This is a genomic window from Streptomyces sp. NPDC003016, from assembly GCF_053591455.1.
This window is the reverse complement of record NZ_JBSFTV010000023.1, coordinates 54,691-111,280: the sequence shown is the minus strand read 5'-3', so window position 1 is coordinate 111,280 and position 56,590 is coordinate 54,691. Positions and strand designations below refer to the sequence as shown.

Below are 56,590 nucleotides of genomic sequence, written 5' to 3'. Positions count from 1 at the left end.
CGGACGGGTTCCTGATCCGGACCCGGTGACGGTACGCCCGTACGACGGCGGCCGCGCCCTCGAAGTCGTTGGCCGGAGAGGCCCCTGTGGCGGCTGGCAGCTCGGCTCCGCACTTCTCCCGGTCGGCAGGGGAAGCCGTAGCGATCGAGCGCACTGCGCGGGTCGTCCACGGTCCGGATCTGCGGCAGGGGCATCGCTCCCCCGTCGTGCTCGGGTGGCACGGCCGGCCTCACCACGCCCGGCCCTTGCGTCCGCACTCGGCCCACAGCAGCTTCCCGCCACCCGGCCGCCCCGGGTAGTACGCCCCGCCGAGCGGGTAGCCGCCCCACCTGTCCGCGCATGCCTGGACGAGGTGGAGGCCCCGGCCCCCTTCCGCGGTGTCGTCGGCGGGCGTCGCCATCCCGCCGGACGCCCCCGTGAACGCTGCGGGGATGAACGGGTCCGCGTCCCACACGGCGAGGCGCAGGCGGTCGGGGCCGACCGGGCGAAGGCGGAAGGAGTACGGACTGCTGGTGTGCCGCTGGGCGTTGGTGACGAGCTCCGACGCCAACAGCTCAGCCGTGTCCGTGAGTTCGGTCAGCCGGTACGTCGCCAGTACGGCACGCAGGGTCGCGCGGGCGATTCCGGGAGCGCGGGGATCGTGCGGAAGGTGGAGGGTGTAGGCCCAGGACGGGGTTACCGTGGCCATGGAAGTCTCCGATCACTGTGGGGAGTTGGACCGTGACGCGCGTGAGGGAAGGTGCGGTGCCCGTTGACGGTGCCGCTCCGTCGAGCGGGGTACTTCCGGGCGAGTGGCCTGAGTCACAAACTAGCGGGCTACCGACATAAAGTGTTTGCAGATCCGGCAATCACGTGAGTCTTTCCCTCTTGTGAGTGACGGACTGAATGCCTCAGGAAAAAAGGGAGTTGAGGAATGGCCGCAAGGGTCACTCCCACGGCGCGGCGCCTACGCCTGGGCACGGAGTTGCGGAGGCTCCGCGAGCGAGCAGGATTGTCGGCCACTGAGAGTGCCGGCCTGCTCGGCATCAGTCAGGCCCAGCTCAGCAACATCGAGGCCAGCCGGTTCGGTGTGAGCCCAGAGCGTCTGCACGCGATGGCACGCAATTACCGCTGCTCCGACGATGCCTACGTCGAGGCCCTCGTCGCGTTGGCCACCGAGCGCAAGAGTGGCTGGTGGGAGACGTTCCGGGAGGTGCTCCCGACGCCGCTGCTGGACCTCGCCGAGCTGGAACACCACGCCACCCGGCTGCGGTCCGCCACCACGTCGCACATTCCGGGGCTGCTTCAGATCACGGACCATGCCCGCGAGATCTTCCGACAGGTCGTCCCAGAGTTCTCGCGCGCCGAGGTTGAGCACCGCGTGAACCACCGGCTCCAGCGACAGGCCCTGCTCGACCGGGCAAACCCGGCACCGTTCCACGCGGTCATCCACGAAGCCGCTCTGCGCGTACCCGTCGGCGGCCCGTCTGTCGCCAAACGGCAGCTGGAGCACTTGCTCGACCAGAGCGAGCGAGAGCACATCACCATCCAGGTGATCCCGTTCGCCATCGGCGCCTACCCGGGTTCGGGACAGACGATCTTGTACGCACACGGCCCCGTACCCCAGCTCGACACCGTCTCACTGGACCAATCACATGGGCCGGCGCTTATTGATGCCGAGGCCCAGTTGGAGATGTACCGGGTGCTCCTCGCCCGGATGGAGGCCGTGGCTCTGGAGCCCTCCGCGTCACGCGACCTCATCCACAACCTGACCCACGACTCGTGAAGGGGAACCTGATGCACACCGCCGAGTGGCAGAAGTCTTCGTTCTGCGGACAGGGCGAGTCCTGCGTACACGTGGCCGCCGACGACCGCACCGTCCTCCTCACCGAGAGCGCGGACCCGGCCCACGCCGTACTCAGCACCACCCCCACCGCGTGGAAGGCCCTGATCCAGAGCCTCGCACCAGGTCGCCCACGCCCATGACCAGCAGCCCTCTCCGTCTCACCGTTCTCGGATGCGCGACGCCTCACCCCAGCGTCGACAACCCCTGCTCCGGCTACCTGCTGTCCAGCGGCGACACGCGGGTGTGGATGGACGCGGGCAGCGGCACGCGGGCAGCGGGACGCCGGCCGAGCTGCAGCGGCACGCGCGGCTGGACGAGCTGGACGCCGTCTGGATCTCGCACCTGCACGCCGACCACAGCGCGGACCTGCTCACCGCCTATTACGGCGCCCTCTTCGCTGACGTACGGCTCGCAGCGCCGATCCCCCTGTACGGGCCGCCGGGGACCGCCGACCGGCTGGCCCACTTCCTCACCAACACCTCGACCCGCAGTCCGGTCGAATCCGCCTTCGAGGTCCATGAGCTGCACGACGGCCATCAGGCGCAGGTCGGCGCACTCACGCTGACCAGCCGGGCAGTGGCGCACGGCATCCCGGCCTCCGCCGTCCGCGTCGAGGCCGCAGACGGTTCGAGTTCGCTGGTCCACTCGGGCGACACGGCGCCGTGCGCGAGCCTCACGAGCCTGGCCGAGGGCGCCCAGGTGCATCACACGCCTGAAGACGCCGGTGAGACGGCCCGCGCGGCCCGGTCCGGCCGGTTGATCGGCACGCACGTCGGCCGCTTCCTCACCGCGCAGCAGGCGGTGCGACGAGCCGCGACCCGGTTCGACGGCCCCGTCGACTACGCGTCCCCCGGCGCCACCTTCCCGATCGGCTGAGCACGAGGCCCGACGACAGAGGGCCGGGGAAGCCGCATGCGGCTTCCCCGGCCCTCTCGTGACTCGGGTATGTCGTCGTCCGCACGTCGTCCGGCCGGGCGGACTCCGCGGGGTCAGTCCTCGACGACCAGCACCGGGGTCTCCTTCGTCAGCACCTCGCCGCGGAAGAAGGCCGGGTTGCGGCGCTGCATGACCAGCATCAGTACGACGCCGAGCAGCAGCAGTCCGACGGCGATGATGAAGACCGAGCCGACGCCGCGGACCTCCGAGCCGCTGCCGTACGCCGGGTCCCACATGTCGTACAGCGTCTTGCCGAACACCGAGGTCAGCAGGACGCCGCCGAGGGCCGGGCACAGGCCCTTGCAGACGAAGTCGCGTGCGGAGTTCAGCAGCTCGCGGCGGAAGTACCAGGCGCAGGCGAACGCGGTGATCGAGTAGTAGAAGCAGATCATCAGGCCGAGGGCGTAGATCGTGTCGATCAGGACGTTCTCGCTGAGCAGCGTCATGACCGAGTAGAAGACGCCGGTGGAGATGCCCGCGATGACCGTCGCGCGCCCCGGGGACTTGAAGCGCGGGTGGACCTTGGCGAACGACGCCGGGAGCGCCTCGTACGCGGACATGGCCAGGACCGTGCGGGCGACCGGGATGAACGTCGTCTGGAGGCTGGCCGCGGCGGAGGCGAACACCGCGAGCGACAGGAAGATGCCGAGGACCAGGCCCATGACGGGCTCGCCGAGGACGGCGAAGACGTTGGCGGAGTTCTCCGGGTTGGCGAGCCCGAGGCCCTTGTCGCCGGAGCCGACGGCCATCTGGGCGGCGACGCCGGTGGCCAGGTAGGAGGCGACCAGGACGAGCATCGCGATGAGGGCGGCGCGGCCCGGCGTCTTGGCGCTGCCGGTGGTCTCCTCGTTCGCGGTCAGGCAGGCGTCCCAGCCCCAGTACATGAAGATCGACAGGGAGAGGCCGGCCGTGAAGGCGGCGAAGGACTGGACGGCGAACGGGTTCATCCAGGACCAGGAGAAGTCCAGGCCCGTGTCGAAGGTGCCGCTGCCGGCCTTCTGGAAGGCCATCGCCACGAAGATGGCGAGCACCACGAGCTGGAGGCCGACCAGGGCGTACTGCACGCCCTTGGTGGCCGTCATGCCCCGGTAGCTGATCGCCGTGGCGATGGCGATCAGGACGAGGCAGGTGAGGATGTGGACGGCCTTGTTGTCGTCCAGGGCGCTGATCGCGTCGTTGCCCGTGAGCTGGCCGGCGAGCAGCCAGAAGTACGAGGTGGCGACGCCCGCCAGGTTCGAGAGGACGATGATCGTCGCGATCACCAGGCCCCAGCCGCACATCCAGCCGACGCGCGGCCCGAAGGCCTTCACGGTCCAGGTGAAGGAGGTGCCGCAGTCCGGCATGACGCGGTTGAGCTCGCGGTACGCGAAGGCGACCAGCAGCATCGGCAGGAAGCCGGCCAGGAAGATGGCGGGCATCTGCAGACCGACCTCGCCCGCGGTCGAACCGAGGGTCGAGGTGAGGCAGTAGACGGGGGCGACCGTGGAGATGCCGATGACGGCGCTGCCCATGAGCCCGACAGATTTACTGCTGAGACCCTTGTCGCGTACGGCTGCGCCGTCCGGGGCGTGTACGCCCCTTACCGTGTCTCCGGCCTTGGGCCGCATATCTACCTGAGTCATAGACGGGACGGTAACCGGTGCGTTTTCCACATCCGGAGCACTGCACTCCGTTCCAAAGATCCTTGTATTCGCTGGAGCTGGTCGCCCCATCGCTTGCAGATCAAAGGCAACGAAGATCCAAAAGTGAACATTGCCAGGCCAACAAAGAAACTTCCGAGGTGCGGAAACCGCAACGCTGTCCATTTTGCCCCATTCGAAAGTTTCCCGTGCGGGTTTCCGGAGGGTTCGTCCGGGCCGGGTGACCGGCGGTGGGGAGGTAATGGGGAGGCGCCTTCCGGTGCTGACGCATTCGCCGGGGACAAGGCAAACTGACTGTTGCGACTGGGCGGTGGGGCAGACCGCAGGCGGCAGCAGAGGCAGGGGGAGTGCGATGGACGGCGTACCTCGGGTACCGGAGCAGCGGGCTCCGGCATCCGGTCCGCAGCCCGGCGAGGGCACCCGGCACCAGGACCGGAGCCGGCACCAACCTCCACAGCGCGACGCCGTGCGCTTCAGCGTGCTCGGGCCCGTCCGCGCCTGGCGCGGCGGCGAACCCCTCAGCACCGGGTCGCCGCAGCAGCGCGCCCTGCTGGCCGCCCTCCTGCTCCGCGACGGCCGGACCGCGACCGCGTCCGAGCTGATCGACGGCATCTGGGGCGAGGAACCGCCGTCACAGGCGCTGGCGGCGGTACGGACGTACGCCTCCAGGCTGCGCAAGGCCCTGGACCCGGAGGTCCTGGTCAGCGAGTCCGGCGGGTACGCGATAAGGGCGGGCGCCGACACCCTCGACCTGGCCGTCGCGCAGGAGCTGGCCGCCGACGCCGAGAAGTGCCGCGCCTCCGGCGACCGCTGCCAGGCCCGGACCCTGATCAACAAGGCGCTCGGCCTGTGGGACGGCGAACCGCTGGCCTCGGTCCCGGGCCCGTACGCCGAGAACCAGCGCGCCCGGCTGGAGGAATGGCGGCTCCAGCTCACCGAGACCCGCCTCGACCTGGACCTGGAGGTCGGCTGCCACGCGGAGGCCATCTCGGAGCTGACCGCGCTGACGGCCGCGCACCCCTTGCGCGAGCGCCTGCGCGAGCTGCTGATGCTCGCCCTCTACCGCAGCGGCCGCCAGGCGGAGGCCCTGGCGGTGTACGCCGACACCCGCCGCCTGCTCGCCGACGAGCTGGGCGTGGACCCGCGCCCCGAGCTCTCGCACCTCCAGCAGCGCATCCTGGCCGCCGACGCGGACCTGGCCCGCCCGGTGGAACCGCCGCCGTCGGCCGCTCCGGCGGTCGTACGCCCCGCGCAGCTGCCGGCCACCGTGTCCGACTTCACCGGCCGCCTGTCCTTCGTACGCGAACTGGGCGACCGCCTGGCCGCGGCCGAGAGCAGCGTCATGGCGGTGTCGGCGGTGGCCGGCATCGGCGGCGTGGGCAAGACGACCCTCGCGGTGCACGTGGCCCACGCGGCCCGCCCGCACTTCCCGGACGGCCAGCTGTACGTCGACCTCCAGGGCGCGGGCTCGCGCGCGGCGGAACCGGAAACGGTCCTGGGCGCGTTCCTGCGCGCCCTGGGCACCCCCGACACCGCCGTTCCCGACACCCTGGACGAACGCGCCGCCCTCTACCGCTCGACCCTCGACGGCCGCCGTGTCCTGGTCCTCCTGGACAACGCCCGGGACGCCTCGCAGATCCGCCCCCTGCTCCCCGGCACGACGGGGAGCGCGGCACTGGTGACGAGCCGGGCGCGGATGGTGGACCTGGCGGGGGCGCACCTGATCGACCTGGACGTCATGTCCCCCGAGGAGGCCCTCCAGCTCTTCACGAAGATAGTGGGAGAGGAACGGGTCGTCTCCGAGCGCGAGGCGGCCCTGGACGTCGTGGGCGCCTGCGGCTTCCTCCCCCTGGCCATCCGCATCGCGGCCGCCCGCCTGGCGGCCCGCCGCACCTGGACGGTCTCGGTCCTGGCGGCGAAACTGGCGGACGAACGCCGCCGCCTCGACGAACTCCAGGCCGGCGACCTGGCCGTGAAAGCCACCTTCGAGCTCGGCTACGGCCAGCTGGAACCGCAGCAGGCCCGCGCCTTCCGCCTCCTGGGCCTGGCGGACGGCCCGGACATCTCCCTGGCCGCGGCGGCGGCCGTACTGGACCAGCCCCTCCAGGACACGGAGGACCTCCTGGAATCCCTGGTCGACGCGTCCCTCCTGGAATCGGCGGCCCCCGGCCGCTACCGCTACCACGACCTGGTCCGCCTCTACGCCCGCGCCTGCGCGGAACGCGACGAACAGCGCCCGGCGGAGCGCGAGCGGGCGCTGTCCCGGCTGCTGGACTTCTACCTGGCCACGGCGGCGGCGGTGTACGCGCTGGAGCGGCCGGGGGACCGGCTGGTGGACCACCTGGAGCCCGCACACCACCCGGGCCTGCGCTTCACCGACGGTCACGCAGCCGTCGACTGGCTGTACGTCGAGGCCAACTGCCTGCTGGCATGTGTTCGGCAGTCCGCCACAGGCGACACGCTGAGGCGCGCCGTCGACCTGCTCTGGGCGGCAAAGGACCTCGCCGAGTCGGGGGCCAACTCGCACCAGTACGAGACGACCGCCATGGCCCTGCGTGATGCGGCTCGCGCCGTTGGTGACACGCGGGCGGAGGGGCGCGCCCGCACGACGCTCACCACCGCTCTTCTCGTGTCCGGCCGCTTCGACGCGGCGGACGAGGAAGCGAGGCTGGCGACCGTCCACGCGCGCGCGGCCGGGGACCCGGTCCCTGTCGCATGGGCGTCGAACGACCGCGGCATCATCGCCCTCTACCAGAACCGCCACGCGGACGGTGAGCGTTACCTGCAGGACGCCATCGACAACTTCCGTGCCTGTGGAAGCCGCCCCGGCGAAGCCAGTGCCCTGTGCAATCTGTCCCGTATCCACGTCGCCATGGACCGGACCTCCAGCGCGGTCGAACTCGCCCAGCAAGGCATTGACATATACGACGAGCTGGGTCTCACGCTGCGCCTCGCCAACGGCCGGTTCGCCCTGGGCATCGCCCTGACTCAGGCAGGGCGCCCGGCGGAGGCACTCGATCAGCTCGGCGAGGCCCTGCTTGTCTTCCAGGACAACCGTCAGCGGCTGTGGGAGGGCACCACGCACTTCCGGATCGCCCAGGCACACCTCGTCGCCCGCCGCCCCGCCCAGGCCGCGCAGCACGCGGAGCAGGCGCTCGCCCTGCACTGCATCGGTGGCGACTGGATGCGCGGCAATGTCCTGACCACACTGGGCCGGGCTCTCGACCAGCTCGGGCAGGCGGGCCGCGCAAGGGCCTGCTGGCGCGAGGCGCTGAGCATCTACGAGCAGACCGGCGCCGCGGAGGCGGACGAAGTGCGCGGCCTTCTGACGCCGTTGGCTGCCGCCTGAGCCCACCCACCGGCACGTTCATCAATCGTTTATCACCGCCCGGCACTCTCTTGTTCAACGATCCGTCGCGTCGGGGGGCAGACGGTTCGCCGCGGGCCTCACCGCTAAGGTGAACGGCCCTGACACGCCCGTTCGGCAACCCTCGGGGGAGTTGCCGAACGGGCGTTGGTCACCTTGAGAACAGCCACCGAAACGGGAGACACCGACCATGAGCGACGCCAAGAAGAGCGAGAAGATCACCACTCAGGACAACCACGCGGGGTCCGAGGGCGCGGGGGGCACGGTCACCACCCTGGACAACCACGCGGGGTCCGAGGGCGCGGGGGGCACGGTCACCACCCAGGACAACCACGCGGGGTCCGAGGAGGTCTGAAGCTTCGGACCGACGGGGAACGGCCGCGGTGGCGCGGAGGGGGAGCCACCGCGGCCGCCGCATGTCCAGGAGCGTCAGGACACGACGCGCTTGACGTTGGTCAGGGTGCACCGGCCGCCGGAGGTCTCGCCCTCCTTGGGGACGTACGGGGTGGCGACGTCGAGCCTGTCGGTCGCCCCCGCGAGCACCATGGGCATGGTGGTGTCGCGGTCGCCGAGGCTCGTGCCGCTGGGGTCGGTGAACGAGACCGTGAAGGTGTAGGTGTAGTTCTGGGACGAGCTGCTGTTGGTGGCGCTGACGGCGGCGACGATGCCGCGGGAGACGTCGTACTGGCAGGAGTCGATCCGTACGTCCCTGATGGCCCTGCTGCCACTGCTGGAACCGGTCCCCGAAGTGGTGGATCCGGTCGTGGAGGAGCCACTCGTGCCGGAGCCGCCCGACGTGGAGTAGTCGTCGTCGTAGCTCGAACCGTCGCTGCTGCTGCTCGAACCGCTGCTGCTGTTGCTGTCGCAGCCACCGCCGCCGGAGCCCCGGGCCCCGGTCAGTGCGAAGACGGCGATACCGAAAACGGCGACAGCGCGGACATGGCGAAGCTGCACGCTTCAATCCCCCGTTGAAATCGTAGATTCTGGTGCTCGATTGACGAGTCCACGTCACCCTAGTGCGGCGCCGGACGCGCCCGCAAACGTGTGTTCGCAGGCGCGTTGACGCCGTAGTGCCACCGGCCGGAGGGCGGCCGGGTCAGGCCCGGGTGCCCGATGTGCGGCCCGTCGCCGTGCCCTTCACCGCGTCCAGGGCGTACACGCACCGGTCCTTGCTGCACGCGTACACCACGCCGTTCTGCGCCACCGGCGACCCGGTGATCTCCCCGCCCGTCGCGAGCTTCCAGCGCAGCTGGCCGCCGCTCGCGTCCAGCGTGTAGAGGCAGTGGTCCGCCGAGCCGAAGTGCACGCGGCCGTCGGAGACGACCGGGGCGCCGACGACCTCGCCGCCCGCCGCGAAGCGCCACTTCGGGGTGCCGGTCACCGCGTCCAGGGTGTAGAGCGCGCTGCCGCTGCCCACGTGGATGTTGCCCGCCGCGACGAGCACCGGCTCGATGGACTGGCGGGACTCGGTGGCGATGCGCCAGCGGTCCTTGCCGGTGGAGGCGTCCAGGGCGTACACCGTGCCCAGGTGGTCGGCGAGGTAGACGCCACCGCCCGTGACGGCCGGGCCCGGTGCGAAGGCGGGCGGGCTCAGGAAGACCGCGGGGGCCTCGAAGTGCCACCGCACACGGCCGCCGGCCGCGTCGACGGCGAGGACGCGCGTGCCGGCGGCGACGTACACACAGCCGTCCGGCGCCGACGTCAGCCGCAGCGGGACTCCCCCGCAGGACGCCGCGTCGCCGACCGGGTACGACCAGCGCTCCAGGCCGGTACGGGCGTCGAGGGCGCGCAGCCTCGCGTCCTGCCACACGTACACCGTGTCGTCGTGTACGGCGGGACCGGCCTCCGGGGTCTCGAAGTCGGTCTGCGCGCCGGTGAGTTCCCACAGCTTCTGGCCGTTGGACGCCTCCCAGGCCTGGACGCCGCCGCCCCGCGTGCCGGTCACCACCGTGCCGCGGTCGACCTTGAGGGAGTACACCCACGCGTCGGTCTGCAGCCGCCACCGCTCCTGGCCGTCGACCGCGTCGAGGGCGTACAGCGTGGGGCCGTCGGAGGCGTGGATGCGCCCGCTCGCGACCGCCATCGCCCAGGCGACGTCACGCGTCTTGAACTTCCGCCGGCCGCTGGCCACGTCGAGGGCGTGCACCTCGAAGGAGGTGACGTAGACGAGGTCGTCCGCGACGGCGGGCGTCCCCCACACGTCGTTGGACATGCGGAACCGCCACGGCCGCCACCCTCCGGAGGGGCCGGAGCCGTCCACGGACGGCGAGGGCGGCGGAATGGACGGAGGCGGGGGCAGGGGCGCGGACGGCACGGGCGGAGGTACGACGCCGGTGTCGTCCGCGCCGTTCACGGGGACGAGTCCGGCCGGGGGCCTGATCCATCCGGTGGCCTGCTCACCCGGCGCCTGGACCGCGGCGGTGCGGCCGTCGGCCACGCGGGGACCCGGCCCGATCGGCACCTTGGCCCCGGGCAGCCGTACGGCGTGCTGCGGGGGACGAGCCGCGTGGCCACCGGTGTACGCCTGCGCCGGAGAGGCGGAAGGGACCGGAGAGGTCGGAGCGGCGGAGGAGGCGGAAGATGCCTGAGACGGAGCGACCGGCACCTGGGAGTGGGCCTGGGACTGGGGGTGAGCCTGGGCTTGGTGCTGGGGCTGGACCCGGGACGCCACGGGGGCGAACGGCGGCGGTCCCGGCGGCCTCGGCGGCGTGGAGTGCGCCCGGGACGGCGGCGTACTCGGTGTGCTCGGCAGCGCCGGGCGGCCGCCCCGCCGCTCCTCGATCATCGCGGTGGCCCGCGCCGGCAGCCACGCGGACGCCGTACCGCTGTCGTCCTGGCCGGAGGCGAAGAGGTGCGGCGAGAGCTGCGCCTGGAGGTCGGCCGGGCTGGGCCGCCGTACGGCCTCCCGCTGCATGCACGACTCGATCAGCGGACGCAGTTCGTCGGGCAGCCCCTCGGTGTCCGGGCCCTCCCGCAGCAGCATGAAGACCGTTTCCACCGGGTTCGCCCCGTGGAAGGGCGCGTGCCCGGTCGCCGCGAAGACCAGCGTCGAGCCGAGCGAGAAGATGTCGCTGGCGCCCGTCACGCTGCGCGAGTCGCGCGCCTGCTCGGGCGACATGTAGGCGGGCGTACCGACGGCGACGTTGGTCATGGTCAGCCGGGTGTTCGAGACGCCGGACGCGATGCCGAAGTCGATGACGCGCGGGCCGTCCTCCACCACCAGGACGTTCGACGGCTTGAGGTCGCGGTGGACCAGGCCCGCCCCGTGGATGGACTGGAGCGCCTCGGCGATGCCGGCCGCCAGCCAGCGCACCGCCTGGGCCGGCATCGGCCCGCATTCATTCACTATTTCTTCGAGGGAGGGCGCGGGTACGTACGCGGTGGCCAGCCACGGCACCGCCGCCCGCGGATCGGCGTCCACGACGGCGGCCGTGTAGAAACCGCTGACGGCCCGTGCGGCCTCCACCTCGCGCGTGAAGCGGACGCGGAACAGCTGGTCCTCGGCGAGTTCGGTCCTCACCGTCTTGATCGCCACGCGCCGGCCCGACGCCGACCGCGCGAGGTAGACCAGCCCCATGCCGCCGGCCCCGAGCCGTGCCAGCACCTCGAACGGGCCGATCCGCCGCGGGTCGTGCTGCGTCAGCTGATCCATAACTTGCCTGCCACCTCCCCGTACGAGGCCGCAAACACAGCCCCGTGAAGCGTCTCACCACTGGGCACCACCCAGCGGTGCGCACCCTGATTCTTCCTGTCTGAAGCGGCGGTGGCGAACCCGGGGGCGGAACGGGGTGTCTCACCCGGATTCGGACAGGTCGCGCCCGCGCACCGCAAGCGCGACGGTCTGCTCCGTGCCGGCCCGTTACGCCCCGGTTCCGGCTTCCCGGGCTTCCCGGGATCCGGTGGCCTCGGTGGCCTCGGCGTGCCCCGTGGCCCCTGCGCGCTCCGTGGTCACGGCCTGCCCGGCCTGCCCGGTCTGCCCGGCCTGCTTGGTCTGCTCGGTCTGCTCGGCGAGTACGGCGAAGGTGGCGCCCTGGTCGTCGGTGAGAACCGCGATCCGCCCGTAGGGCGTGTCGAAGGGCGGCGCCTGGACGCGGCCACCGAGACCGACGGTCCGCGACGCGGCCTCGTCGCAGTCGTCGACCACGAAATAGATCATGAAGTGGTCGGGCATCTCGGCCGGGAAGGCGTCTCCTATGACACTGCGGCCACCGATGGCGGTGTCGGGACCGGGGTCGGCGCCGGCGGGCGACCACGCCCTGAAGTCCTGGCCCGCTTCTTCGATGTCGTAGCCCTGGAAGCCGAAGACGGTCTCGTAGAAGGGATCGGTCCGCTCCTTGTCCCGCGTATAGACCTCGGTCCAGCAGAAGGAGCCGGGCATGTCCCGCTTCTCGAAACCGGCGTGGCTGCCCGCCTGCCAGAGCCCGAAGACGGCGCCGCCCGGGTCGGCGGCCACGGCCATCGTGCCGAGCGGGGGAACGGGCAGCGGGTCCGTCACCAGCTGGCCGCCCGCGTCCCTGATCCTCCGGGCGAGCGCCACGGCGTCGTCGGTGGCGAAGTAGACGCCCCAGGCGGTGGGCATGCGTCCGTCGCGCTTGGGCGCGAGGGCGGCGACCTTCTTGCCGTCACTGAGGGCGTTGACGAAGCTGACCCGCCCAGCCCTTCCCCGGTCGTCGATGCCCGGGTCCTCGAAGGTCCAGCCGAACAGCGCACCGTAAAAGCGCTTGCCCGCTTCGACATCGGCAAGCGTCACATCCACCCAGCACGGCATGCCTTCTGCGTATACGGCCATGAGCCCGGATCCTTCCGTCACACAGGGCAGGGAAATGTGTGGCGCCCATCACCGCAAAACTAACGGGCCGCCGCTCTTCGCGCAGGAAAGCCAATCGAACAATTGACCAATCGCGAGGGCATTCACCTTGGGGCGCATGACGTGTCCACCAAAGTTTTCCACAGGCTGTTGATAAGACTATTCGGGTCGAAGGCGGCCCGCGGACCCCGGCGACGGTTCACGGACGGGCCGGAGACGGGCCACGGGCAGATCGCAGACGGACCACAGACGGACCGGTGCGGCAGGCCGTGACAGCAGGCCGATTCCCCATTTGCAGTCGGCCAAATCGCGCTCCGATCACCCGTCGGTAAGCTGACGGCATGACAGGACAAGTGCGCACCGTCGATGGCCGTGTGGCCGGACGACGTGGTCAGGCGACGCGGCAGAAGCTGCTCGACTGCCTCAGTGAGATGCTCAGCTCCTCACCCTACCGGGACGTCAAAGTCATCGATGTGGCCCGGAAAGCGGGCACTTCACCGGCGACGTTCTACCAGTACTTCCCCGATGTGGAGGGCGCCGTCCTCGAGATCGCGGAAGAAATGGCCAAAGAAGGCGCCGGATTGGCCGAACTCGCCTCCGGCCGTTCCTGGGTCGGAAAGGCCGGCTGGGCGACCTCCGAAGATCTCGTCGAGGGTTTTCTCGACTTCTGGCGCAAGAACGACGCCATCCTCCGGGTGGTCGACCTCGGCGCGGCAGAGGGCGACAAGCGGTTCCACAAGATCCGCATGAAAATCCTGAACTCCGTGACCAACTCCCTTACCGACGCGGTGAAGGAGCTCCAGTCCAAGAGCAAGGTGGACAAGGACATCAACCCGGCCGCGATGGCCGGCTCGCTCGTCGCGATGCTGGCGGCGGTCGCCTCGCACCAGAAGGGCTTCCAGTCCTGGGGTGTGAAGCAGAACGAACTCAAGCCCCATCTCGCCCTGTTGGTGCACCTGGGCATCACCGGCAAGAAGCCTGCGAAGTAGCGCACGAAGCAGAACCCGAGCCCCAGAATCCCCGAACCCCCGAGCCCTCACACCCCGGAGTACAAGAACCCTCGAGTCACTGAGCCCTGGGCCCTGCCCCCAGTCCTGTCTACGCAGCGGCGGACCACGCCACGGTCCGCCGCTGCGGCATTCTCCGCCCGTGCCGCCCCGCATGGTGTGAGATGGCCGGATGACCTTCCAGGACCTGCTCCGCTCCCAGCGCGTATGGGACACGGAACTCCCCGCGTTCGAACCGGACGCCGCACCGCCCGAGCCGCTCCCCCTGTTCCACCGGTGGTTCGCCGAGACCGTCGCCGCCGGGCAGCCCGAGCCGCACACGATGAGCCTGGCGACCGTGGACGAGAACGGGCTCCCCGACGTACGCACCGTGATGCTGCACGGCGCGGACCACCGCGGCTGGCACTTCGCCTCCCACTCCACCAGCGCCAAGGGCCGCCAGCTGGCCGCGCACCCGCACGCGGCGCTCGGGTTCTACTGGGCGGCGCAGGGCAGGCAGGTGCGGGTCAGGGGCGCGGTGACCACCGGAACGCCGGACGAGAGCCGGGCCGATCTGCACGCGCGGTCCACGGGCGCGCTCGCCTCCGCGCTGGTGGGGCGGCAGAGCGAAGTCCTGGCGCGGTACGAGGAGTTGGTGCGGGTGTCGGAGTCGGCGTGGGAACGGGCGCAGGCCGAGCCGGAGGCCGGCGTACCGACCTGGACGCTGTACGTCGTGGACCCCGCCGAGGTGGAGTTCTTCCAGGGGGACGCCAGACGCCGGCACGTGCGGCTGCGGTACCGGCGGGACGGTGGCGGGGAGTGGAGGCGGGAACTGCTCTGGCCGTAGGCGCCCCGGGTCACGACACCCCCGTAGTCCTCCGGGGCCCGCCGGCTCCGCCGCCTCTCCCGGTGGGGTCAGGCGGGAGCCGGGGCGGCGTCGGACTTGGCACCGGACTTGGCACCGGACTTGTCATCGGACTTGGCGTCCGGCTTCCGGCGGATCACCAGGGCCATCAGCGCCGCCGCCGCGCACAGTGCCCCCGCCGCGTACCAGACCACGTCGTACGAACCGAACACGTCCCGCGCCACACCGCCCGCGAAGGCCACCACCGCCGCGCCCACCTGGTGCGACGCGAGCACCCAGCCGAAGACGATCGCCGAGTCCTCGCCGTACTGCTCCCGGCACAGGGCCAGGGTCGGTGGGACCGTCGCCACCCAGTCGAGGCCGTAGAAGACGATGAAGAAGATCATCGGCGGGTGGACGGTCGGGGCCATCAGCATCGGCAGGAAGAGCAGCGAGACGCCGCGCAGCGCGTAGTAGACCGCCAGCAGGCGGCGCGCCTCGAAACGGTCGGTGAGCCAGCCCGAGGCGATCGTGCCGATGACGTCGAAGACGCCGATGACGGCCAGCAGTGAGGCGGCGGCGGTGATCGGCATGCCGTGGTCATGCGCCGAGGGAATGAAATAGGTGCGCATGAGTCCGTTGGTCGACGCGCCGCAGATCGCGAACGTGCCCGCCAGCAGCCAGAACGGCCCGGTCTTCGCCGCCGCGAAAAGGACCGTGACCGCACGCTTCGCCGCACCGCTCCGGGGCGCGGGCTTCGGTACGAACTCCCCGCCGTAGGGGGCGAGTCCGACGTCCGCCGGGTGGTCGCGCAGCAGCAGCCACACGAACGGGACGACGACCAGGGCGGCCAGCGCGACCGTGACGGAGGCGGACTCCCAGTCGTGGTGCTCGACGATCCAGGCACAGAGGGGGAGGAAGATGAGCTGCCCGGACGCGCCCGCGGCCGTGAGGACGCCGGTGACCAGGCCCCGGCGCGCCACGAACCAGCGGTTGGTGACCGTCGCCGCGAAGGCCAGCGCCATCGAGCCCGTACCGAGGCCGACGAGCAGGCCCCAGTAGAGCATCAGCTGCCAGACGGCCGTCATCCAGACGCTGAGCAGGGCGCCCGCGGCGACCATGCTCAGCGCCACGGCCACCACCCGGCGGATGCCGAAGCGGTCCATGAGCGCGGCGGCGAACGGCGCGGTGAGACCGTACAGCGCCATGTCGATGGCGACGGCGACCCCGATCTCGCCGCGCGACCAGCCGAACTCCTCGTGGAGCGGGTCGATCAGCAGGCCCGGCAGGGAGTTGAACGCCGCCCCGCCGATGATCGTCACAAAGGCCACCGCCGCGACGAACCACGCACGGTGGATGCGAGCGGGGCGGCGGGGGCCCGCAGGCGCCGGTACGGCGTCCTGGGCGGGTTCGGTTGTCTGGGTCACGTCACTCAGCTTCGAGCGCGCGAAGAGCGCGGACGAGTGGCCCGACGGTCAGGGTTCGAAAGAATCGGGACACGCAACCGACCGCAGGACAGGACAACGAGACAGGACGGGACAGCGGGACAGCGGGACAGCGGGACAGGGCAGGACGGGAGTCGCCAAGACCGGGAGACACCAAGACCGGAACACGGCCGGAACGCCCCACCTGCCGGACCCCGCGCGCCTCACTCCACCCGCCGCAGCTCCCGGATCGGCCGGGTCCCCAGCAGCACCCCGACCACCGCCACCATGACCCCCACCCCCGCCAGCAGCACCTGCTCCGCGCCCACCCGCTCCGCCACCGGACCGGCCAGCGCCCGTCCCGCCGCCATCATCAGCAGCGACCCGGACACGTCGTAGGCGTGCAGCCGGTTCAGCGCGTCGGCCGGGACGTGCGTCTGGACCGTCGTCGACCACATCACCAGCCAGAACGCGAAGGCCGCCCCGCCGGCGAACTGACCGACTCCCAGGGCGGGTACGGACATGCCGAGCCCCAGGACCACCAGGTTCACCACGACCCCGAGCAGCGCCACCGCCCCCGCCGCCAGCGGACGCCCCGGCCGCAGGCGCAGCGCCAGCAGGCCGCCCGCCGCACTGCCCGCGCCATGGACCGCCATCAGCGCGCCGTACGTCCCCGCACCGTGCCCCTCGGTCACCAGGACCGCCGTCAGCGGCATCATCGGGCCCGCCACGGTCAGTCCGTACACCGTCCAGATCGCGATGACGCCCCACAGCCAGCTGCGCGCGGTGAACTCGTGCCAGCCGTCCACCAGTTCGGCCAGCAGAGAGCCGCGCTCCACCGGGTCGCCCTCCGGGAAAAGCCTCAGCAGGAACAGGCAGACCCCGCTCACCCCGAAGGTCGCGGCGTTCGCGGCGAAGACCGCGCCCGCGCCACCGGAGAGCCCGGCCACGAGCCCCGCGAAGGCCGGCCCCGCCATGGTCATCAGCGCCTCGCAGACGCGCAGGACCGCGTTCGCCTTCTGCACGTCGTGCGCGATGCGCGGGACGATCGAAGCGACCCCGGGCTGGAAGAGCGCGGCGCCGATGCCGCTGACCGCGCTCAGCCCGTACACCACCCACACCGACGGATCGCCGGCCGCGAAGGAGAGGGCGAGCACCGAGGCGCCGACCAGCCGCAGCCCGTCCGCGAGGATCATCATCCGGCGGGGCGTGAAGCGGTCCGCGAGTACGCCGCCGAAGAGGACCAGCACCGCGAAGGGGCCGATCCACGCGGCGAGGGCGTAACCGACGGACGAGCCGGGGCGGCCCGCGCCGAGCAGTCCCGCCGCGAGGGCGACGGGGACCATGCCGTCGCCGAAGACGGCGACCGTACGGGCCACGAAGAAGAGCCGGAAGTTGTGGTTCCAGAGACTTTTGGAGGCGGCTCGCGGTCCTGGCGCCCTCTCCGTGGCCTTCTCGGGAATGTCCTGGGGCCTTGCACGCTTGTCCGTCACAGCGCAGAGATGTATCAGGTAGAGGTCTATACCAGCCAGTGTTTAATTCAGCGCACGCGCACAGGAGTACGCCATGCCGCACCGCGTCGTCGTTCTCGCACTCGACGGGCTGCTCCCCTTCGAACTCGGCATACCGCACCGCATCTTCGGGCGTACGAAGGACGTGTCGGGCAGGTGCCTCTACGAGATCGTGACGTGTTCCGTCCGGCCGCCGGGCCCCGTCCGTACCGACGCCGACTTCTCCATCGACGTCGAGCACGGTCCCGAGGCGCTGGCCACCGCCGACACCGTCGTGGTCCCCGCCTCGTACGAACTCGGTCGCGTCTACGAAGAGGGCCTGCTGACCGAGGACCTCAAGGCCGCCTTCGCCCTCGTACGCCCCGGCACCCGCATGGTCTCCATCTGCACCGGCGGCTACGTCCTGGCCGCGGCGGGCTACCTCGACGGCCGCCCCGCCACCACCCACTGGTCGGCCGCCGAGCACTTCCAGCGGCTGTTCCCGTCCGTCAAGGTCGACGCGGACGTCCTGTTCATCGACGACGGCGACGTCCTGACCTCCGCCGGGGTCGCCGCCGGGCTCGATCTCTGCCTGCACATCGTGCGGCGCGACCACGGCAGCCGGACCGCCAACGAGGTGGCCCGCAGCACCGTCGTACCCCCGCACCGGGACGGCGGCCAGGCGCAGTACATCCACCGCCCCGTCCCCGAACCCCGGCTGTCGACCACGGCCACCGCCCGGGCGTGGGCGCTCCGCCGGCTCCACGAACCGATCCAGCTGCGCGACATGGCCGAGCAGGAATCGATGTCGGTACGGACGTTCACGCGCCGGTTCCGCGAGGAGGCCGGGATCAGCCCGGGCCAGTGGCTGACCCAGCAGCGCGTCGAGCGGGCCCGCCAGCTCCTCGAGTCCAGCGACCTGTCCGTCGACCGGATCGCGCGCGACTCCGGCTTCGGTACGGCGACGTCGCTGCGCCAGCACCTACAGGCGGCTCTCGGTGTCCCGCCGACCGTCTACCGCCGCACTTTCCGCGCCACCACCGAAAGTCCCACCACCGGAAGCCCCACCACCGAAAACCCCACCGCGGAGAGCCCCGGCACCGGAAGCTCCGCGACCGGGCACCCCCTCGCCGGCGTCTGAGACCGGCCGACGGTACGACACGGAGCCGACCGTAGCGCGGGACACACCGCCGCTCCCCTCGATGCGCGCCCGCTTCGAGCAGCCGGGTGGCGGCGCGCTTCCGCACGCCCCGGGCACGGCGCAAGGGCCGCCACCCGGCTTCGGCGCACCGGCCAGGCCCCTCCCGCCCAGGAGGGGCCGGCGCCGAACCACGGCCCGCACTCGCCGAGGACGGGCCGTGCGGCACGCCTCTGATCCTCGACGTCCCCTCGCGACGGGCCGCCTCGTCCAAGGGTCATCAGGACCTGACGAGCCGTCAACCCTCGTTCGGTGGTGTGCGGGTCACGCGCTGTGCGTGACAGCGCGCGACGGCTCGTACGTGACCGCCTCGTACGGCCCCCTCGTCACCACGGGCGTCCCCCGGTCGACCTCGCACCAGATCCGCTTGCCGGCGCCCTCGGACTGCCAGCCCCACCGGTCGGCGAGCCCGTCGACCAGTTCGAGCCCCCGCCCGTTGGTGTCCCCGCCCTCCGCGTGCCGGGGCTTCGGCGGGCAGGCACTGGCGTCGGCGACCTCGACCCGGACCGTGCGGTCGTCGGCGATGCCGAAGAGCATCCGCAGCACGGCCGGACAGCCCGTATGCACGACCGCGTTGGTGACCAGCTCCGAGATGAGCAGGAGCAGGGTCTCGGCCAGCGGTTCGTCGGCCCTTATCCCGGAGCCGACGAGCCGCGAGCGCGCCCACCTCCGGGCTCGTCCCACCTCGGCAGGGTCGGCCCCTACCTCCAACTGCACTTGAAGCACCTGCACCGCTCACACCATCCGAACCGGCGGACACATCGCCTCGCGTCTCCACAGGGTCACGGAACGTGATTCCCTTACGAGACAGCATGGTTGACGTACAGTCACCGCAACAAGCGCTTCAGGCATATTCCAGCGCGAAGGAGTACGCGTGATGCATACTGTGCGACGCACGCTGCGGGGAGTCGAACAGGGGCGCGCACGGCGCCCCCACACGGCGCGAGCGGCGCACATCTCGCGGCCCGGAGTCACCGCACGGGCGACGCCGGGGCAGCTGCGCATCACAACCACTCGCATCCCACGGAGCGTACCGGAGCACACGCCGACTCCGGGCCGTGACGAGTCGCGCGAAGGACACAACCCGATATCGACGCACGGTAATCGCTCACCCGTCACAGAATCAGCCGCCGGACCGGCCCGGCGGCCGCGGCGGGACCGCGCGTCCTAGGCGCCGGGAGCGGCAGGGGTGCCGGGGGCCGCGGGGGTACCGGGGGCGGCAGGGCCGTCGGGTCCGGCCGCCGTGCAGTAGTAGCGGGCGAAGGCGGAGAGGATCTCCTCCTCGCTGATCAGACCGTCACCGTCCGCGTCGAGCGCGGTGGCGACGTCCCGCGCCGTGTCCTCGGCCACTCCCAGCACGCGCAGGGCCCGGGCCGCTGCCTGCGGGGCGACTCCCGAGCCGTCCTCCTCGGCCGCGACGGCGATCACCGCGTGCAGGAACGGGCGGGCGATCCCGGCGAACCGCTGCGGGTTGTCCCCCAGCCGCTTCACCGCCCCCGTGACGAACTCCTCACGGCTGACCCGCTGGTCCCCGTCCACGTCGGCGATGCCCGCCATGCCCTGCCAGAAAGCCTCGGCGCCCATGTAGAGCGCCTGTCCCTTGTCGCAACGGGCCGTCGTGCCGAACTCGGCCAGCAGCGCCGCGGCGGCGGCGCTGAAGTCCTCGCGGTCGATGTATCCGTTGCCGTCCTGGTCGAAGCTCGCGAAGCGGGCGGCCGTCTTGCGCTCGTACTCTGAGCTGTCCATGGGAGGGAGGGTACGGCGTGGGCGGGCGGACCGGCGCCTTCTCAGGCGGAGAGGGCCTGTGCCTCGTCGTCGGCGGCCGTGGCCACGTCGGGGAAGACCTCGAAGAGGCGGCGTACGCCGAGGGCCGCGAGCACCCGGTTGACGTGCGAACCGTCGACCGCCCCGCGGGCGGGCAGGATCAGCCGCAGGTCGCCGCCGCAGGAGTGCATCAGGCGGCGGGCGGCGATCATGACGCCGACCCCGCTGGAATCGCAGAAGAGAACCTCGGACAGGTCCAGCACCACACGGTGGCGGCCGTGCGCGACGGCTTCGTGCACGTGCTGGCGGACGGCGGGCGAGGTCACCAGATCCAGCTCTCCGGAGACGTGCAGTACGGCCCAGGCGTTGTGCTCGGCCTCGATCACCTTCAGCGTCACGCGTCCGGACCTTTCGTTCTGCCGATGCGGAAGTAGTCCTTCCCCTCGCGGCTGCCCCGCCGCCCTCCCACGAAACACCACGGCCCCGGGAGGACCGGATCGGGGGATCCGATCATTATCATCCCGGACCGGGACGCGGACACACTTACCGTAAAAGGGCATGCGTTGTCAGCGGCTCGCACTACATTCGAAGGAAGTGACGAGGGCACAGGGCACGTGGTGGGCAGACTCACAGGGCTGGGGGCCGCATGGCGAAGGACGCACCGCCTCGCTGGGACCGCAGGATGCAGCAGCGGCTCTCGCGCGGCGAGGCGGCGGCGCTCGGCGAGCTGTACGACAGGTTCGCCTCGCTGGTGCACAGCATCGCCCACCGGGTGCTCGACGACGACGCGGCGGCCGACCAGATCATGCGCGAGGTTTTCGGTCACGTCTGGGAGAAGCCGGACACGTACGACCCCAAACAGGGCTCGATGAGGTCCTGGGTGGCCGGGCTCACGCACCGGCAGGCCGTGCAGCGGCTGCGGCAGACCGGGGCCGCGGCGCTGACGGACGGCGGCGAGGGCACCTCGGAGGAGCTGGAGCAGAAGGTCCGCAGGGCCTCGGCCGCCGCCCGCGCGGACTACATCGTGACGTCGATGCCGGCGCCGCTGCGGGCCGCGCTGGAGCTCGCGTACTTCCAGCGCAGGGACTACCGGCAGACGGCGGCCGACCTGGGGGTCACGGAGGACGAGGCGCGCAGGCGGCTGCGGCTCGGGCTGCAACTGCTGTCCACGGCGAACCCGCGCCACCAGGACGGTCTGTGGCCCCCGCCCGGATACGGACAGCACGGATGAGCGGGGAACACGGTCCGGACGGGGCCGCGGAGTCGAACGGGCACGGGGGCGGGGACGGGGACGGCGGCCGGGACGGACGGGAGCGGCCGCAGGACCGGACTCCGCGCATCCCGGCGCCGAGGGCGGCGGCGGACGACCGCGAGGTGCTGGAGACGGTGGAGGCGCCAGCCCCGCCCCCACCGCCCGGGGTACCCGAGGTCCTGGAGGTCCCCGAGGCCCTCTCCCACGATGTGCTCAAGTCGCTGCTGGGTGCCTGGGCGCTGTCCGCGTGCGCGGCCGACGAGACCCATGCGGTCGAGGACCACCTCACCGAGTGCGCCCCCTGCGCGGAGGAGGCCCTGCGACTGCGGGACGCGGTCGGCCTGCTCCACACCGAGCGCAGCCTGGACCTCGACCCGCTGCTGCGCAACCGCGTGCTCGACGGCTGCCTGGGACGCCGGCCCGCACGCGTCCCCGTCCCCGGCTGGGCCACGCCGTACGACGCCGAGACGGCGCGCCTGGACGCCCTGCTGCGGGACATCGGCGACTCGGAGTGGCATGCGCCGGTGCGCCTGAAGTGGTTCGCCGACGAGGAGGCGACGACCCGTAAAACGACCGTCGCCGGGGTCATCGGCCACCTGATGACCGTCGACGGCCTGGTCGCGAAGGCGCTCGGCCTCGACGACCCGATGGGCACGGCAGGACCGGAATCGCCGTCGGACCGCACCGAGTCGTACTGGCACTCCTCCCGCTTCCCGCCGACCCGCACCGTCCGCGAACCGTGGCGCGAGCAGGGCCACGCCCTCATCCGCACGGTGTCCTTCGCGGGCCGCGGCGCGGCCGAGCTCTCCGTCTCGTACGGCGACTTCGCCCTGCCCCTGCGCGACGCGCTGCTGGACCGTGCCTTCGAGTGCTGGGTGCACGCCGAGGACATCGCGGACGCGGTGCACTATCCGTACGAACCGCCGGCCGCCGCGCACCTCAACCGCATGATCGACCTGGCCGCCCGGCTGATCCCGGCGACCCTCGCCGCCCGCCGCAGAGCCGGTCTCGCGGCCCCGGCGCGGTGTCTGGTGACGCCGGGCTCACCCGGCCGCTCGCTCCACCTGGAGATCGAGGGCGCGGGCGGCGGCGACTGGTACATCCCGCTGGACTCCCCGGCGGCGGTCGGCTCGGCCGCGCACAAGGTGGCCCATGTCGCCCTGGACGGCGTCGAGTTCTGCCAGCTGGCCTCGGGCCACGTGCCGCCGCAGGACGCTGCGGCGGGACAGAACGGCGACCGGGAGGCGATCCGCGACGTGCTCTTCGCGGCGGCGTCCCTGAGCCGCCTGTAGACCCGTAGACCCGTAGACCCGCGCCCTGCGGGCCTACGCGAAGACCACCGTGCGGCGGCCGTTGAGCAGGACGCGGTGCTCGCTGTGCCACTTCACCGCCCGCGCCAGCGCCTGGCACTCCACGTCGCGGCCGATCGCCACCAGCTGCTCCGGCGTCACGTCGTGGCCCACCCGCTCGACCTCCTGCTCGATGATCGGGCCCTCGTCGAGGTCGGCCGTCACATAGTGCGCCGTGGCGCCGATGAGCTTCACTCCGCGCGCATGCGCCTGGTGGTAGGGCTTGGCGCCCTTGAAGCTCGGCAGGAAGGAGTGGTGGATGTTGATGATCCGGCCGCTCAGCTGCTTGCACAGGTCGTCCGAGAGGACCTGCATGTAGCGGGCCAGGACGACCAGCTCGACGTTCTCGGAACGTACGGTTTCGAGGAGCTGCGCCTCCGCGTCCGCCTTGTTGTCCCGCGTCACCGGAATGTGGTGGAAGGGGATGTCGTACGAGCCGACCAGCTCGGCGAAGTCCGTGTGGTTCGAGACGACCGCCGCGATCTCCACCGCCAGGGCGCCGGTCCGCGACCGGAAGAGCAGGTCGTTCAGGCAGTGGCCGAACTTGCTGACCATCAACAGGATCCGCATCCGCTCCTCGGGGCGGTGGATCTGCCAGTCCATCCGGAAGGAGTCCCCGATCGCGGCGAAGCTGGCCCGCAGCTTCTCCACGGTCACCGGAGCGTCCGCCGAGAAGTGGACCCGCATGAAGAACAGACCCGTGTCGTGGTCGCCGAACTGCTGGCTGTCCTCGATGTTGCACCCGGTCATGAAGAGGTAGCTCGACACGGCGTGCACGATGCCCTGTTTGTCCGGACACGAGAGGGTGAGGACGTACTGGTCCGAGGAGGGCCGGTCCGACGGGGGCAGGAGGGAGGGGGCGGGCTGCGGGGCGCTCATGACTCCGAGGATTCCATATCCGGCGGGGGTCAGGCCGACCCGGTCAGAATGCGGATGACCTCCAGCGTGCGCGGCTCGGTGTCCGGGTCGTCCCCGTCGCTCGCCGCCAGCCGTACGTGCGCCTCGCGCGCCGCCCGTACCGCCTCCGGCCAGGCGTGGTGCTCCAGGTACGCCGACACGGGGGCGTCCGCGCCCACCTGGTGCATGATCTTCAGCACCCGCAGGACGGCGACGTCGACGAGCGCGGCCTCCTGGGAGTCCCGGAAGATCGTGCCGACGTACTTCTCGGCCGACCAGTTGTCCAGCCAGGTGTCCTCGACCAGCCGGTACACGGCATCTGTCACGTCTCCGTAGCCCTCGACGCCCGCCAGCCAGCACTGCTGCTGGAAGAGGGGGTCGGAGAGCATGTGCAGCGCGGATCGCACGTTCGTGCGCCAGCGCCACCACGGCATGTCATTGAGCGGCATGCCGCCCATGGTGGGGGAGCGACGGCCGCGACGGGAAGAGTTCACCGAACCTTGCACGGTTGCAAATCGTACGTTCCCTGACGGCACGGGCGTACGACCCCCCTCAATTCACTTCGACGTCACCCTTCGTTGAGGCATGCTCACTGCTCTGTTACCCATGGGGCGGAAGTGTGTGCACACATGACCGGACGGCGAAGCCCCTCCTCTCCCCGCACATTCCTCTCGAAGGCCACGGCCTCCATAGCCGCGGGTACGGCGACGGCGGTCGGGGCGTCGCTGCTCGCCGGCTGCGCGGTGCTCCCCGGGGCCTCGGAGGACTCCAGGGAGCCCGTGACCGTCATGACGTGGGCCCCCGAAGGGACCCCGGCCACGAACATGCCGGGCATGCCCGCCATGGCGAAGGCATACGCCCGCTGGGCCAACGCGAACGGCGGTCTGGCGGGCCACGAGCTCAAGGTCGTCACCTGCAACGAGCACAACACCACCGTCGGCGCGTCCCAGTGCGCCAAACAGGCCGTGCGACAGGGCGTGATCGCGGTCGTCGGCTCGTACAGCCAGCACGGCCGGGCCTTCATGGCGCCGCTGGAGACCGCCGGCATTCCCTACCTCGGCGGCTACGGCGCCTCCGACAAGGAGTTCAACAGCCCGCTCTCCTACCCCGTCAACGGCGGCCAGGCGGCTCTCCTCGCGGGCAACGGCAGGCAGCTCGCCCGCGACTGCGACCGCGTGTCCCTGGTACGCCCCGACACGGTCGCCGGCGACGACCTGGCGACGCTCCTCGGTTCGGGCCTCGCGGAGGGCGACCGCAAGGCGGCCACCGACATCCTGGCGGCGGAGGACGCGAACGACTACACCGCGCAGGCACGGGAGGCGCTCAGCAGCGCGGGTGCCTTCGACGCGTACGGGACCGGAACCGGCTGCGTCACGGCGGTGCTCGGCGACCGTACGGAGACGTTCTTCGACTCGTTCCGGAGACTGGAACCGGAGGTACACGGGAACGTCCGGGTCGCGTCGGTGCTCGGCAGCGTCGGCCAGCCGCTCCTCGACCGCACAGGCGGCAAGGACGGGCCCTTCGAGGGCGCGTACGTCACCGGCTGGTACCCGGTGGCGAGCGACGCGCGCTGGGGCCCGATGCGCCAGGTGATCCGGGAGCACGCCTTCGCGGACAACCGGATCGACCCGGCCGACACCGGGGTGCAGACCACCTGGATCGCGTACACCGTGCTCAAGGAGATCCTCGAATCGCTCGCGGAGAACGGCACGGACGGCGTCACGGCGTCCGACATGGTCGGGGCCCTGAACCAGAGCGAGGGAGTGGAGACGGGCGGCCTCACACCGACTCTCAGCTGGCGCCTGGAGCACCTGCTGGCGGCGCGGGACTTTCCGCGCATCGTCAACAGGTACGTGACGTTCCAAGTGGTGCGCCGGGGGCGGCTGGTGTCGGTGAAGGAGGGCTTCGTGGACGTGGGCGAGACGCTGGTGCAGGCGCCTTCCGCGGGCTGACTCACGGGGAGACGGGAGGAGGGGGCCGGACGCCCGAGCCGGGCGTCCGGCCCCCTCCTCCCTGTTCCTGTCGTCCTGCCGTCCTTTTGCCCTGCCGCCCTGCCGCCTGTTGTCGGTCGCGGTCAGAGCTGCGTGGCGTCGCGCTCCGTCAAGCCGTAGCGCTTCGCTATCTCGTTCCAGATGCCGACGGCTTCCTTCTTCGCCTGCGACGCCTTGCCGCTCTCGCGGTTGCCCGCCTGCTGCTGCGGCGTCGACCGCGCGTGCCCCTTCTTGCAGCCCTTCTTGTCCGCGACCTGGTCCGCCCAGGCGGCGTAGTGGTTGTCGGCCGCTTCCGACGCCTTCCACGCGCTGGTGAGCGAGGCCGAAAGCTCGGCGTGGTCCGGCAGCTTGTCGACGGCCAGGCCCTGGAGGCGGGTCACCAGTTCACTGCGCTGCTTGGCGGCGGCACGCAGGTCGCTCGCCGCCTTCGGCAGGTTCTTGCAGGCTCCGATGGACTGGACCGCGCTGATGACGGAGGCACGGCTGTCGTTGCTGTCGGCGAGCAGCGCGTCGAGCGACTTGGCCTGCGGCTCGGCCGGGTCGGGGGCGGCCTGCGGCGAGGTCTCGCCCGCCGGTGAACTCACCGCGGCGACCGGCTTCTTGTCCTCGGACTTCTCCTTTTCGCCACCACTGAGCAGCGCGCCCGCCCCGAGGCCGAGCGCGGAACAGCCGACGACGACCGCGGCGATCAGCACCAGGGGCGAGTTGCGCCGGCGCGGGGCAGCCCCTGCGCCCCCCGCGGGGGTGGCGGGGGCCATGGGCGTGGGGGCCACGGAGGGCGCGGGCATCGCGGCCGAAGCCTGCGCGGCGGCGTTGCGGCGTGCGGCACGGCCCTGGGGGGCGGCCCCGAACGGCGGCTGCTGGTGGGGCGGCTGCTGCTGCGGCTGCGCCTGGGACTGTCCGTCGAAGTGCGGCATCTGCCGGGTGGAATCCGCCGCCTGCGGCCCGGCACCGCCCCGGAAGAGGCTGTCGAACTCGGCGGGCGGCTGCCGGTCTTCGGGGCCGCCGGGGCGGATGCCGTAGGGAGCGCCGGAGGGCGCCTCGGGAGCGCCCTGGGCGTTCGGCACGGGCGGGAGGTACTGCGTGGCGTCCGCGTCGCCCGCCGGGGCTCCGCCGGGCGCGGGCGCGTTCTGGTGCCGGCCGAGGAACTGCGTCGAGTCCGCCGGGCTCTCGGGCGGCAGGGCGCCGGGTCCGGCCGGCGGCACGGGCGGGAGGTACTGCGTGGCGTCCGCGTCGCCCGCCGGGGCTCCGGCGGGGGCCTCCGGGGGCAGGGGCTGCGGGTGCGGCTGCTGGGCACCGTACTGCTGCTGCTGCTGGGCGCCGTACGGCGGCTGCGGCTGCGCGCCGTACTGCTGCTGCGTTCCCGGCTGCGGCGGCGGCAGGGCGCCGGGCTGCTGGGCGCCGTACGGCTGGGTCCCGTACTGCGGCTGCGGCTGCGGCTGCGGCTGCGGCTGCGGCTGCGGCTGCGGCGCACCGTACTGCTGCTGCTGCTGCGGTGGCTGGGCGGCACCGGGCTGCTGAGGGCCCCACGGCTCGCCCCACGGCTGTCCACCCGCCGGAGCCACCCGCTCCTCGGGTGCCCCGGGTACCCAGGGGCCACTGCCGTCCGCGGGCAGCACGACACCCTCGTGCGCGGGCGGCCGCGCAGCGGGAAGCCGCGACTCGTCACCCTGTCCGCTCTGCGTCACCGGGACTCCTACGTGTGGACGTATGTGTGGATCTACGGAACCGTCGGTTCACGCTACCGGGTGACACCGCGCCTCTGCCACGCGCCCACCGTCCCCACACATACCGCCGAAGGCCCAGCGGGGAGTCCTGTGACGGGTTGTGCCCTTAAGGCCCTGTTAAAGACCCCGCCAGGACCCCGCCAGGGCCTCGCCAGGGCCTCGCCCGCATCCCCCCTCGGAGCCCTGCCACAGCTCGTCACGGCCCGTCGCATTCCGTCACGGTCCCCGGAAAGTCCCTACGCCGCCTGCATCTCCAGCCGGGCGCCGAATTCACGCACCGCGGGCTCGTCGCGGTACGGCTCCAGCCGCTGCTGGAAGTCCTCCAGGTACTCCGCTCCCCGGTTCGACCGCAACGTGCCCAGCAGCTCCACCGCGCGCGTGCCCGTGTCGCAGGCCTGCTCGATCTCGCGCTGCTGCACCTGCGCCGTGGCCAGTACGACCAGGCCGATCCCCCGGCGCCGCGCCCGCGCGTCCGGATGGCCGTCCAGGGCCTCCTGTGCCCGGCGTGCCGCCGCTTCCCCCTGGCCCAGGTCGCGGTGGCAGTGCGCCAGCTCGTCACAGAGGTACGCGTGGTCGAAGTGCGCGATCCACACGGGGTCGTCGCCCGTGCCGTCCCCGGAACGCTCCAGCGCGCCCAGCGCCTTGGCCGCCATCGCCTCGCAGGCCCGCGCGTCGCCCATCAGCGCGTGCCCGCGCGCCTCCGCCGCGCAGAACATCGCCTCCGCGCGCGGTGTCACCCGCCCCCGGGCCCCCTCCTGCGCCGCCCGCGCCAACTGCGCGATCTCGCGCGGGTTCCCGAGCTGGGCGGCCAGGTGGCTCATGGACGCGGCCAGTACGTACCCGCCGTAGCCCCGGTCGTCCGCCGCCTGGGCGAGCCGCAGCGCCTGGATGTAGTAGCGCTGCGCGAGCCCCGGCTGGCCGGTGTCGACGGCCATGTAGCCGGCCAGTTCCGTCAGCCGTGCCACCGTCGCGAAGAGGTCCCGGCCGACCGATTCGCGGTACGAACCGGAGAGCAGCCCGGACACGACGCTGTTGAGGTAGTGCACGACGATCGGCCTGACGTGTCCGCTGCCGAAGCGGTGGTCCAGCTCCACGAGGGCGTCCGTGGTCGCCCGTACCGCCGCCACGTCCGACGCGCCGACCCGGCCGCCGCCCGCCGTCCTGGCCACCTGGGTGTCCGAACCCGTGATCAGCCAGTCGCGGCTCGGCTCGACGAGCGCCGAGGCGGCGACCGTCGAACCCGACAGGAAGTCGCGGCGCCCCACGTCGCTGCGCCACAGCTCGCAGACCTGCTCGATCGCGCCGGGCACGGTCGGCGCGAACTGCAGACCGATCCCGGAGGCCAGGTTCTTGCCGTTGGCCATGCCGATGTCGTCGATCGTGACCGTACGGCCGATCTTGCGCCCGATCGCTTCGGCGATGATGCCGGGTGCGCGCCCGCGCGGCTGCTGTCCGCGCAGCCAGCGGGCGACCGACGTCTTGTCGTACCTCAGGTCGAGACCGTGTTCGGCGCCGCACATGTTGACGCGGCGGGCGAGCCCGGCGTTGGAGCACCCGGCTTCCTGAATGAGCGCCTGCAACCGTTCGTTGGGCTGGCGGGCGACGAGAGGCCTGGCTGCCATTGACTACCCCCTGGTGCCGCAGTGGTCCGTGAATCATGGACTGAATCACGCTGATCACTGCCCGGCAGATATGCAGAGAATGCGGAACATGCCGGAAGAGAACGGTATTGGCGGCGTTTTGGCCGTCATTCCCGGGCTTCCGTACCTGTGGCTACCCACCTGCGGCCGCCCAGCCGCATGCGCGCCCCCGGCCATGCACCGGTGCGCCCCGCGTGCAGGATCGATGCTCCTCCGGCAAGGCGGCGCACGCCCGTAACCCGAGGTGACGGCGGGAGTTGAGCTGTTCGTGGAAGAGACCATCGGAGTCACGGACGCCGCCCAGATCCCCCATCAGCGCGGCGATCAACTGCTGGACAGCGCCGTGCGGTACGCGGAAGAACGGCACTGGGACGTGTTCCCCGGCACCTGGCTGGAGGCGGACGAGGGCGTCGAGCGCTGCTCGTGCGGCGTCCCCTCCTGCGCCTCGCCCGGCGCCCACCCCGCCACCGCCGACTGGGCGGCCCAGGCGACGGGCAGCGCCACCGCGGCACGCCGCCTGTGGTCGAAACAGCCGAGAGCGTCGATCCTGCTGCCGACGGGCCGCTCCTTCGACGCCCTGGACGTACCCGAGTCGGCCGGTTTCCTGGCGCTGGCCCGGATGGAGCGCATGGAGCTGACGCTCGGCCCCGTGACCTGCACCCCCGACCGCAGGATGCTGTTCTTCGTCCTGCCGGGAGCCGGTGCCAAAGTGCCCGACCTGGTACGCAAGCTGGGCTGGACACCGAGCGCGATCGACCTGACGACGCGGGGCGAGGGCGACTACGTCGCGGCGCCGCCGACCCGGCTCGGCGGGATGGGCGCGGTGCAGTGGGCGCGCCGCCCCACACCGGCCAACCGGTGGCTGCCGGACGTGGAGGAGCTGATCAGCCCCCTCGCCTACTCCTGCGGACGCGAGGCAGCCGCGGCGCGCACACGCCGACCGTAGGGTGTGTTCCCCGTAGCGGGACGGGGACACTTGGAGGCTGTGCTGCATGCGTGACCGGACAGTGGGACCAGAAGAGGCGGGCGGAGCGCACACTGCGCCGCCCGCCGCCGTACGTGCGGAGGGCCTGTGGAAGCGGTTCGGCGAGCAGATCGCCGTCGCCGGCATCGATCTGGAGCTGCCCGCGGGCCAGTTCATCGGCCTGGTCGGACCGAACGGGGCGGGCAAGACCACCACCTTGTCGATGGTCACGGGACTGCTGCGCCCCGACGCGGGAACGGTCCTGATCGGCGGGCACGACGTGTGGCGGGACCCGGTCGCGGTCAAGGCCAGGATCGGCGTACTGCCGGAAGGGCTGCGGCTCTTCGAGCGGCTGTCGGGGCGTGAACTCCTCGCGTACTCCGGGCGGCTGCGGGGGCTGCCCGGCGACGAGGTCGACAAGCGGACGACGCAACTGCTCGACGTACTCGATCTGGCGGGCGCGCAGCACAAGCTGGTCGTCGACTACTCGACCGGCATGCGCAAGAAGATCGGCCTCGCCGCCGCCCTGCTGCACAACCCCGAAGTGCTCTTCCTCGACGAGCCCTTCGAGGGCGTCGATCCCGTGTCGGCGCAGACGATCCGCGGCGTTCTGGAGCGGTACACGGCGTCCGGCGCGACCGTCGTCTTCTCCAGTCATGTGATGGAGCTCGTCGAGTCGCTGTGCGACTGGGTCGCGGTGATGGCGGGAGGGCGGATCCGCGCCCAGGGAACGCTCGCAGAGGTACGGGGCGACGCGCCCTCCCTCCAGAGGGCCTTCCTCGAACTGGTCGGCGCGAACGGACGGGACAGCGGGGAGAGCCTCGACTGGCTGGGCGGCGGCGCCCGGTGAGCGCGGGCGCTGCGGCTGTTCCCGGGAAGAGCGGACCGGCCGTTCCCGGGAAGGACACGCCGGCCGTTCCCGGGATCACCTCCGTCTTCGTACGGCTGAAGCTGTCGCTGCTGCGCAACGGGCTGCGGCAGTCGTCCGGCCGCAAGGCCGCCTACATCGTGTCCGCGGTGTTCGCGCTGCTCTTCGCGGCGCTCCAGCTGATCGGTCTGATCGTGCTGCGCGGGAACGAGCACGCGGTGACCGTCGTGGTGCTGCTGACGGCGCTTGTCGGGGTCGGCTGGGCGGTGATGCCGCTGTTCTTCCCCAGCGGTGACGAAACGCTCGACCCGTCCCGCCTGGTCATGCTGCCGCTGCGGCCCCGGCCGCTGATCCGGGCACTGCTGACGGCGTCACTCGTGGGGATCGGGCCGCTGTTCACGTTCTGTCTGGCACTGGGGTCGGTGATCGCCGTGGCGCGCGGCGCGGCGGCCGCCGCCGTCGGTGTCCTCGCCGTGGCGCTGACGCTGCTCCTGTGCGTGGCGTTGGCGCGGGCCGTGGCGGCGGCGAACGTGCGGCTGCTGACCAGCCGCAAGGGGCGTGATCTGGCCGTGCTGAGCGGCCTGGTGATCGCCGTCGGCATCCAGGTGGTCAACTTCGGCGCGCAGCGGCTCTCCGGCGCGGGCGGGCTCGCGAAGCTCGACCCGGTCGCGGACGTACTGAGCTGGGTGCCGCCGGCGTCGGCGATCGGCGCCGTGGACGCGGTGAGCGACGGGGCGTACGGCCGTGGGGCGGCCCAACTGCTGCTGGCCGCGGCGGCGCTGGCCGCGCTGCTGTGGTCCTGGGAGCGCAGTCTGGTCAGGCTGATGACGTCCCCGGACGGTTCGACGTTCCAGGCCGCCGAACCGGCCGGCAAGGAGTCGTCGCCGGGGTTCGGCGGCCGGTTCCTGCCCGACGGGCGTACGGGCACGGTGATCGAGCGCAGTCTGCGGTACGTGCGGCGGGACCCCAAGACCAAGGCCGCGTGGGTGACTTCGCTGGCGATCGGGCTGATCGTCCCGGTGTTCAACGCGCTCCAGGGAACGGGCACCATCTACTTCGCGTGCTTCGCGGCCGGGATGCTCGGCATCCAGATGTACAACCAGTTCGGCCAGGACACGTCCGCCTTCTGGATGGTCGCGACGACGATCTCCACGCCGCGGGACGCGTACGAGGAACTGCGGGCACGCGCCCTGGCGCTGCTGGTGATCACGCTTCCGTACACGGCGCTGGTCACCGTGGTCACGGCGGCGCTGGTGGGGAACTGGCGGGCCCTTCCCGAGGCGCTCGGACTGTCCTTCGCGCTGCTGGGCGCGATGCTGGCGACGGGAGCGGTGACTTCGGTGCGCTTCCCGTACTCGATCCCGCAGGACAGCGCGCACAAGAACGTCGCTCCGGGACAGGCGGGCCTCGCCTGGATCTCGATCCTCGGCGGCATGGTCGCGGCGGCACTGCTGTGCGCTCCGCTGATCGCGCTGACGATCTGGCTGCACGTGGCGGACGGGCAGGGCCGGCTGTGGCTGGTGCTGCCGCTGGGTGCGGCGTACGGCGCGCTGATCTCGTGGGCGGGCGTGCGCTGGGCGGCGCCGCAGGCGGCGGCGCGGCTGCCGGAGATCCTGACGGCGGTCAGCAAGGGCTGACCGCCGGGCCGGACAGGGACGGCTGGACGGCCGCGCCGGGCCGGGGAGGGCGAGGGACTCAGAGGCGGACTCGGGGGCGGCTCGCAGACGGCTCAGGGGCGGCTCAGGGGCGGGGTGACGGGCTCCTCGGCGGTCGCCTCCAGGAACGGCTCGATCGCGGCACGCCAGCCGTCCGGCCGGTCGTAGTGGATGAGGTGTCCCGCGTCCACCACCTCGGCGTACTGCCCGCGCGGCAGGACCCTGACCATCTCCTGGGCCTCCGCGCGGCCCAGTTCGCCGTCGAGGCCGCGGACCACCAGGGTGGGGCACTGGACCAGTGCGAGCTCCTCCCAGTGGGCCTCGTACACCCAGGTCTCGCGGGAAGCGAGCATCTGGCGGCGGGAGAAGAGCGGGTGCCAGCCGTCGGCGCGCTCGGCCATGACCTCGGCGAAGAACTCGCCGCGGGCCGGGCTCGGCCGCTCCACCCAGGGGTCGTCCTCACCGAACCACTTGCGGACGTCGGCCAGTGTGGCGAACGGGACGGGCCAGGACTTGAACCAGTCCTCCCACCCGCGTTGCGACGCGGCGCCGAGCGCGCTGGCCCGCATGTCGCAGATGACGACGGCGCGGACGAGATCGGGACGCTTGGCGGCGAGCTGCCAGGCGGTGAGAGCGCCCATGGAGTGCCCGATGAGGGTGACGGGCGCGAGGCCCAGCTGCTCGACCGCGGCTTCGGCGTCGGCGACGTACGCCTCGCGCGTGTACGGGCCGTCGGCCGGCTTCTCGCTGCGGCCGTGTCCGCGCTGGTCGAGGGCGACGGCGCGGCAGCGCTCGGAGAGCCAGCGCGCGGTGCCCGCCCAGTGCGCGGCACGGCCCATCAGCCCGTGGAGCAGTAAGACCCCGGAGGCGCGGTCGGTTTCTCCGCTCCCCTTGGGCGGGTCGGCGAACTCCCAGGCCGCGAGGCGTACGCCGTCGGCTCCGGTCACATCGATGCGCCGCACCATATGTCCTGGCACCCCCTTCGTCCCCCGGGTGGTCCATTGATGAGTGGTCGAGCTCGGCGAGACTATCGAACCCGCATTCGAAAACACGGTTTTGGCGCGCAACACCCCTCGTTCGAGTGACCACTCTCAAGGATTGGCTCCCGCTGCCGAGGGGAGATCTTCAGCGGGAGGCGGGCCGCTCGGGGAAGACGGACCGCGGGGGCTGACCCTGGGAGCTCGGGGCTCCGGGTCAGCACAGGGGAGGACAGGCTCCGGCGCCTCAGGGCGCCGGAGCCATCCCCTTCCCGGCGGACAGCGTGAACACGAGCGGCACCCAGCGGGTGCCGGTGCGACGGGCGCATCCCCTGCCCCTCTCCCACCGAACCGGACGACTGAACGGGGCCGACCGGGCCCGACCCGAGCCGATCGACCGGTCGGCAGACCGGCCGACGGCCCTCACGTCATGTGCCTCCGTCACAGCCTGGCACGCGATCCGCCCGGTCGCTGGGATTCCGGAGGATCGCCGGACCGGCCCCAACGACCGCCGGACCACGGGACCTTGCCGCCGGGGCGCCGGTGTCAGCGCTTGGCGACAAAAACGTGCGAGGCCACCTCCGCGCCGAGCTCCGCGGCCTCACCACTGCTGCCGACGAGTACCCCGCCGGGCGACTCCGTCACGCTCACGACCGATCCGGGCTGCACACCCGCACGGCGCAGCGTGTACATCAGCTGGGCGTCCGTCTGAATCGGCTCCCCGATCCGGCGTACGACCACGGTCTTGCCCTCCGGGCCCGGCGCCAGGTCGTTCAGGCTGACCATGTTGTCGTCCAGGAAAGGATGGGCCCCGGCCTTCTCGCCCAGTTCCTCCAGGCCCGGGATCGGGTTCCCGTACGGAGACTCCGTCGGGTGGCGCAGCAGCTCCAGGACGCGCCGCTCCACCGCCTCGCTCATCACGTGCTCCCAGCGGCATGCCTCCGCGTGGACCTGCTCCCACTCCAGGCCGATCACGTCGACGAGCAGACACTCGGCGAGCCGGTGCTTGCGCATCACGCGAGTGGCGAGCATCCGGCCCTCGCCGGTCAGCTCCAGGTGACGGTCGCCCGCCACCGTCACCAGACCGTCGCGCTCCATGCGCGCCACGGTCTGACTCACCGTCGGTCCGCTCTGGTCGAGCCGCTCGGCGATACGGGCGCGCATGGGGACCACGCCTTCTTCCTCGAGCTCGAGGATGGTGCGGAGATACATCTCCGTTGTGTCGATCAGTCCGGACATACGTGCCCCTCGATTACTCGTGCGCTGGCCCTGACCCAATTCTGACGCATAGCACCGACAACCGTGTCGCGCCGGTGGGAAGCCGTATTGACAGGGCACTGGTCCAGACCGCAACGTGATCCGCGCCACCGTCGCACGACGTACCGCTGGAAGGGGCTCCTCCGCGATGAGCGAAAGCAAACTGGCCGGTCAGTTCTTCGACGCCGCGATCGGGCTGCTGCACCGGGTCCGCGACGAGGAGGCCGAGAACATCTCGGCCGCCGGCGCCGCCGTCGCCGACGCCGTGGCCGCGGGTCGCCGGCTCTTCGCCTTCGGCGCGGGTCACTCCTCGCTCGCCGCCCAGGACGTCGTCTACCGGGCCGGCGGCCTCGCCCTGATGAACCTCCTCGCCGTTCCCGGGACCGTCGGCGTGGACGTCACGCCCGCCACCCTCGGCTCCGCCCTGGAACGCGTCGACGGGCTCGCGGGAGCCGTGCTGGACAGCAGCCCCGCCGAGCCGGGCGACGTACTGGTGGTCATCTCGCTGTCGGGCCGCAACGCCCTGCCGGTGGAGATGGCGATGAACGCGCGGGCACTCGGCCTGAAGGTCATCGGCGTGACCTCGCTGGCGTACGCGCGCGAGACGAAGTCCCGGCACGTCTCCGGCACGTACCTCAAGGACCACTGCGACATCGTCCTCGACAGCAAGATCGCGGTCGGTGACGCCGAACTCACCGCGGAGGGGATCGAGGCACCCTTCGCCCCCGCCTCGACGGTGGTGACGAGCGCCCTGATGCAGGCCGTCCTGGCCACGGCGGCGGGCGACCTGGCGGAGCGCGGCATCGAACCGCCCCTGCTGCGCTCGGGCAACGTCGACGGCGGCCACGAATGGAACGGCCGCGTGATGACGGAGTACCGCGACCGGATCTTCTTCCGCCGCTGAAAGGGCCCGGCCTACGGCCAGGACCCGCGCAGGCACTGGTGGAGGTCGATCGCCGCCGCCACGCGCACGGCGATGTTCTCCGCGTACGCCGCATCCGGGCGCTCGAAGGCGCTGCGGCTCGGGCCGCGCAGGAACGTGGCCACACCCAGCGTCCTGCCGCGGCTGCGCAGCACCACGCACAGGGCGTGCACGGTGTCCTTCGGCCACTGGCGCCGCGCCGCCCAGTCCTGCGGGCCCCCGCTCGCCCGTACCGAGCCGAGCCGGTCGAGGCACTGGAGCGCCGGATGGCCGGGCGGGTACGGGACCGGGATGCCGGCTCCGCCGGTCACCGGCAGGCACGGACCCGGGGCGCCCGACGGCGTGGCCGCCGCCCGGACCAGGCGGGCCGGGTGGTCCCCCACGGTCAGGTCGACCAGTGCGTGGTCGGCGAAACCGGCGAGGGCGAAGTCGAGGTACGACAGCGCGGCCTCCATCGGGTCCTCGCACTCGGCGGCCGCGCGTCCCGCGCGGTGCAGCTGGTTGCCGCGGAACCGCTGCTGCGCGGCTTCCTGTTCCGCCGTCTTCGCTTCGGTGATGTCCTGGAACAGCCAGCCGACTCCCAGCGGGACCGGCTCCTCGGCGAGCGGCGAGGCCAGTCTCAGGAAGCCGCTGCGCCAGCACCGCCGCCGTCCGCGCTTCCCGCCCGGCTCCGACGCCCGCAGCGTCACCCACAGCTCCGCGGGGGCCGGGGGCGCCCCTTCCGCCAGTACGTGCTGGAGAGCGCCCTCCAGCTCCTCCACGCCCTGCACGACGAGTTCTCCCAGGGGGCGGCCCAGCAGCGCCGCCCGCCCCACGCCCAGCGCGCGCGCCGCGTGCGCGTTGACGACGGTCGGGCGCAGGTCCACGTCCACCAGGACGACGCCCCAGGACGCGTCCTCGAAGAGCGCCTCGCTCAGCGCGATCGCCCGCTCCAGGTCGATCTGCGCGTGCACCTCGCTGAACGCGCAGTACACCCCGGCGGGCTTGCCCTCCGCGCTCTGCACGCCCGCCGACTGCGTCCGGACGAGAACGCGCCCGCCGTCCTTGCGCAGAAGCGCGAATTCGTGGACCTGCCGCCCCGGAGCGTGCATCGCCGACATCAGCCGTCCCTGCACCTCGTCCGCGTCCGCCGGCCGCGCCGCCCACCCCGCGAAGCCGTTCCGTCCGACCGCCTCGTCGGCCGTCCACCCGAGGATCCGCTCGGCCTCACGGTTCCAGTGGGTGATCACCCCGTCCGCGTCGAAGGCGCAGAGCGCGGCGTCCATGCCGTCGAGGAGCGCGGCGAGAAGACCGCCGGAACCCGGTCCCGGCTCGTCGGGACCGAACGCATCGGTGGTCTCGCCCATCCGGGAAGCACTCACCCGGCACCCCCTGCAGGTGTTCGCCTTCGCTGCACTGCTTGCACTGCTGAACCCGGGATCATTCAACTGGAACGTGACGCAGCACACACCTGGTTCGGGGAAAAAGATGCTCTCCGGTAATTCGGTTGTGGGGAGCGGGAGAGGTTCTTAGGCTTGCAGTACACGTGAAGGGAGGTGGTTCGGAAGTGATGTCATTTCGGACTCGTGAGGTGACTGCGGGCTGACGGCCCGTCGTCGCACTCAGTGCAGGTCGACAGGGCGTCGGCCGAAATCCCCAGCAGTCACCGACCCGCGGGTTCGCCGGTAAGTCCGGCCGGCTCCTCTCCGGAGGGACCAGAACCCGCGGGTTTCTGCGTTCCACGGGGTCCTGCGGGCCCTCTTGGACGTACGGGCTTGCGGGCTTGCGGGCTTGCGGGGATCTGTGGGGCCCTACGGGCAGAGGCGCTCCACGCGCCACGCGCCGTCCTCGGCGACGTACCGCAGGCGGTCGTGCAGGCGGTCCGCGTGGCCCTGCCAGAACTCCACCGTCTCGGGAACGATCCGGTACCCGCCCCACTCCGGGGGCACCGGTACGCGCTCCGTCTCGGGGTAGCGCGCCGCCAGCTCCTCGTAGCGCGCGAGCAGCTCCTCGCGCGACGCGACCACCGACGACTGCGCGCTCGCCCAGGCCCCCAGCTGCGAGCCGTGCGGACGTGTTCTGAAGTACGCCGCCGTCTCGTCGCGGCCGATCCGCGCGGCCGTGCCGGTGACTATCACCTGGCGCGCGACCTGGTGCCACGGGAAGAGCAGGGAGACGTACGGGTTGGACGCGATCTCGCGCCCCTTGCGGGAGGCGTAGTTCGTGAAGAAGACGAAGCCCCGGGGGTCGTACTTCTTCAGCAGGACCGTGCGGGACGAGGGCCGGCCGTCGGGGGTGGCCGTGGAGAGGATCATGGCGTTCGGTTCGTGGAGGCCGCCGGCGGCGACCTGCCTGAACCAGTGGTCGAACTGGCCCATCGGCTCGGCTGCGAGTTCCGCCTCCGTGAAGGCTTCGCTGCGGTAGTGCTCGCGCATGGCGGCGGGATCGAAATCTCGGTTCGGCACGGTGCCATCCTGCCGCAGTGGTCCAGTCTGCCCGGCACCCGGTGCCATCAACCCTCTGCGCGGGAATTGGGGAAGTGTGCCGGTAATCACGCTTCCCCGCATCGGCGGAACCCGCCAAAATGTGGGCGCCGGGCACTGTGACCTCCATACAGCAGGGGATATCGTGCCTGCTTCCGAAGCGGTGGGGTGACCACCGGCCGCGCGGGGAATCGCCGGGGTGACCGATGGCACCTGACACCTGCCCCCCGGTCATGAGCCGCTTGTCGATGCTTGTCGAATACATCATGAGGAGCCGCCTGATGTCCGACTTCGTACCCGGTCTCGAAGGGGTCGTCGCGTTCGAAACGGAGATCGCAGAACCGGACAAGGAGGGCGGTGCGCTCCGCTACCGGGGAGTCGACATCGAAGACCTGGTCGGGCATGTGTCCTTCGGGAACGTGTGGGGCCTGCTGGTCGACGGCGCGTTCAATCCCGGACTGCCGCCCGCCGAGCCGTTTCCGATCCCCGTCCACTCCGGCGACATCCGCGTCGACGTGCAGTCCGCGCTGGCGATGCTCGCGCCCGTATGGGGCCTGAAACCGCTGCTCGACATCGACGAGCAGACCGCGCGCGACGACCTGGCGCGCGCCGCCGTGATGGCGCTGTCGTACGTCGCCCAGTCGGCGCGCGGGCAGGGCCTGCCGATGGTTCCGCAGAAGGAGATCGACAAGGCGGAGACCGTGGTGGAGCGCTTCATGAAGCGCTGGCGCGGCGAGCCCGATCCCAAGCACGTCAAGGCCGTCGACGCCTACTGGACGTCGGCCGCCGAGCACGGCATGAACGCCTCCACGTTCACAGCGCGGGTGATCGCGTCGACCGGCGCGGACGTGGCCGCGGCCCTCTCGGGCGCGGTCGGTGCCATGTCCGGGCCGCTCCACGGTGGCGCGCCCTCGCGCGTCCTGGGCATGATCGAGGAGATCGAGCGCACCGGGGACGCGACCGCGTACGTGAAGCAGGCCCTCGACAAGGGCGAGCGCCTGATGGGCTTCGGCCACCGTGTGTACCGTGCCGAGGACCCGCGGGCGCGCGTTCTGCGGCGTACGGCGAAGGAGCTCGCCGCGCCGCGCTTCGAGGTCGCCGAGGCGCTGGAGAAGGCGGCTCTGGAGGAGCTGCACGCGCGGCGCCCCGACCGGGTGCTCGCGACGAACGTGGAGTTCTGGGCGGCGATCGTGCTGGACTTCGCGGAGGTTCCGGCGCACATGTTCACGTCGATGTTCACGTGCGCGCGTACGGCCGGCTGGAGCGCGCACATTCTGGAGCAGAAGCGCACGGGCCGCCTGGTGCGGCCTTCCGCGCGGTACGTCGGTCCCGCGTCGCGCAGCCCGCAGGAGGTCACGGGCTTCGACGACATCGCGCGCTGAGCGGTTGCACGACCGCGGAGGGGCCGGGCTGCTTGTTTCCCGGCCCCTCCGGCGTTTCACGTGCTTCACGTGCGCGCGCAGGCGTCAGTCCGGCGCGCTGTCGAGTGCGCCGTCGAGCAGTGCGGCCCACTGCGCCACTACGCGCCGGCGTCGCGTCGCGTCGTCGGTGAGGAGGTTGGCGAGGCCCAGGCCGCGGGCCATGTCGAGGAGGCCCTGGACGGTCTCGCGTACGCCGGGAACCGATTCGTCGGCGCCGAGGAGTTCCACCGCGATGCGGTGTGTCTCGCGGCCGACGCGGCCTTCGAGTTCGGTGACGCGGGTGCCCAGCTGATCCTCGTTGGACGCGGCCACCCACAGGTGGAGGGCGGCCCGGAAGAGCGGTCCCGTGTAGAGGTCGACGAGCGCGCCGATCACGGCCGTACGGTTGGCGGCGCCTTGCGGGAACAGCGCGCGCAGCGCCGTGGAGCGCTCCTCGGCGACGTACTCGACGGCTGCCGTGAAGAGGTCTTCGCGGGTCGGGAAGTGGTGCTGGGCGGCGCCCCGCGAGACGCCGGCCCGTTCCGCGACGACGGTCACCGTGGAGCCCGCCCAGCCGCGCTCGGCCAGGCAGGACACGGCGGCCTCCAGCAGGCGCTGTCTGGTGGCCCTGGAGCGGTCCTGCTTGGGTGCCTTGCCCGTGGCTGGGGGTGGGGATGGGCTCGGGGGTGGGGGTGGGGTTGAGGTCGGGGATGGGGTCACAGCACCCATGCGGGGTCCCGTCGTTCGAGGAATGCCGTCACGCCCTCGGCCGCCTCCCGTGAGGCGAACAGGCGCGCGGAGCGCTCGACGAGCGTGTCCGCGTCCCGGTCGAAAGCTGCCAGCACTGTAGCCGTGACCAGGCGCTTGGACTCGGCCAGCCCCTGGGGGGAGGCCCTGCGCAGCCCGTCGAGCACGGGCGCGAGCGCCTCGTCCACGTCGTCGGACGCGAGGGTGATCAGTCCCGTACGGACCGCTTCCGCCGCGTCGAACCGTTCCCCGGTCAGGTAGTAGCGGGCGGCGGCGCGCGGGTCCAGCCGCGGCAGCAGCGGCATCGAGACGACGGCGGGGGCGAGCCCGAGCCGGGACTCGGTGAACGCGAAGCTCGCGCCGGGTCCCGCCGCGGAGATGTCGCACGCGCCGAGCAGTCCGAGGCCGCCGGCCCGCACGTGTCCCTCCACCCGTGCCACCACCGGCTTGGGCAGTTCGGTGATGCTCCGCAGGAGCGCGACGAAGGCCGCCGGACCGGGCGGGGACGTGAGGTCGGCGCCCGCGCAGAAAGTGCCCCCTGTGTGGGTGAGCTGTACGGCCCGTACGGAGGGGTCCTTCGCGCACGCGGACAGGGCGTCGCCGAGCTCGCCGACGAGCCGTGCGGACAGTGCGTTGCGGTTCGCCGGCGAATCGAGGGTCAGGGTGGTGATCCCGCGTTCGTGTGCGGTGAGTACCAGGGTCATGAGCGGTCCCCCTCACGTGCGCGCAGGGCGGGCGGTTCGCGCCTGAGGATCTTTCCGGTGGCCGCCCTGGGGGCGCTGGTGATGCACGCGACGGCGGGTGGACGGTCGTGACGGAGGCCCCCGCGCGCGTGGCGGCGCAGAAGACCACCGGGTGCGCGATGGTGCGGGGGCTGCGGCAGGGCGAGTACGTCGCCCTGCCGCAGGCCCGCCTCGGTGAGCGCGGCGGCGACGCGCCGGTGGAAGGCGTCCGGTTGGCCGTACGTGATCGTGTCGCCGTTCCTCCCGTCGATCAGGGCGGGCGTTTCGCCGTACTCGGCGGCCTTCCCGAGCACCGCTTCGTGGAGGGGCACTCCGGCGGGTGCTGCGGGCGCGTACTCGCTCTGGAACGCCATGACGGTTTCCTCCCGCGGCAGGGGTGGTGGCCAGAATCGCGCGTCCTAGTACGACTTGGGGAGACCCAGGGACTGGTGGGAGACGAAGTTGAGGATCATTTCGCGGCTGACGGGCGCGATACGGGCCACCCGGGCGGCGGTGATGAGCGACGCGAGGCCGTACTCGCGGGTGAGCCCGTTGCCGCCCAGGGTGTGGACGGCCTGGTCGACGGCTTTCACGCAGGCTTCCGCGGCGGCGTACTTCGCCATGTTGGCGGCCTCGCCCGCGCCGAGGTCGTCGCCCTCGTCGTAGAGGCGGGCGGCCTTCTGCGTCATCAGGCGGGCCAGTTCGAGTTCGATGTGGACCTGGGCGAGGGGGTGGGCGATGGCCTGGTGGGAGCCGATGGGGGCCTTCCAGACGGTGCGTTCCCTGGCGTACTCGACGGCCCGGCCCAGCGCGTAGCGGCCCATGCCCAGGGCGAAGGCGGCGGTCATGACGCGTTCGGGGTTGAGGCCGGCGAAGAGCTGGAGGAGGCCGGCGTCCTCGTCGCCGACGAGGGCTTCGGCGGGCAGGCGCACGTCGTCGAGGACCAGCTCGAACTGTTTCTCCGGTGCCTGGAGTTCCATGTCGATCTGCGAGCGCCGGAAGCCCGGGGTGTCGCGGGGGACGATGAACAGGCACGGTTTGAGGCGGCCCGTCCTCGCGTCCTCCGTCCGGCCGACGATCAGGGTGGCGTCGGCGATGTCGACGCCGGAGACGAAGACCTTGCGTCCGGTGAGCAGCCAGTCTCCCCCACCGTCGCGGCGGGCCGTGGTGGTGATCCGGTGGGAGTTCGATCCGGCGTCGGGTTCGGTGATGCCGAAGGCCATGGTGAGGCTGCCGTCGGCGAGACCGGGCAGCCAGGCGGCCTTCTGCCGGTCCGTGCCGAAGCGGGCGATGACGGTGCCGCAGATGGCGGGCGAGACGATCATCATGAGGAGCGGGCAGCCGGCGGCGCCCAGCTCCTCCAGGACGATGGACAGTTCCGCCGTGCCGCCGCCCCCTCCGCCGTACTCCTCGGGGAGGTTCACGCCGAGGTAGCCGAGCTTGGCGGCCTCCGCCCAGAGCGCGTCGGGGTGCGCTCCTTCGCGCACGACGGTGGTGGCGTAGGTGCGTCCGTAACGCTTCCCGAGAGCGGCGACGGCCGCTCGGAGCGCCTGGTGTTCTTCGGTCTCCGCGACGGCGGGGCTGGGGCTCATGGCTGCTGTTCCTCCTGGGGCTCTTCGGCGGCCTCTTCGGCCTGTACGACGGCGAGCAGGGCGCCGACCTCGACCTGGTGGCCGGGGGCGGCGTGGAGCGCGGTGAGCGTGCCGGAGACGGGAGCACAGACGCGGTGCTCCATCTTCATGGCCTCCAGCCAGAGCAGGGGCTGTCCGGCGGTGACGCGGGCGCCCTCCGTGAGTCCTTCGGCGACGCGGACGACGGTGCCGGGCATGGGTGCGAGCAGGGAGCCCGGTGCGGTGCGGGTGGCGGGGTCGGGGAAGCGGGGCAGGGCGGTGAGGGTGTGGGAGCCGCCGGTGGACGTGTCGACGTACACCCGGCCGCCGGGGTGCGCGGCGATGCGGAAGTGCCGCAGTACGCCGTCGGTTTCGAGGGTCACGTGATCGGCGCGTACGTCGTGTGCGCGAACGTCCGGGAAGCCTTCCGCGGTGAAGCCGTCGCGGGCGGCCCGGTAGCGGATCTCGTGGTCCTCTCCGCCGGGCTCGGTCCGGTAGGTCTTCACCTGGGCCTGGGAGGGCACGTTGCGCCAGCCGCCGAGGCGGGCGGCCGGTGTTCCCGCCGCCTGCCGGGCGGCGGCGTCGGCGAGGGCCGCGGCGAGCGCGGCGAGCGCCCCTTGCGAGGGGTCCGGGGACGCCTTCGTCAGCTCGCCCAGGTGTCGGTCGTAGAACCCGGTGTCGAGCCGGCCGGCCGCGAAGTCCGGGTGGCGCAGCGAGCGTACGAGCAGCTCCCTGTTGGTCACCGGACCGTGGACGCGGGCCCGCTCCAGGGCGTGGGCGAGCCTGCGCACCGCTTCGGCGCGGGTCGGCGCGTGGGCGATCACCTTGGCCAGCAACGGGTCGTAGTGCACCCCGACGAGGTCCCCGGCCGCGTACCCGCTGTCGAGCCGCAGTCCGGGCGCCTCGGTGACGCTCAGGGCGTGCAGGGGGCCCGCCTGCGGCTGCCAGTCCCGGGAAGGGTCCTCCGCGTAGAGGCGGGCCTCCACGGCGTGCCCCGAGGGGAGCGGCGGTCCGGGCGGCAGGGCCTCGCCCTCGGCGACGCGCAGCTGGAGCGCCACCAGGTCGATGCCGAACACCGCTTCCGTCACCGGGTGCTCGACCTGGAGGCGGGTGTTCATCTCCAGGAAGTACGGGCGGCCCTCGGCGGAGACCAGGAACTCGACGGTTCCCGCGCCCCGGTAGTCCACCGCCCGCGCCGCCGCCACGGCGGCGTCGTACAGGGTGGCGCGCAGGGCGTCGTCCAGGCCGGGCGCGGGGGCCTCCTCCACGACCTTCTGGTGGCGGCGCTGGAGGGAGCAGTCGCGGGTGCCGAGCGTCCACACCGTGCCGTGCGCGTCGGCCATCACCTGGACCTCGACGTGGCGGCCGCGTGCGACGTACGGCTCGGCGAAGACCTCGCCGTCGCCGAAGGCCGCGTGCGCTTCCGCGGTGGCCGCTGTGAGCTCTCCCGGGAGCGCCGCCAGGTCGCGTACGACGCGCATGCCTCTGCCGCCGCCGCCCGCCGCCGCCTTGAGGAGCAGCGGGAGGTCCGCTTCGGTGGCCCGGTCGGGGGCGACGGGGGCCAGGAGGGGGACGCCGGAAGCGGCCATGAGTTCCTTGGCGCGCGTCTTGGAGGCCATGGCGTCGATCGCTCCGGGGGGCGGTCCGATCCACACCAGGCCGGCGTCCAGTACGGCGCGGGCGAACCCGGCGTTCTCGGAGAGGAAGCCGTACCCGGGATGCACCGCGTCCGCTCCGGCGGCCAGGGCCGCCTTCACGAGGAGATCACCGCGCAGGTACGTGTCGCAAGGGGCCGTTCCCGGGAGGCGTACCGCAGCGTCCGCGGAACGCGCATGGAGCGCTCCCGTGTCCGCGTCGGAGTGCACGGCGACCGTGGTGATGCCGAGCCGCGCGCACGTACGGAAGATCCGGCAGGCGATCTCGCCCCGGTTGGCGACGAGGACGGAAGAAATCATCGGGAAGCCCCTCACATCCGGAAGACGCCGAAGCCGCCGCGCGCGCCTTCGACCGGTGCCGTGTGGATCGCGGACAGGCACAGGCCGAGCACGGTCCTGGTGTCGCGCGGGTCGATGACCCCGTCGTCGTACAGCCGCCCCGACAGGAACATCGGCAGGGACTCCGCCTCGATCTGCTGCTCGACCACGGCGCGCAGGCCGGCGTCGGCCTCGTTGTCGTACGGCTGCCCCTTCGCTGCGGCGGACGCGCGCGCGACGATCGACAGGACGCCGGCGAGCTGCTGCGGGCCCATGACGGCGGACTTGGCGCTGGGCCAGGCGAAGAGGAAGCGGGGGTCGTAGGCGCGGCCGCACATGCCGTAGTGGCCCGCGCCGTAGGAGGCGCCCATCAGCACCGACAGGTGCGGCACCCGCGAGTTCGACACCGCGTTGATCATCATCGCGCCGTGTTTGATGATGCCGCCCTGTTCGTACTCCCTGCCGACCATGTAGCCGGTGGTGTTGTGCAGGAAGAGGAGCGGGATGTCGCGCTGGTTCGCCAGCTGGATGAACTGGGCGGCCTTCTGGGACTCCGCGCTGAACAGCACGCCCTGCGCGTTGGCCAGCACCCCCACCGGGTAGCCGTGCAGCCCGGCCCACCCCGTCACCAGGCTCGGCCCGTACAGCGGCTTGAACGCGTCGAAGTCCGAGCCGTCGACGATCCGGGCGATGACCTCGTGGGGGTCGAAGGGGGTCTTCAGATCGCCGGGAACGATGCCGAGCAGCTCCTGTGGGTCGTACTTCGGCGGCTCGGCGGGGCCCGGACCGGGGTGCGCCTTGCGCCAGTTGAGGCGGGCGACCACGCGGCGTGCCTGGCGCAGCGCGTCGTGCTCGTCCAGGGCGAAGTGGTCGGCGAGGCCGGAGGTGCGGGCGTGCATGTCGGCGCCGCCCAGGGATTCGTCGTCCGACTCCTCGCCCGTGGCCATCTTGACCAGGGGCGGACCGCCGAGGAAGACCTTCGACCGGTCTTTGATCATGACGGTGTGGTCGGACATGCCGGGGATGTACGCCCCGCCGGCGGTGGAGTTGCCGAACACGACCGCGACGGTCGGGATGCCGGCCGCCGAGAGCCGGGTGAGGTCGCGGAAGAGCGCGCCGCCGGGGATGAAGATCTCCTTCTGCGAGGGGAGGTCCGCGCCGCCGGACTCGACGAGGCTGACGCAGGGGAGGCGGTTCGCGTACGCGATCTCGTTCGCCCGCAGGGCCTTCTTGAGGGTCCAGGGGTTGGAGGCGCCGCCGCGGACCGTCGGGTCGGTGGCGGTGATCACGCATTCGACGCCTTCGACGACGCCGATCCCGGTGACCATGGACGCGCCTACGGCATAGTCGCTGCCCCAGGCGGCGAGCGGTGACAGTTCCAGGAACGGGGTGTCGGGGTCGAGGAGCAGCTCGATGCGTTCGCGGGCGAGCAGTTTGCCGCGCTCGTGGTGGCGGGTGACGTACTTCTCGCCGCCGCCGGCGAGCGCCTTGGCGTGCTCGGTGTCGAGGGCGGCCAGCCTGGCGAGCATGGTCGCGCGGTGGGCGGCGTACTCGGGGGACCGGGGGTCCAGTGCGGAGGGGAGCACGGTCACGGGGTCACCGCCGCGGGGTGTCGCACCGTCGGGCGGGAAGGCCGTTGCGCCGCAGGAGTCGTCACAGGGGGCGCCGCAGGGGGCGCCGCAGGAGTGGTCACAGGGGGCGTCACAGGAGTACCTCCGGGATGTCGGTGTGCCGGGAGCGGAGCCACTCGCCCAGTGCCTTCGCCTGGGGGTCGAAGCGGGCCCGGGACGCGACGCCCTCGCCCAGGAGGCCCTCGACCACGAAGTTCAGCGCGCGCAGGTTCGGCAGGACGTGCCGCGTCACGGGAAGGTCCGCCGTCTCCGGAAGCAGCTCCCGGAAGCGGTCCACCGTCAGCGCGTGCGCCAGCCACCGCCACGCGTCCTCCGAGCGCGCCCACACGCCGACGTTCGCGTCCCCGCCCTTGTCCCCGCTGCGGGCGCCCGCGACGAGTCCGAGCGGCGCCCTGCGCGTCGGCGTCGGCCCCGCCCACGGCGTGGGCGGGGGAACGGCCGCGTCGGCCGAGTCGGCCGTCTCAAGCGCCTCAAGCGCCCTCGTACGTACGGGGTGCGGCACCCTCACCCGTTCTCCGTCCGGCAGCACCGCCACGTGGTCGACGTCCTCCGGGGCGATGTACACCGCCTCGAAGACTCCGTACGGAGCGCCCTTCCCGGGGGGCGCCGTCACGTGGAAGCCCGGGTAGCTGCCGAGCGCGAGCTCGATCGCCGCTCCGCTGACCGCGCGGCCGACGTTCGCCGGATCCGGGTCCCGTACGGTCAGCCGCAGCAGCGCGCTCGCGCACTCCTGGGTGTCCGCGTCCGGCCGGTCCGTACGCACCAGCTCCCAGCGGACCTCCGCCGGCCGTCGCCCGGCCGCCGGCAGCGCGTCCTCCACCTGGTCCCGTACGAGCGCGGCCTTCGCCTCGACGTCCAGGCCGGTCAGTACGAACACGACCTCGTTGCGCCACCCGCCGACGCGGGTCAGCCCCGCCTTGAGGGTGGGCGGCGGGGCCTCTCCGCGTACGTCCGAGATCCGCACCCGGTCGGGCCCGTCCGGTGCGAGGCGCACGGTGTCGAGGCGTGCCGTGACGTCGGGACCGGCGTACCGGGGCGCGCCCGTTTCGTACAGCAGCTGCGCGGTGACCGTTCCCGTGTCGACGTGACCGCCCGTTCCCCGGTGCTTCGTGACGACCGAGGAACCGTCGGAACGGATCTCCGCGAGCGGGAACCCGGGACGCCTCGCGCGGTGTTCCGGGGAACGGTCGGCGAAGAACGCGTAGTTGCCGCCCGTCGCCTGCGTCCCGCACTCCAGCACATGCCCGGCCACCACCGCCCCCGCGAGGCGGTCGTACTCCTCGGGCCCCCAGCCGAACCACCACGCGGCCGGCCCGGTGACGAGCGCAGCGTCCGTGACGCGTCCCGTCACCACCACGTCCGCGCCCGCCCGCAGGCACTGCGCGATGCCACCGCCGCCCAGGTAGGCGTTGGCGGTCAGGGCACCTTCGGGCAGCGGCAGGCCGTCGCCCTCCACATGCGCGACCCGCACCGGCACACCGGTGCGGCCGGCGAGTTCCCGTACGGCGCCGGCGAGGCCTCCCGGGTTCAGCCCGCCCGCGTTGGTCACGATCCGCACCCCGTGCTCGTGCGCCAGGGCGAGGTTCTCCTCCAGCTGCCGCAGGAAGGTCTTGGCGTATCCGAGCCGGGGGTCCTTAAGCCGGTCGCGTCCGAGGACGAGCATGGTCAGTTCGGCGAGGTAGTCCCCGGTGAGGACGTCGAGCGCGCCGCCGGTGAGCATCTCCCTCATCGCGTCGAAGCGGTCGCCGTAGAAGCCGGAGGCGTTCCCGATCCGCAGCGGCCGCCGTCCCGTCGCGGCGGTCACGCCCCTCCCCCGTCCCGCTTCGGCGCACGCCCCGCGCCTCCCCCGTCCCGCTTCGGCTCACGCCCCGCGCCTCCCCCGTCCCGCTTCGGCGCACGCCCCGCTCCCGCAGGCCCGGCGAACGCCTGCGCGATGTCCAGCCACCGGTCGGCGTCGGCGCCCTCGGCGCGTACGGCGAGATCGCCACGGTGGGCCCGTCGCGTCACCAGGAGGCAGAAGTCGAGCGCCGGGCCGGTGACCCGCTGACGGGCTTCCTCGGGCCCGTACGCCCACAGCCTCGGCCCGTACCCGTCCGGCGCGGTCAGCTCCACCCGGAACTCCTCGGCGGGCGGCGTGAGTCCCCGTACCGCGAAGGCGTAGCCGCGCGCCCGCACCCCGATCCGGGCCACGTGCCGCAACCGCGCGGTCGGCTCCCGGCGTACGCCCGCCGCGTCCGCGATGTCCTGCCCGTGCGCCCAGGTCTCCATCAGCCGCCCGGTCGCCATGGAAGCGGCGCTCATCGGCGGCCCGTACCAGGGGAACTTCGCCCCGTCCGGCGCCGCCCGCAGCGCGCGCCGGAGCCGCTCGCGTCCGTCCCGCCACCGCGCCAGCAGTTCGCCGGCCGGCAGCCCGGCACCCGCCTCGGCGCCCTCGTCGACGAAGCGCTCGGGCGCGGCCTGCGCCTTTCGGGCCTCCGCCGCGAAGCCCCCGGGGTCGGTGACGGACAGCAGCGCCGCCGTGTCCGTCCAGGCCAGGTGCGCGATCTGATGGGCGATGCTCCAGCCCGGTGCGGGCGTGGCGAGCGACCACTGCCGCTCGCTCAGGCCGCCCGCCAACTGGTCGAGTTCGTCCCCTTCGGCACGGAGATCGTCGAGCACGGCTGCCGGATCGGACACGGTGCGCTCCCCTCGGGGTAGGGCGATGTGTCCCGGAGCATGGCAGCGCTTCAGAAAACAAGCAAGCGTGCTTGCATTATTTCTGTGACGGCTTCGCGCGAGGCGACGCGTCGGCCCCGGACCGCTCCCGGGCCCTGTGGCGCGCCTGGCTCCGTACCGCTCCCATGCTCGCCCCGACGACCAGTGCGATCGCCGACGCGTCGGTCACGGAGAGCGCCTGGCGCAGCACCAGGAATCCGGCGACCGCCGCGATGGCCGGTTCCAGGCTCATCAGTACGGCGAAGGTCGCGGCCGGCAGCCGGCGCAGCGCCAGCATCTCCAGCGTGTACGGCAGTACGGACGACATCAGCGCGACCGCCACGCCCAGCGCCACCGTGCGCGGCTCCAGCAGCTCGCCGCCCGCCCCCACGAGCCCGAACGGGAGGCTGAGCAGCGCCGCGGCCGCCATCGCGAGCGCCAGCCCGTCCGCCTGCGGGAACCTGCGCCCGGTCCGCGCGCTGAAGAGGATGTACGCCGCCCAGCAGCCGCCCGCCGCGAGCGCGTAGGCCGCGCCGACCGGATCCAGCCGGTCGAAGCCGCCGCCGCTGAGCAGCGCGACGCCGCCGAGCGCCAGGGCGGCCCACACCACGCTCATGGCGCGGCGGGACGCGAACACGGAGAGCGCGAGCGGACCGAGCACCTCCAGGGTCACGGCCACGCCCAGGGGGATGCGGTCCAGCGCCTGGTAGAAGAGGCCGTTCATGCCGGCCATGGCGAGTCCGAAGGCGGCGACGGTCCACCAGTCGGCGCGCGCGTACCCGCGCACGCGGGGCCGGCACACCACGAGCAGGATCACGGCCGCGACGGCGAGCCGCAGGGCGACGACACCGGCCGCTCCCGTGCTCGGCATGATCGTGACCGCGACGGCGGACCCGAACTGCACCGACAGCCCACCGGCCACCACCATCGCCACAGGCCCGAGCCGGGCGCCGGGGCGTGGCCCGGGGCCGGTGCCCCCACCGGGGGCGGGGCCGGATATCGAAGGAGCGGGAGTGGGGACGGGCACGTGGCCGGGGGCGGCGGAGGGGGGCTGATCCATGTGCTCCACGGTAAGTGGAACAGGACCGCTCACCGCCTACGCTCCTGACCCGGGTCCCGTCTACAGCCCCTCTGCCGACCGGGTCGCCGGTCCCTCCGCCGGTCTTTCCACCAGCTCCTCCGCCCCCACCGCCCCCTCCACCGGCCTCTCCGCGAGTCCTTCGGCCAGTACCTCCGCCAGGTGCCTCGCCCGGCGGCCCGCCAGCTGTTCCAGCTGGGTGCGGCAGGAGAAGCCGTCCGCCAGGAGCTCCGTTCCCTGTGCGGCCTCGCGCACCGACGGGAGCAGCTGTTCCTCCGCGCAGGCCACCGACACGTCGTAGTGGCCGCGCTCGAAGCCGAAGTTCCCGGCGAGGCCGCAGCAGCCGCCGCTGAGGGGCCCTGTGAGGCCGGCCCGCTCGCGCAGTCGCTGTTCTGCCGCGTCGCCCAGTACGGCGTGCTGGTGGCAGTGCGTCTGGCCGGCGACCGGGCGGTCGATCACGGGTGGCCGCCAGTGCGGGGCGTACTCCTCCAGTGCCTGCGCGAAGGTGCGTACCGAGGAGGCGAGCGCGGCCGCTCTCGGGTCGTCCGGGAGGAGCTCGGGGAGGTCCGCCTTGAGCGCGGCCGCACAGCTCGGTTCCAGGACGACGACGGGCAGCCCGGCGGCGCGTTCCATGCCGTCCAGGGTGCGGCGCATGACCGCGCGGGCCCTGTCGAGCTGTCCGGTCGAGACGTACGTCAGACCGCAGCACAGCTGCCGCGGGGGCACCGTGACCCGCAGACCGGCCGTTTCCAGCACGCGCACGGCGGCCCGTCCGACGTCCGGGGAGAGGTGGTCGGTGAAGGTGTCGGGCCACAGCACGACCGTCCTGGCGCCGGACGCACGGGACGGCTGCCGCCCGGCCCGGTTCCGGGCCCGCCACCAGCTCCTGAAGGTGCCGGGCGCGAGGGCGGGCAGGTCGCGTTCCGGTGCGATGCCTCCCAGGCGCTTCACGAGAGCGGCCACCGGACGCACCCGGGAAGCGTGCCGCAGCACACGCGCGAACGGCGCCGCCGCACGCAGCCACACCGGAAGCCACCCCATCGCGTAGTGCGCGGCGGGGCGCACACGGCCCCTGTAGTGGTGGTGCAGGAATTCCGCCTTGTACGTCGCCATGTCGACGCCCACCGGGCAGTCGCTCCGGCACCCCTTGCAGGACAGGCACAGGTCGAGGGCGCCGCGCACCTCCTCCGACCGCCAGCCGTCCGTGACGACCTCCCCTGCGAGCATTTCGTGCAGCAGGCGCGCGCGCCCGCGCGTGGAGTGCTGTTCGTCGCCGGTGGCGCGGAAGGAGGGGCACATGACGCCCGCTCCCGGCGGCGTCTCCGTCCGGCACTTGGCGACGCCCACACAGCGGCGTACGGCGGCGGAGAAGTCCCCGCCGTCGTGGGGGTAGGCGAAGGTGACGTCGACGGGCTCCCTGGGCAGCACCGCGAAGCGCAGGTTCTCGTCCAGCCGCGCGGGGCGGGCGAGCATGCCCGGGTTCATTCCGCCGGCCGGGTCCCACACGTCCTTGAAGCGGCCGAAGAGCGCCACGAGTTCGTTCCCGTACATCTTCGGGAGCAGTTCGGCGCGTGCCTGCCCGTCGCCGTGTTCACCGGAGAGCGAGCCACCGTGCGCGACGACGAGTTCCGCCTGTTCCTCGGAGAACGCGCGGAAGCGCCGTACGCCGCTCCCGCTCAGCAGGTCGAAGTCGATACGGACGTGGACGCAGCCGTCGCCGAAGTGGCCGTAGGGCGTGCCGCGCAGGCCGTGTTCGGCGAGCAGGGACCTGAAGTCGCGCAGGTACGCGCCGAGCCGTGCGGGCGGTACGGCGCAGTCCTCCCAGCCGGGCCATGCCTCGCTCCCGTCGGGCATCCGCGTCGCCGTACCGCCGGCGTCCTCGCGGACGCGCCACAGGGCGCGCTGCTGCGCCGGTCCCGTGACGACCTCTGCGTCGAGCGCCTGGGCGGCCTTCAGCAGCTGTCGCGCACGGGAGAGCGCCTCGGCCGGCGTGTCCCCGCCCGTCTCCACGAACAGCCACGCACAGCCGCGCGGCAGCAGGGCCCGCTCCCGTTCGGGCACCAGGTCCTCGGCCATGCCCTCCACGGTGAGCGGGCCGTACGGAAGGAGCGCGGGCGCTGCCTCGGCGGCGGCGCTCTCATCGGCGTACCCGAGAACGGCGAGTGCCCGTGCGCGGGGTGCGTCCACCAGGCGTACGGTCGCCTTGCTCATCACTGCGAGCGTTCCCTCGCTTCCGCAGAACGCCCGCGCGACGTTCACGCCGTTCTCGGGAAGCAGCGCGTCCAGTGCGTATCCGGAGATACGCCGCGGCAGTTCGGGGAACCCGGTGCGCAGGAGCGCGAGACTGCCGTTCACCAGTGCGCGCAGTCCTTCGGGTGCGTCGCTGCGCCGGCCCCGGCCGAGGCGCAGCTCCTCTCCGCCGCCGTAACGGACGACCGAGAGGTCGTAGATGTTGTCGGCCGTCGTTCCCCACGCCACCGAGTGCGAGCCGCACGAGTTGTTCCCGATCATGCCGCCGAGCGTGCAGCGGCTGTGCGTGGAGGGGTCCGGCCCGAACGTCAGCCCGTACACCCCCGCGGCGGCCCGCAGATCGTCGAGGACGACGCCCGGCTGGACCACGACCGTACGGGTCTCGGGATCCAGTTCCGTGATGGCGCGCATGTGCCGGGTGAAGTCGAGGACGATGCCCGTGCCGGTCGCCTGTCCCGCGATCGACGTGCCGCCGCCGCGCGGCACGACGGGCACCCCGTACGTCCGGCAGACGGCGAGCGCGGCGGCCACGTCCTCCGTGTCGCGCGGGGCGACGACGCCGAGCGGCACGCGCCGGTAGTTGGAGGCGTCCATCGTCATCAGAGCGCGCGCCGCCGCGTCGAAGGCCACCTCACCGCGGACGGCCCCGCGCAGCTCGCGCGCCAGCGCCGCCGTGTCGGACCTGCGCCACGCGTTCCTCTGTTCGGACATGCACCCAAGAATGCCCCCGCGCCCCCTGCCCGAACCGGCCGTTCCCGCGTCGAAGCCACACCGTTCCCGCACCCCGGCCGCACCCCGGCCCCACCTCTCCCCCGCCCCCTCCGCATCCCTCCCGCATCCCTCCCGCGCCCCGCCCGCACCCCTCCCACGCCCCGCCCGTGCGCCCGCCTCCGCCGTCTCACCCGCCGGAGCCCACGTCTCACCGGCCGGACACGCGTCCCCAGCACCCCCACGGACCGGCTACGCTCCGGCTCGTGGCTGAGATCCAGATTCCCGCTGACATGAAGCCCGCCGACGGCCGTTTCGGCGCGGGCCCCTCCAAGGTGCGTACGGAGGCGCTGGACGCCCTGGCCGCCACCGGCACGTCCCTCCTCGGTACGTCCCACCGCCAGGCCCCGGTCAAGAACCTGGTCGGCTCGGTGCGCGACGGCGTACGCGACCTCTTCCAGCTCCCCGAGGGCTACGAGGTGATCCTCGGCAACGGCGGCTCCACCGCCTTCTGGGACATCGCGACCCACGGCCTGATCGAGCAGAAGTCCCAGCACCTGAACTTCGGCGAGTTCTCGTCGAAGTTCGCGAAGGCCGCCAAGCTGGCGCCCTGGCTGGACGACCCGACCGTGATCGCCTCCGACCCCGGTACGCACCCGGACCCGCGGGCCGAGGCGGGCGTCGACGTCTACGCCTTCACCCACAACGAGACCTCGACCGGTGTCGCGGCCCCGGTCAAGCGCGTCGAGGGCGCCGACGCCGGCTCCCTCGTCCTGGTCGACGCCACCTCCGGCGCCGGCGGCCTGCCGGTCGACATCGCCGAGACCGACGTCTACTACTTCGCCCCGCAGAAGTCCTTCGCCTCCGACGGCGGCCTGTGGATCGCGGTCTTCTCCCCCGCCGCCCTGGAGCGCGCCGCGCGCGTCCACGCGTCCGGCCGCCACATCCCGGAGTTCTTCAGCCTGCCCACGGCGATCGACAACTCCCTCAAGAACCAGACGTACAACACCCCGGCCCTCGCGACCCTCTTCCTGCTGGACAACCAGCTGGAGTGGATCAACACGCAGGGCGGACTCGACTGGTCGACCCGCCGCACCGCGGCCTCCGCGGCCAACCTGTACGGCTGGGCCGAGGAGTCCAAGTACGCGACGCCGTTCGTCACCGACGCGGCCAAGCGCTCGCAGGTCATCGGCACGATCGACTTCTCCGACGAGATCGACGCCACGGCCGTCGCCAAGGCGCTGCGCGCCAACGGCATCGTGGACACGGAGCCGTACCGCAAGCTGGGCCGCAACCAGCTGCGCGTGGCGATGTTCCCGGCGATCGACCCGGCCGACGTCCAGGCCCTGACGGCCTGCGTCGACTACGTGATCGAGAAGCTGTAAGCAGGTACACGAGGTACGAGTACGAGCGAGGGGCCCCGGCGCAGCTGCTGCGCCGGGGCCCCTTCGCGTTCACTCGGCCGGGTGGACGATCACCTACAGGGCACGCACCGGCACACCGCCCTACGATGATGCTCTCGACACCAGCCATCCAGGAGGCCCGCAATGTCTGCAGCCGCAGTCGAGCACCCCTGTGACGACGACGAGCCGCCGACCCTGCTCGAAGAGGCCAACATCCTCATGGACCGGCTCCCCGGCTACCGCGTCGAGATCCTCGGAGGCACGATCACTGTGGCCCCACCGCCGGATGCCCCCCATGCGAGCGTGCTGACCAGACTCATGCGCCCCTTCCTGGAAGTCGGTCTCGGCGACGGTGAGACCGAGATCCTCCAAGGCGTGGGTCTGTGGCTGCCGTCGGGCGGCGAGGACTACGCCATCCCTGACCTTGCCCTCGTGGATGCCGACATCGACGGCCGTCTCGTCGAGAACAACTGCTATGACCCCGCAGTTTTCCGGCTCGTACTGGAAGTGACCTCCAGTAACCACCGGAACGATCTCCGGAACAAGGTGGCCGTATACGGCGAAGCCAAAATCCCCGTCTACGTCATCGTCGACCGCAAACACGGCCGCGTCCATGTCCTCACCGAACCGGTGGCCGGCGGTTACGACAACCACCAGGTCTACGCACCGGGCCAGCAGGCCACTCTCCCCGCCTCCATCGGTGCCGAGGTCACGCTCGACGTCGCGGCGCTCGTGAAAACCGGGCAGCGCAAGGCCCGAGAGGCCCGCCCCCTCACCGACTGAGCCCCTGGAAGCGCCGCACCGCCAGCGGCAGGAACACCGCCGTGATCACCAGCGGCCAGACCACCGCCATCAGCACCGCGTTCTCCTCGATCCACGTACCGCCGCTCACCGGCTGCCCGAACAGCTCACGGGTCGCCGTGACCGTCGACGAGACAGGGTTCCAGGCGGCGACCGGGCCCAGCCAGCCCGGCATCAGGGACGGTGCCACGAAGATGCTGGAGATCATCGTCAGCGGGAAGGCCACCGCGTACAGTCCCCCCGCCGCCTCCGCGTCGGGGACGAGCAGCCCCAGCCACACCCCCACCCAGATCAGGCTGAAGCGCAGCAACAGGAGCAGCCCGAAGGCACCCACCGCCGCGAGCGCGCCGCCCTCGGCCTCCCAGCCGATGAGCAGCGCGGTCCCCGCCAGGATCGTCAACTCGGCGCAGGCGACCAGCAGATCGGACAGCCCCCGCCCCGACGCCACCGCGGACGGCGCCATCGGCATGGAGCGAAAACGGTCGACGACGCCCTTCGTGGAGTCGGTGACCACGGCCACCGTGGTGTTCATGAACCCGAAGGCCATGGTCGAGGCGAACATTCCGGGCATCAAGAACTCCCGGTAGTCCCCGCCGCCGGGTACCGCCATCGCCTCGCCGAAGACGAACCCGTACAGCAGCACAGAGACGATCGGGAAGCCGAGCTGCCAGACGATGGCGACGGGCTGGCGCCGGTAGTGGGTGAGAGTGCGCCGGGTGACGTTCCAGCAGTCGGCCAGCGCCCAGTACAGCCGTCGCTCGGGTCCCGTCAGGCACACATCCGCCGTACTCATGCCGCGGCCTCCAGTTCCGTACGGTGTCCGGTCAGGCGCAGGAACACGTCGTCCAGGCTCGGCCGGCGCAGTCCGATGTCCTCCACCACGATCCCCTCGTCCCGTAACGTCCGTGCCACTTCTGTCAGCGCCGCCACCCGGTCGCCCACCTGCGCGTGCACCCGCAGCGCCGCGCCGTCCGTCTCCGGCCCGGTCTCCGAGACCCGGGCGATCACCTTCGCGGCCACCGCGAGGTCCGCCGCCCGTGCGACGACGACTTCGATACGGTCGCCGCCGACCCGGTTCTTCAGCCCGTCCGGGGTGTCGTCGGCGATGGCCCGCCCCCGGTCGATGACGGTGATGCGCGAGGCGAGCCTGTCGGCCTCGTCCAGGTACTGGGTCGTCAGCAGTACGGTCGTACCGCGGGCCACCAAAGCGCGTACGGCATCCCACACTTCGCCCCGCCCGCGCGGATCGAGCCCGGTCGTCGGCTCGTCGAGGAAGAGCACCTGCGGGGCGAGGATCATCGACGCGGCGAGATCGAGCCGGCGCCGCATCC

The 56,590-nt window shown here is 72.1% G+C and carries 47 protein-coding genes and 1 pseudogene (1 of these 48 cut by a window edge); 18 read left to right on the top strand and 30 right to left on the bottom strand.

The window, feature by feature from the left end:
* Window positions 1–229 precede the first annotated feature (229 nt).
* Complete coding sequence (locus ACWDZ4_RS21240) at window positions 230–688, bottom strand: ATP-binding protein (protein ID WP_451509963.1); 459 nt, start codon at window positions 686–688, stop codon at window positions 230–232.
* Between the two features lie 225 nt (window positions 689–913).
* On the opposite strand from ACWDZ4_RS21240, the gene ACWDZ4_RS21235 reads away from it, so the two are divergent.
* From ACWDZ4_RS21235 to ACWDZ4_RS21225, 3 genes are all read left to right on the top strand, one after another.
* Entirely contained in the window at window positions 914–1,765 is an 852-nt protein-coding gene (locus ACWDZ4_RS21235; RefSeq protein ID WP_451509962.1) for a helix-turn-helix domain-containing protein, read from the top strand.
* An 11-nt stretch (window positions 1,766–1,776) separates the two neighbouring features.
* Entirely contained in the window at window positions 1,777–1,965 is a 189-nt protein-coding gene (locus ACWDZ4_RS21230; protein ID WP_451509961.1) for a DUF397 domain-containing protein, read from the top strand.
* 103 nt (window positions 1,966–2,068) lie between these two features.
* On the top strand, window positions 2,069–2,701 hold the full coding sequence (locus ACWDZ4_RS21225; RefSeq protein WP_451509960.1) for an MBL fold metallo-hydrolase: 633 nt from the start codon (window positions 2,069–2,071) through the stop codon (window positions 2,699–2,701).
* Between the two features lie 113 nt (window positions 2,702–2,814).
* Here ACWDZ4_RS21225 and ACWDZ4_RS21220 read toward each other — a convergent pair whose 3' ends face one another.
* Window positions 2,815–4,383 (bottom strand): APC family permease, encoded by a 1,569-nt coding sequence (locus ACWDZ4_RS21220; RefSeq protein WP_451509959.1) that lies wholly within the window; start codon window positions 4,381–4,383, stop codon window positions 2,815–2,817.
* A 370-nt stretch (window positions 4,384–4,753) separates the two neighbouring features.
* On the opposite strand from ACWDZ4_RS21220, the gene ACWDZ4_RS21215 reads away from it, so the two are divergent.
* Entirely contained in the window at window positions 4,754–7,750 is a 2,997-nt protein-coding gene (locus ACWDZ4_RS21215; protein WP_451509958.1) for an AfsR/SARP family transcriptional regulator, read from the top strand.
* 208 nt (window positions 7,751–7,958) lie between these two features.
* On the top strand, window positions 7,959–8,123 hold the full coding sequence (locus ACWDZ4_RS21210; protein WP_451509957.1) for a hypothetical protein: 165 nt from the start codon (window positions 7,959–7,961) through the stop codon (window positions 8,121–8,123).
* 74 nt (window positions 8,124–8,197) lie between these two features.
* Here the strand turns inward: ACWDZ4_RS21210 and ACWDZ4_RS21205 are convergent, their stop codons facing one another.
* From ACWDZ4_RS21205 to ACWDZ4_RS21195, 3 genes are all read right to left on the bottom strand, one after another.
* Entirely contained in the window at window positions 8,198–8,722 is a 525-nt protein-coding gene (locus ACWDZ4_RS21205) for a hypothetical protein (RefSeq protein WP_451509956.1), read from the bottom strand.
* A 142-nt stretch (window positions 8,723–8,864) separates the two neighbouring features.
* Complete coding sequence (locus tag ACWDZ4_RS21200) at window positions 8,865–11,420, bottom strand: outer membrane protein assembly factor BamB family protein (protein ID WP_451509955.1); 2,556 nt, start codon at window positions 11,418–11,420, stop codon at window positions 8,865–8,867.
* A gap of 207 nt (window positions 11,421–11,627) precedes the next feature.
* The gene (locus ACWDZ4_RS21195; RefSeq protein ID WP_451509954.1) at window positions 11,628–12,557 is read right to left on the bottom strand and encodes a VOC family protein; all 930 of its coding nucleotides are present in this window, start codon (window positions 12,555–12,557) and stop codon (window positions 11,628–11,630) included.
* A gap of 359 nt (window positions 12,558–12,916) precedes the next feature.
* Between ACWDZ4_RS21195 and ACWDZ4_RS21190 the strand changes: the two genes are divergently transcribed.
* Window positions 12,917–13,564 carry a TetR family transcriptional regulator gene (locus ACWDZ4_RS21190; RefSeq protein ID WP_451509953.1) on the top strand — a complete coding sequence of 216 codons (648 nt, stop codon included), beginning with the start codon at window positions 12,917–12,919 and terminating at the stop codon, window positions 13,562–13,564.
* Window positions 13,565–13,754: 190 nt separating this feature from the next.
* Window positions 13,755–14,408, top strand: coding sequence for a pyridoxine/pyridoxamine 5'-phosphate oxidase (locus ACWDZ4_RS21185; protein ID WP_451509952.1), 654 nt, complete (start codon window positions 13,755–13,757; stop codon window positions 14,406–14,408).
* A gap of 68 nt (window positions 14,409–14,476) precedes the next feature.
* On the opposite strand, the gene ACWDZ4_RS21180 is transcribed toward ACWDZ4_RS21185, so the two are convergent.
* Together ACWDZ4_RS21180 and ACWDZ4_RS21175 are read right to left on the bottom strand one after the other, a co-directional pair.
* Window positions 14,477–15,832: an MFS transporter gene (locus ACWDZ4_RS21180; RefSeq protein WP_451509951.1), complete on the bottom strand. Its 1,356-nt coding sequence runs from the start codon at window positions 15,830–15,832 to the stop codon at window positions 14,477–14,479.
* 221 nt (window positions 15,833–16,053) lie between these two features.
* Complete coding sequence (locus ACWDZ4_RS21175; RefSeq protein WP_451509983.1) at window positions 16,054–17,292, bottom strand: MFS transporter; 1,239 nt, start codon at window positions 17,290–17,292, stop codon at window positions 16,054–16,056.
* 103 nt (window positions 17,293–17,395) lie between these two features.
* On the opposite strand from ACWDZ4_RS21175, the gene ACWDZ4_RS21170 reads away from it, so the two are divergent.
* A complete protein-coding gene (locus ACWDZ4_RS21170) occupies window positions 17,396–18,460 on the top strand; it encodes a GlxA family transcriptional regulator (RefSeq protein WP_451509950.1) in 1,065 nt (354 codons plus the stop codon).
* Window positions 18,461–18,781: 321 nt separating this feature from the next.
* Here ACWDZ4_RS21170 and ACWDZ4_RS21165 read toward each other — a convergent pair whose 3' ends face one another.
* The 3 genes from ACWDZ4_RS21165 to ACWDZ4_RS21155 form a co-directional block, all read right to left on the bottom strand.
* Window positions 18,782–19,249, bottom strand: coding sequence for an ATP-binding protein (locus ACWDZ4_RS21165; protein ID WP_451509949.1), 468 nt, complete (start codon window positions 19,247–19,249; stop codon window positions 18,782–18,784).
* A gap of 435 nt (window positions 19,250–19,684) precedes the next feature.
* Window positions 19,685–20,263 (bottom strand): EF-hand domain-containing protein, encoded by a 579-nt coding sequence (locus ACWDZ4_RS21160; RefSeq protein WP_451509948.1) that lies wholly within the window; start codon window positions 20,261–20,263, stop codon window positions 19,685–19,687.
* Window positions 20,264–20,304: 41 nt separating this feature from the next.
* Window positions 20,305–20,679 (bottom strand): STAS domain-containing protein, encoded by a 375-nt coding sequence (locus tag ACWDZ4_RS21155; protein ID WP_093800374.1) that lies wholly within the window; start codon window positions 20,677–20,679, stop codon window positions 20,305–20,307.
* A gap of 248 nt (window positions 20,680–20,927) precedes the next feature.
* On the opposite strand from ACWDZ4_RS21155, the gene ACWDZ4_RS21150 reads away from it, so the two are divergent.
* Both ACWDZ4_RS21150 and ACWDZ4_RS21145 read left to right on the top strand, forming a co-directional pair.
* Window positions 20,928–21,512, top strand: a complete 585-nt coding sequence (locus ACWDZ4_RS21150) for an RNA polymerase sigma factor (RefSeq protein WP_451509947.1) — start codon at window positions 20,928–20,930, stop codon at window positions 21,510–21,512.
* Complete coding sequence (locus ACWDZ4_RS21145) at window positions 21,509–22,825, top strand: maleylpyruvate isomerase N-terminal domain-containing protein (RefSeq protein WP_451509946.1); 1,317 nt, start codon at window positions 21,509–21,511, stop codon at window positions 22,823–22,825. Before ACWDZ4_RS21150 ends, ACWDZ4_RS21145 begins: the two co-directional genes overlap by 4 nt.
* Before the next feature lie 33 nt (window positions 22,826–22,858).
* Here ACWDZ4_RS21145 and purU read toward each other — a convergent pair whose 3' ends face one another.
* Window positions 22,859–23,761, bottom strand: a complete 903-nt coding sequence (gene purU, locus ACWDZ4_RS21140; RefSeq protein ID WP_451509945.1) for a formyltetrahydrofolate deformylase — start codon at window positions 23,759–23,761, stop codon at window positions 22,859–22,861.
* Between the two features lie 29 nt (window positions 23,762–23,790).
* Window positions 23,791–24,237 carry an SCO4402 family protein gene (locus tag ACWDZ4_RS21135; protein WP_451509982.1) on the bottom strand — a complete coding sequence of 149 codons (447 nt, stop codon included), beginning with the start codon at window positions 24,235–24,237 and terminating at the stop codon, window positions 23,791–23,793.
* A 171-nt stretch (window positions 24,238–24,408) separates the two neighbouring features.
* Here ACWDZ4_RS21135 and ACWDZ4_RS21130 point away from each other — a divergent pair, with 171 nt between their 5' ends.
* The gene (locus ACWDZ4_RS21130) at window positions 24,409–25,731 is read left to right on the top strand and encodes an ABC transporter substrate-binding protein (RefSeq protein WP_451509944.1); all 1,323 of its coding nucleotides are present in this window, start codon (window positions 24,409–24,411) and stop codon (window positions 25,729–25,731) included.
* 122 nt (window positions 25,732–25,853) lie between these two features.
* Here ACWDZ4_RS21130 and ACWDZ4_RS21125 read toward each other — a convergent pair whose 3' ends face one another.
* Window positions 25,854–27,458 carry a hypothetical protein gene (locus ACWDZ4_RS21125; protein ID WP_451509943.1) on the bottom strand — a complete coding sequence of 535 codons (1,605 nt, stop codon included), beginning with the start codon at window positions 27,456–27,458 and terminating at the stop codon, window positions 25,854–25,856.
* Window positions 27,459–27,733: 275 nt separating this feature from the next.
* Window positions 27,734–29,119, bottom strand: coding sequence for a transcriptional regulator (locus tag ACWDZ4_RS21120; protein ID WP_451509942.1), 1,386 nt, complete (start codon window positions 29,117–29,119; stop codon window positions 27,734–27,736).
* 280 nt (window positions 29,120–29,399) lie between these two features.
* On the opposite strand from ACWDZ4_RS21120, the gene ACWDZ4_RS21115 reads away from it, so the two are divergent.
* From ACWDZ4_RS21115 to ACWDZ4_RS21105, 3 genes are read left to right on the top strand one after another with little or no spacing between them, the layout of a single operon-like run.
* Window positions 29,400–30,083, top strand: coding sequence for a bifunctional DNA primase/polymerase (locus ACWDZ4_RS21115; RefSeq protein ID WP_451509981.1), 684 nt, complete (start codon window positions 29,400–29,402; stop codon window positions 30,081–30,083).
* Between the two features lie 46 nt (window positions 30,084–30,129).
* Entirely contained in the window at window positions 30,130–30,951 is an 822-nt protein-coding gene (locus ACWDZ4_RS21110; RefSeq protein WP_451509941.1) for an ABC transporter ATP-binding protein, read from the top strand.
* Window positions 30,948–32,606, top strand: a complete 1,659-nt coding sequence (locus ACWDZ4_RS21105; RefSeq protein ID WP_451509940.1) for a transporter — start codon at window positions 30,948–30,950, stop codon at window positions 32,604–32,606. The genes ACWDZ4_RS21110 and ACWDZ4_RS21105 overlap by 4 nt, the downstream gene beginning before the upstream one ends.
* Before the next feature lie 92 nt (window positions 32,607–32,698).
* Here the strand turns inward: ACWDZ4_RS21105 and ACWDZ4_RS21100 are convergent, their stop codons facing one another.
* Both ACWDZ4_RS21100 and ACWDZ4_RS21095 read right to left on the bottom strand, forming a co-directional pair.
* Window positions 32,699–33,589, bottom strand: a complete 891-nt coding sequence (locus tag ACWDZ4_RS21100; protein ID WP_451509939.1) for an alpha/beta fold hydrolase — start codon at window positions 33,587–33,589, stop codon at window positions 32,699–32,701.
* A 558-nt stretch (window positions 33,590–34,147) separates the two neighbouring features.
* The gene (locus ACWDZ4_RS21095; RefSeq protein WP_451509938.1) at window positions 34,148–34,840 is read right to left on the bottom strand and encodes a metal-dependent transcriptional regulator; all 693 of its coding nucleotides are present in this window, start codon (window positions 34,838–34,840) and stop codon (window positions 34,148–34,150) included.
* Between the two features lie 166 nt (window positions 34,841–35,006).
* Between ACWDZ4_RS21095 and ACWDZ4_RS21090 the strand changes: the two genes are divergently transcribed.
* Window positions 35,007–35,762: an SIS domain-containing protein gene (locus tag ACWDZ4_RS21090; protein ID WP_451509937.1), complete on the top strand. Its 756-nt coding sequence runs from the start codon at window positions 35,007–35,009 to the stop codon at window positions 35,760–35,762.
* Between the two features lie 11 nt (window positions 35,763–35,773).
* On the opposite strand, the gene ACWDZ4_RS21085 is transcribed toward ACWDZ4_RS21090, so the two are convergent.
* Together ACWDZ4_RS21085 and pdxH are read right to left on the bottom strand one after the other, a co-directional pair.
* A complete protein-coding gene (locus ACWDZ4_RS21085) occupies window positions 35,774–37,141 on the bottom strand; it encodes a PAS domain-containing protein (RefSeq protein WP_451509936.1) in 1,368 nt (455 codons plus the stop codon).
* A 429-nt stretch (window positions 37,142–37,570) separates the two neighbouring features.
* Window positions 37,571–38,194: a pyridoxamine 5'-phosphate oxidase gene (pdxH, locus tag ACWDZ4_RS21080; RefSeq protein ID WP_451509980.1), complete on the bottom strand. Its 624-nt coding sequence runs from the start codon at window positions 38,192–38,194 to the stop codon at window positions 37,571–37,573.
* A gap of 329 nt (window positions 38,195–38,523) precedes the next feature.
* Between pdxH and ACWDZ4_RS21075 the strand changes: the two genes are divergently transcribed.
* Window positions 38,524–39,624, top strand: coding sequence for a citrate synthase 2 (locus ACWDZ4_RS21075; protein WP_451509935.1), 1,101 nt, complete (start codon window positions 38,524–38,526; stop codon window positions 39,622–39,624).
* Window positions 39,625–39,708: 84 nt separating this feature from the next.
* Here ACWDZ4_RS21075 and ACWDZ4_RS21070 read toward each other — a convergent pair whose 3' ends face one another.
* The 10 genes and pseudogenes from ACWDZ4_RS21070 to ACWDZ4_RS21025 form a co-directional block, all read right to left on the bottom strand.
* A complete protein-coding gene (locus ACWDZ4_RS21070; protein ID WP_451509979.1) occupies window positions 39,709–40,371 on the bottom strand; it encodes a TetR/AcrR family transcriptional regulator in 663 nt (220 codons plus the stop codon).
* The gene (locus ACWDZ4_RS21065) at window positions 40,359–41,093 is read right to left on the bottom strand and encodes an enoyl-CoA hydratase family protein (RefSeq protein ID WP_451509934.1); all 735 of its coding nucleotides are present in this window, start codon (window positions 41,091–41,093) and stop codon (window positions 40,359–40,361) included. Before ACWDZ4_RS21065 ends, ACWDZ4_RS21070 begins: the two co-directional genes overlap by 13 nt.
* Before the next feature lie 82 nt (window positions 41,094–41,175).
* Window positions 41,176–41,485: pseudogene (locus ACWDZ4_RS21060) on the bottom strand (AMP-binding protein); the annotation flags it as partial.
* 45 nt (window positions 41,486–41,530) lie between these two features.
* Window positions 41,531–42,703 (bottom strand): acyl-CoA dehydrogenase family protein, encoded by a 1,173-nt coding sequence (locus ACWDZ4_RS21055; RefSeq protein WP_451509933.1) that lies wholly within the window; start codon window positions 42,701–42,703, stop codon window positions 41,531–41,533.
* On the bottom strand, window positions 42,700–44,676 hold the full coding sequence (locus tag ACWDZ4_RS21050; RefSeq protein ID WP_451509932.1) for an acetyl/propionyl/methylcrotonyl-CoA carboxylase subunit alpha: 1,977 nt from the start codon (window positions 44,674–44,676) through the stop codon (window positions 42,700–42,702). The genes ACWDZ4_RS21055 and ACWDZ4_RS21050 overlap by 4 nt, the downstream gene beginning before the upstream one ends.
* An 11-nt stretch (window positions 44,677–44,687) precedes the next feature.
* A complete protein-coding gene (locus ACWDZ4_RS21045; RefSeq protein ID WP_451509931.1) occupies window positions 44,688–46,286 on the bottom strand; it encodes an acyl-CoA carboxylase subunit beta in 1,599 nt (532 codons plus the stop codon).
* Window positions 46,287–46,395: 109 nt separating this feature from the next.
* A complete protein-coding gene (locus ACWDZ4_RS21040) occupies window positions 46,396–48,054 on the bottom strand; it encodes an acyclic terpene utilization AtuA family protein (RefSeq protein WP_451509978.1) in 1,659 nt (552 codons plus the stop codon).
* A 71-nt stretch (window positions 48,055–48,125) separates the two neighbouring features.
* Window positions 48,126–49,001: a TIGR03084 family metal-binding protein gene (locus ACWDZ4_RS21035; RefSeq protein WP_451509930.1), complete on the bottom strand. Its 876-nt coding sequence runs from the start codon at window positions 48,999–49,001 to the stop codon at window positions 48,126–48,128.
* Between the two features lie 76 nt (window positions 49,002–49,077).
* Window positions 49,078–50,079 carry an EamA family transporter gene (locus tag ACWDZ4_RS21030; protein WP_451509929.1) on the bottom strand — a complete coding sequence of 334 codons (1,002 nt, stop codon included), beginning with the start codon at window positions 50,077–50,079 and terminating at the stop codon, window positions 49,078–49,080.
* 60 nt (window positions 50,080–50,139) lie between these two features.
* A complete protein-coding gene (locus tag ACWDZ4_RS21025; RefSeq protein WP_451509928.1) occupies window positions 50,140–53,058 on the bottom strand; it encodes an FAD-linked oxidase C-terminal domain-containing protein in 2,919 nt (972 codons plus the stop codon).
* A 263-nt stretch (window positions 53,059–53,321) separates the two neighbouring features.
* Between ACWDZ4_RS21025 and serC the strand changes: the two genes are divergently transcribed.
* Window positions 53,322–54,440, top strand: a complete 1,119-nt coding sequence (serC, locus tag ACWDZ4_RS21020) for a phosphoserine transaminase (RefSeq protein WP_451509927.1) — start codon at window positions 53,322–53,324, stop codon at window positions 54,438–54,440.
* 162 nt (window positions 54,441–54,602) lie between these two features.
* Window positions 54,603–55,241, top strand: a complete 639-nt coding sequence (locus ACWDZ4_RS21015) for a Uma2 family endonuclease (protein ID WP_451509926.1) — start codon at window positions 54,603–54,605, stop codon at window positions 55,239–55,241.
* Here ACWDZ4_RS21015 and ACWDZ4_RS21010 read toward each other — a convergent pair.
* On the bottom strand, window positions 55,231–56,052 hold the full coding sequence (locus tag ACWDZ4_RS21010; RefSeq protein WP_451509925.1) for an ABC transporter permease: 822 nt from the start codon (window positions 56,050–56,052) through the stop codon (window positions 55,231–55,233). The genes ACWDZ4_RS21015 and ACWDZ4_RS21010 overlap by 11 nt on opposite strands.
* A protein-coding gene (locus ACWDZ4_RS21005; RefSeq protein WP_451509924.1) for an ATP-binding cassette domain-containing protein crosses the window boundary here: on the bottom strand, window positions 56,049–56,590 show its 3' portion. 424 nt of this gene lie beyond the right edge of the window; the window shows 542 of its 966 coding nt (coding positions 425–966); the start codon falls outside the window, past its right edge — the gene reads right to left on this strand; its stop codon occupies window positions 56,049–56,051. Before ACWDZ4_RS21005 ends, ACWDZ4_RS21010 begins: the two co-directional genes overlap by 4 nt.

Excerpts from the sequence above, each read along its gene's own strand:
- ACWDZ4_RS21240 (WP_451509963.1), bottom strand. The coding sequence starts at position 688 with ATGGCCACGGTAACCCCGTCCTGGGCCTACACCCTCCACCTTCCGCAC.
- ACWDZ4_RS21235 (WP_451509962.1), top strand. The coding sequence starts at position 914 with ATGGCCGCAAGGGTCACTCCCACGGCGCGGCGCCTACGCCTGGGCACG.
- ACWDZ4_RS21230 (WP_451509961.1), top strand. The coding sequence starts at position 1,777 with ATGCACACCGCCGAGTGGCAGAAGTCTTCGTTCTGCGGACAGGGCGAG.
- ACWDZ4_RS21220 (WP_451509959.1), bottom strand. The coding sequence starts at position 4,383 with ATGACTCAGGTAGATATGCGGCCCAAGGCCGGAGACACGGTAAGGGGC.
- ACWDZ4_RS21215 (WP_451509958.1), top strand. The coding sequence starts at position 4,754 with ATGGACGGCGTACCTCGGGTACCGGAGCAGCGGGCTCCGGCATCCGGT.
- ACWDZ4_RS21210 (WP_451509957.1), top strand. The coding sequence starts at position 7,959 with ATGAGCGACGCCAAGAAGAGCGAGAAGATCACCACTCAGGACAACCAC.
- ACWDZ4_RS21200 (WP_451509955.1), bottom strand. The coding sequence starts at position 11,420 with ATGGATCAGCTGACGCAGCACGACCCGCGGCGGATCGGCCCGTTCGAG.
- ACWDZ4_RS21195 (WP_451509954.1), bottom strand. The coding sequence starts at position 12,557 with ATGGCCGTATACGCAGAAGGCATGCCGTGCTGGGTGGATGTGACGCTT.
- ACWDZ4_RS21190 (WP_451509953.1), top strand. The coding sequence starts at position 12,917 with ATGACAGGACAAGTGCGCACCGTCGATGGCCGTGTGGCCGGACGACGT.
- ACWDZ4_RS21185 (WP_451509952.1), top strand. The coding sequence starts at position 13,755 with ATGACCTTCCAGGACCTGCTCCGCTCCCAGCGCGTATGGGACACGGAA.
- ACWDZ4_RS21170 (WP_451509950.1), top strand. The coding sequence starts at position 17,396 with ATGCCGCACCGCGTCGTCGTTCTCGCACTCGACGGGCTGCTCCCCTTC.
- ACWDZ4_RS21160 (WP_451509948.1), bottom strand. The coding sequence starts at position 20,263 with ATGGACAGCTCAGAGTACGAGCGCAAGACGGCCGCCCGCTTCGCGAGC.
- ACWDZ4_RS21150 (WP_451509947.1), top strand. The coding sequence starts at position 20,928 with ATGGCGAAGGACGCACCGCCTCGCTGGGACCGCAGGATGCAGCAGCGG.
- ACWDZ4_RS21145 (WP_451509946.1), top strand. The coding sequence starts at position 21,509 with ATGAGCGGGGAACACGGTCCGGACGGGGCCGCGGAGTCGAACGGGCAC.
- purU (WP_451509945.1), bottom strand. The coding sequence starts at position 23,761 with ATGAGCGCCCCGCAGCCCGCCCCCTCCCTCCTGCCCCCGTCGGACCGG.
- ACWDZ4_RS21135 (WP_451509982.1), bottom strand. The coding sequence starts at position 24,237 with ATGGGCGGCATGCCGCTCAATGACATGCCGTGGTGGCGCTGGCGCACG.
- ACWDZ4_RS21130 (WP_451509944.1), top strand. The coding sequence starts at position 24,409 with ATGACCGGACGGCGAAGCCCCTCCTCTCCCCGCACATTCCTCTCGAAG.
- ACWDZ4_RS21120 (WP_451509942.1), bottom strand. The coding sequence starts at position 29,119 with ATGGCAGCCAGGCCTCTCGTCGCCCGCCAGCCCAACGAACGGTTGCAG.
- ACWDZ4_RS21110 (WP_451509941.1), top strand. The coding sequence starts at position 30,130 with ATGCGTGACCGGACAGTGGGACCAGAAGAGGCGGGCGGAGCGCACACT.
- ACWDZ4_RS21100 (WP_451509939.1), bottom strand. The coding sequence starts at position 33,589 with ATGGTGCGGCGCATCGATGTGACCGGAGCCGACGGCGTACGCCTCGCG.
- ACWDZ4_RS21095 (WP_451509938.1), bottom strand. The coding sequence starts at position 34,840 with ATGTCCGGACTGATCGACACAACGGAGATGTATCTCCGCACCATCCTC.
- ACWDZ4_RS21090 (WP_451509937.1), top strand. The coding sequence starts at position 35,007 with ATGAGCGAAAGCAAACTGGCCGGTCAGTTCTTCGACGCCGCGATCGGG.
- pdxH (WP_451509980.1), bottom strand. The coding sequence starts at position 38,194 with ATGCGCGAGCACTACCGCAGCGAAGCCTTCACGGAGGCGGAACTCGCA.
- ACWDZ4_RS21075 (WP_451509935.1), top strand. The coding sequence starts at position 38,524 with ATGTCCGACTTCGTACCCGGTCTCGAAGGGGTCGTCGCGTTCGAAACG.
- ACWDZ4_RS21070 (WP_451509979.1), bottom strand. The coding sequence starts at position 40,371 with ATGGGTGCTGTGACCCCATCCCCGACCTCAACCCCACCCCCACCCCCG.
- ACWDZ4_RS21065 (WP_451509934.1), bottom strand. The coding sequence starts at position 41,093 with ATGACCCTGGTACTCACCGCACACGAACGCGGGATCACCACCCTGACC.
- ACWDZ4_RS21055 (WP_451509933.1), bottom strand. The coding sequence starts at position 42,703 with ATGAGCCCCAGCCCCGCCGTCGCGGAGACCGAAGAACACCAGGCGCTC.
- ACWDZ4_RS21050 (WP_451509932.1), bottom strand. The coding sequence starts at position 44,676 with ATGATTTCTTCCGTCCTCGTCGCCAACCGGGGCGAGATCGCCTGCCGG.
- ACWDZ4_RS21040 (WP_451509978.1), bottom strand. The coding sequence starts at position 48,054 with ATGAGGGAGATGCTCACCGGCGGCGCGCTCGACGTCCTCACCGGGGAC.
- ACWDZ4_RS21030 (WP_451509929.1), bottom strand. The coding sequence starts at position 50,079 with ATGGATCAGCCCCCCTCCGCCGCCCCCGGCCACGTGCCCGTCCCCACT.
- ACWDZ4_RS21025 (WP_451509928.1), bottom strand. The coding sequence starts at position 53,058 with ATGTCCGAACAGAGGAACGCGTGGCGCAGGTCCGACACGGCGGCGCTG.
- ACWDZ4_RS21015 (WP_451509926.1), top strand. The coding sequence starts at position 54,603 with ATGTCTGCAGCCGCAGTCGAGCACCCCTGTGACGACGACGAGCCGCCG.
- ACWDZ4_RS21010 (WP_451509925.1), bottom strand. The coding sequence starts at position 56,052 with ATGAGTACGGCGGATGTGTGCCTGACGGGACCCGAGCGACGGCTGTAC.